Annotated in this window: 54 protein-coding genes and 2 tRNA genes (2 of these 56 running past the window's edge); 9 read left to right on the forward strand and 47 right to left on the reverse strand. The window is 70.2% G+C overall.

Annotation, left to right across the window (positions count from 1 at the left end):
- From VZL07_RS38770 to VZL07_RS38795, 6 genes are all read right to left on the reverse strand, one after another.
- Window positions 1-298 carry the 5' end (the start) of an ABC transporter permease gene (locus tag VZL07_RS38770; protein WP_426753023.1) on the reverse strand. It extends 485 nt beyond the left edge of the window, so the window shows 298 of its 783 coding nt (coding positions 1-298); the start codon lies at window positions 296-298; the stop codon falls past the left edge of the window.
- Between the two features lie 199 nt (window positions 299-497).
- Window positions 498-572 (reverse strand) — tRNA-Gly (locus tag VZL07_RS38775).
- A 50-nt stretch (window positions 573-622) separates the two neighbouring features.
- A tRNA-Gly gene (locus tag VZL07_RS38780) sits at window positions 623-697 on the reverse strand.
- 81 nt (window positions 698-778) lie between these two features.
- The gene (pgsA, locus tag VZL07_RS38785; RefSeq protein WP_426753024.1) at window positions 779-1,468 is read right to left on the reverse strand and encodes a CDP-diacylglycerol--glycerol-3-phosphate 3-phosphatidyltransferase; all 690 of its coding nucleotides are present in this window, start codon (window positions 1,466-1,468) and stop codon (window positions 779-781) included.
- A 12-nt stretch (window positions 1,469-1,480) separates the two neighbouring features.
- Window positions 1,481-3,280, reverse strand: a complete 1,800-nt coding sequence (locus tag VZL07_RS38790) for a tetratricopeptide repeat protein (protein WP_426753025.1) — start codon at window positions 3,278-3,280, stop codon at window positions 1,481-1,483.
- Window positions 3,237-3,923 carry a transglycosylase SLT domain-containing protein gene (locus VZL07_RS38795; RefSeq protein WP_426753026.1) on the reverse strand — a complete coding sequence of 229 codons (687 nt, stop codon included), beginning with the start codon at window positions 3,921-3,923 and terminating at the stop codon, window positions 3,237-3,239. The genes VZL07_RS38790 and VZL07_RS38795 overlap by 44 nt, the downstream gene beginning before the upstream one ends.
- Window positions 3,924-4,010: 87 nt before the next feature.
- Here VZL07_RS38795 and nadB point away from each other — a divergent pair, with 87 nt between their 5' ends.
- From nadB to VZL07_RS38810, 3 genes are read left to right on the forward strand one after another with little or no spacing between them, the layout of a single operon-like run.
- The gene (gene nadB / locus VZL07_RS38800; protein ID WP_426753027.1) at window positions 4,011-5,600 is read left to right on the forward strand and encodes an L-aspartate oxidase; all 1,590 of its coding nucleotides are present in this window, start codon (window positions 4,011-4,013) and stop codon (window positions 5,598-5,600) included.
- 6 nt (window positions 5,601-5,606) lie between these two features.
- Entirely contained in the window at window positions 5,607-6,338 is a 732-nt protein-coding gene (locus VZL07_RS38805) for a rhomboid family intramembrane serine protease (RefSeq protein WP_426753029.1), read from the forward strand.
- 1 nt (window position 6,339) lies between these two features.
- Window positions 6,340-6,933 carry a TIGR00730 family Rossman fold protein gene (locus VZL07_RS38810; protein WP_426753031.1) on the forward strand — a complete coding sequence of 198 codons (594 nt, stop codon included), beginning with the start codon at window positions 6,340-6,342 and terminating at the stop codon, window positions 6,931-6,933.
- 10 nt (window positions 6,934-6,943) lie between these two features.
- On the opposite strand, the gene VZL07_RS38815 is transcribed toward VZL07_RS38810, so the two are convergent.
- From VZL07_RS38815 to VZL07_RS38855, 9 genes are read right to left on the reverse strand one after another with little or no spacing between them, the layout of a single operon-like run.
- Window positions 6,944-7,576 (reverse strand): hypothetical protein, encoded by a 633-nt coding sequence (locus VZL07_RS38815; protein WP_426753032.1) that lies wholly within the window; start codon window positions 7,574-7,576, stop codon window positions 6,944-6,946.
- Window positions 7,573-8,139 (reverse strand): orotate phosphoribosyltransferase, encoded by a 567-nt coding sequence (gene pyrE, locus VZL07_RS38820; RefSeq protein WP_426753033.1) that lies wholly within the window; start codon window positions 8,137-8,139, stop codon window positions 7,573-7,575. The genes VZL07_RS38815 and pyrE overlap by 4 nt, the downstream gene beginning before the upstream one ends.
- A gap of 3 nt (window positions 8,140-8,142) precedes the next feature.
- Window positions 8,143-9,627, reverse strand: a complete 1,485-nt coding sequence (locus VZL07_RS38825; protein ID WP_426757461.1) for a ParB N-terminal domain-containing protein — start codon at window positions 9,625-9,627, stop codon at window positions 8,143-8,145.
- Between the two features lie 25 nt (window positions 9,628-9,652).
- On the reverse strand, window positions 9,653-10,375 hold the full coding sequence (gene bacP / locus VZL07_RS38830) for a bactofilin BacP (protein WP_426753035.1): 723 nt from the start codon (window positions 10,373-10,375) through the stop codon (window positions 9,653-9,655).
- Between the two features lie 3 nt (window positions 10,376-10,378).
- Window positions 10,379-10,702, reverse strand: coding sequence for a bactofilin family protein (locus VZL07_RS38835; protein ID WP_002636698.1), 324 nt, complete (start codon window positions 10,700-10,702; stop codon window positions 10,379-10,381).
- A gap of 53 nt (window positions 10,703-10,755) precedes the next feature.
- On the reverse strand, window positions 10,756-11,097 hold the full coding sequence (gene bacN, locus VZL07_RS38840) for a bactofilin BacN (protein ID WP_426753036.1): 342 nt from the start codon (window positions 11,095-11,097) through the stop codon (window positions 10,756-10,758).
- Between the two features lie 55 nt (window positions 11,098-11,152).
- Window positions 11,153-11,992 (reverse strand): alpha/beta hydrolase, encoded by an 840-nt coding sequence (locus tag VZL07_RS38845; RefSeq protein WP_426753037.1) that lies wholly within the window; start codon window positions 11,990-11,992, stop codon window positions 11,153-11,155.
- A 12-nt stretch (window positions 11,993-12,004) separates the two neighbouring features.
- A complete protein-coding gene (locus VZL07_RS38850) occupies window positions 12,005-13,879 on the reverse strand; it encodes a tetratricopeptide repeat protein (protein ID WP_426753038.1) in 1,875 nt (624 codons plus the stop codon).
- 43 nt (window positions 13,880-13,922) lie between these two features.
- Complete coding sequence (locus VZL07_RS38855) at window positions 13,923-16,430, reverse strand: ATP-binding protein (protein WP_426753039.1); 2,508 nt, start codon at window positions 16,428-16,430, stop codon at window positions 13,923-13,925.
- 84 nt (window positions 16,431-16,514) lie between these two features.
- Here VZL07_RS38855 and VZL07_RS38860 point away from each other — a divergent pair, with 84 nt between their 5' ends.
- Window positions 16,515-18,431, forward strand: a complete 1,917-nt coding sequence (locus VZL07_RS38860) for a hypothetical protein (RefSeq protein ID WP_426753040.1) — start codon at window positions 16,515-16,517, stop codon at window positions 18,429-18,431.
- Window positions 18,432-18,454: 23 nt separating this feature from the next.
- On the opposite strand, the gene VZL07_RS38865 is transcribed toward VZL07_RS38860, so the two are convergent.
- The 27 genes from VZL07_RS38865 to VZL07_RS38995 all read right to left on the reverse strand — a co-directional run bounded on the left by VZL07_RS38865 (window position 18,455) and on the right by VZL07_RS38995 (window position 45,439).
- Entirely contained in the window at window positions 18,455-19,195 is a 741-nt protein-coding gene (locus VZL07_RS38865; RefSeq protein WP_426753041.1) for a TlyA family RNA methyltransferase, read from the reverse strand.
- Complete coding sequence (locus VZL07_RS38870; RefSeq protein WP_426753042.1) at window positions 19,192-20,943, reverse strand: 1-deoxy-D-xylulose-5-phosphate synthase; 1,752 nt, start codon at window positions 20,941-20,943, stop codon at window positions 19,192-19,194. Before VZL07_RS38870 ends, VZL07_RS38865 begins: the two co-directional genes overlap by 4 nt.
- Complete coding sequence (locus VZL07_RS38875; protein ID WP_426753043.1) at window positions 20,943-21,836, reverse strand: polyprenyl synthetase family protein; 894 nt, start codon at window positions 21,834-21,836, stop codon at window positions 20,943-20,945. Before VZL07_RS38875 ends, VZL07_RS38870 begins: the two co-directional genes overlap by 1 nt.
- Before the next feature lie 17 nt (window positions 21,837-21,853).
- A complete protein-coding gene (locus VZL07_RS38880) occupies window positions 21,854-22,234 on the reverse strand; it encodes a response regulator (protein ID WP_426753044.1) in 381 nt (126 codons plus the stop codon).
- A 25-nt stretch (window positions 22,235-22,259) separates the two neighbouring features.
- Window positions 22,260-22,613: an exodeoxyribonuclease VII small subunit gene (xseB, locus tag VZL07_RS38885; RefSeq protein WP_426753045.1), complete on the reverse strand. Its 354-nt coding sequence runs from the start codon at window positions 22,611-22,613 to the stop codon at window positions 22,260-22,262.
- Between the two features lie 42 nt (window positions 22,614-22,655).
- Window positions 22,656-24,380 carry an exodeoxyribonuclease VII large subunit gene (xseA, locus tag VZL07_RS38890; RefSeq protein WP_426753046.1) on the reverse strand — a complete coding sequence of 575 codons (1,725 nt, stop codon included), beginning with the start codon at window positions 24,378-24,380 and terminating at the stop codon, window positions 22,656-22,658.
- Window positions 24,377-26,116 (reverse strand): FHA domain-containing protein, encoded by a 1,740-nt coding sequence (locus VZL07_RS38895; protein ID WP_426753047.1) that lies wholly within the window; start codon window positions 26,114-26,116, stop codon window positions 24,377-24,379. The genes xseA and VZL07_RS38895 overlap by 4 nt, the downstream gene beginning before the upstream one ends.
- A 36-nt stretch (window positions 26,117-26,152) precedes the next feature.
- Window positions 26,153-27,604 carry an FHA domain-containing protein gene (locus VZL07_RS38900; RefSeq protein WP_426753048.1) on the reverse strand — a complete coding sequence of 484 codons (1,452 nt, stop codon included), beginning with the start codon at window positions 27,602-27,604 and terminating at the stop codon, window positions 26,153-26,155.
- Window positions 27,605-27,610: 6 nt separating this feature from the next.
- Complete coding sequence (locus VZL07_RS38905) at window positions 27,611-28,501, reverse strand: type II secretion system F family protein (RefSeq protein WP_426753049.1); 891 nt, start codon at window positions 28,499-28,501, stop codon at window positions 27,611-27,613.
- A gap of 10 nt (window positions 28,502-28,511) precedes the next feature.
- On the reverse strand, window positions 28,512-29,357 hold the full coding sequence (locus VZL07_RS38910; protein ID WP_426753050.1) for a type II secretion system F family protein: 846 nt from the start codon (window positions 29,355-29,357) through the stop codon (window positions 28,512-28,514).
- A gap of 38 nt (window positions 29,358-29,395) precedes the next feature.
- Complete coding sequence (gene cpaB / locus VZL07_RS38915) at window positions 29,396-30,211, reverse strand: Flp pilus assembly protein CpaB (RefSeq protein ID WP_426753051.1); 816 nt, start codon at window positions 30,209-30,211, stop codon at window positions 29,396-29,398.
- A 203-nt stretch (window positions 30,212-30,414) separates the two neighbouring features.
- Window positions 30,415-31,158 carry a hypothetical protein gene (locus tag VZL07_RS38920; protein ID WP_426753052.1) on the reverse strand — a complete coding sequence of 248 codons (744 nt, stop codon included), beginning with the start codon at window positions 31,156-31,158 and terminating at the stop codon, window positions 30,415-30,417.
- A 115-nt stretch (window positions 31,159-31,273) separates the two neighbouring features.
- Window positions 31,274-32,032, reverse strand: coding sequence for a hypothetical protein (locus tag VZL07_RS38925; protein WP_426753053.1), 759 nt, complete (start codon window positions 32,030-32,032; stop codon window positions 31,274-31,276).
- Complete coding sequence (locus tag VZL07_RS38930; RefSeq protein WP_426753054.1) at window positions 32,029-32,256, reverse strand: hypothetical protein; 228 nt, start codon at window positions 32,254-32,256, stop codon at window positions 32,029-32,031. Before VZL07_RS38930 ends, VZL07_RS38925 begins: the two co-directional genes overlap by 4 nt.
- Complete coding sequence (locus VZL07_RS38935; RefSeq protein ID WP_426753055.1) at window positions 32,253-33,062, reverse strand: hypothetical protein; 810 nt, start codon at window positions 33,060-33,062, stop codon at window positions 32,253-32,255. Before VZL07_RS38935 ends, VZL07_RS38930 begins: the two co-directional genes overlap by 4 nt.
- Window positions 33,059-33,868, reverse strand: coding sequence for a hypothetical protein (locus tag VZL07_RS38940; RefSeq protein WP_426753056.1), 810 nt, complete (start codon window positions 33,866-33,868; stop codon window positions 33,059-33,061). The genes VZL07_RS38935 and VZL07_RS38940 overlap by 4 nt, the downstream gene beginning before the upstream one ends.
- Complete coding sequence (locus VZL07_RS38945; RefSeq protein WP_426753057.1) at window positions 33,834-35,027, reverse strand: TadE/TadG family type IV pilus assembly protein; 1,194 nt, start codon at window positions 35,025-35,027, stop codon at window positions 33,834-33,836. Before VZL07_RS38945 ends, VZL07_RS38940 begins: the two co-directional genes overlap by 35 nt.
- Before the next feature lie 8 nt (window positions 35,028-35,035).
- The gene (locus VZL07_RS38950) at window positions 35,036-37,123 is read right to left on the reverse strand and encodes a Tad domain-containing protein (RefSeq protein WP_426753058.1); all 2,088 of its coding nucleotides are present in this window, start codon (window positions 37,121-37,123) and stop codon (window positions 35,036-35,038) included.
- Between the two features lie 21 nt (window positions 37,124-37,144).
- Entirely contained in the window at window positions 37,145-38,134 is a 990-nt protein-coding gene (locus VZL07_RS38955; protein WP_426753059.1) for a TadE/TadG family type IV pilus assembly protein, read from the reverse strand.
- A gap of 97 nt (window positions 38,135-38,231) precedes the next feature.
- A complete protein-coding gene (locus tag VZL07_RS38960) occupies window positions 38,232-39,617 on the reverse strand; it encodes an anti-sigma factor family protein (protein WP_426753060.1) in 1,386 nt (461 codons plus the stop codon).
- Window positions 39,614-40,246, reverse strand: a complete 633-nt coding sequence (locus VZL07_RS38965; protein WP_426753061.1) for an RNA polymerase sigma factor — start codon at window positions 40,244-40,246, stop codon at window positions 39,614-39,616. Before VZL07_RS38965 ends, VZL07_RS38960 begins: the two co-directional genes overlap by 4 nt.
- 81 nt (window positions 40,247-40,327) lie before the next feature.
- Window positions 40,328-40,735 (reverse strand): DUF2085 domain-containing protein, encoded by a 408-nt coding sequence (locus tag VZL07_RS38970; protein ID WP_426753062.1) that lies wholly within the window; start codon window positions 40,733-40,735, stop codon window positions 40,328-40,330.
- Window positions 40,704-41,756, reverse strand: coding sequence for an ABC transporter ATP-binding protein (locus VZL07_RS38975; protein WP_426753064.1), 1,053 nt, complete (start codon window positions 41,754-41,756; stop codon window positions 40,704-40,706). The genes VZL07_RS38970 and VZL07_RS38975 overlap by 32 nt, the downstream gene beginning before the upstream one ends.
- The gene (locus VZL07_RS38980) at window positions 41,753-42,769 is read right to left on the reverse strand and encodes an ABC transporter ATP-binding protein (RefSeq protein WP_426753066.1); all 1,017 of its coding nucleotides are present in this window, start codon (window positions 42,767-42,769) and stop codon (window positions 41,753-41,755) included. The genes VZL07_RS38975 and VZL07_RS38980 overlap by 4 nt, the downstream gene beginning before the upstream one ends.
- Window positions 42,766-43,782: a hypothetical protein gene (locus VZL07_RS38985; protein ID WP_426753068.1), complete on the reverse strand. Its 1,017-nt coding sequence runs from the start codon at window positions 43,780-43,782 to the stop codon at window positions 42,766-42,768. The genes VZL07_RS38980 and VZL07_RS38985 overlap by 4 nt, the downstream gene beginning before the upstream one ends.
- A 6-nt stretch (window positions 43,783-43,788) precedes the next feature.
- On the reverse strand, window positions 43,789-44,541 hold the full coding sequence (locus VZL07_RS38990; RefSeq protein WP_426753069.1) for a hypothetical protein: 753 nt from the start codon (window positions 44,539-44,541) through the stop codon (window positions 43,789-43,791).
- 61 nt (window positions 44,542-44,602) lie between these two features.
- A complete protein-coding gene (locus VZL07_RS38995) occupies window positions 44,603-45,439 on the reverse strand; it encodes a DUF4292 domain-containing protein (protein WP_426753071.1) in 837 nt (278 codons plus the stop codon).
- A 43-nt stretch (window positions 45,440-45,482) separates the two neighbouring features.
- Here VZL07_RS38995 and VZL07_RS39000 point away from each other — a divergent pair, with 43 nt between their 5' ends.
- A complete protein-coding gene (locus tag VZL07_RS39000) occupies window positions 45,483-46,211 on the forward strand; it encodes a MotA/TolQ/ExbB proton channel family protein (protein WP_426753073.1) in 729 nt (242 codons plus the stop codon).
- 18 nt (window positions 46,212-46,229) lie between these two features.
- The gene (locus tag VZL07_RS39005; RefSeq protein WP_426753074.1) at window positions 46,230-46,682 is read left to right on the forward strand and encodes an ExbD/TolR family protein; all 453 of its coding nucleotides are present in this window, start codon (window positions 46,230-46,232) and stop codon (window positions 46,680-46,682) included.
- An 88-nt stretch (window positions 46,683-46,770) separates the two neighbouring features.
- On the opposite strand, the gene VZL07_RS39010 is transcribed toward VZL07_RS39005, so the two are convergent.
- From VZL07_RS39010 to VZL07_RS39025, 4 genes are all read right to left on the reverse strand, one after another.
- Window positions 46,771-48,615 carry an acyl-CoA dehydrogenase gene (locus VZL07_RS39010; protein WP_426753076.1) on the reverse strand — a complete coding sequence of 615 codons (1,845 nt, stop codon included), beginning with the start codon at window positions 48,613-48,615 and terminating at the stop codon, window positions 46,771-46,773.
- Between the two features lie 168 nt (window positions 48,616-48,783).
- Entirely contained in the window at window positions 48,784-49,455 is a 672-nt protein-coding gene (locus VZL07_RS39015; RefSeq protein ID WP_426753078.1) for a MaoC family dehydratase, read from the reverse strand.
- Window positions 49,455-49,904 carry a MaoC family dehydratase N-terminal domain-containing protein gene (locus VZL07_RS39020; RefSeq protein ID WP_002636736.1) on the reverse strand — a complete coding sequence of 150 codons (450 nt, stop codon included), beginning with the start codon at window positions 49,902-49,904 and terminating at the stop codon, window positions 49,455-49,457. Before VZL07_RS39020 ends, VZL07_RS39015 begins: the two co-directional genes overlap by 1 nt.
- A gap of 14 nt (window positions 49,905-49,918) precedes the next feature.
- The gene (locus VZL07_RS39025; RefSeq protein WP_426753079.1) at window positions 49,919-50,920 is read right to left on the reverse strand and encodes a dihydrodipicolinate reductase; all 1,002 of its coding nucleotides are present in this window, start codon (window positions 50,918-50,920) and stop codon (window positions 49,919-49,921) included.
- A 244-nt stretch (window positions 50,921-51,164) separates the two neighbouring features.
- Between VZL07_RS39025 and VZL07_RS39030 the strand changes: the two genes are divergently transcribed.
- Window positions 51,165-52,280, forward strand: a complete 1,116-nt coding sequence (locus VZL07_RS39030; RefSeq protein WP_426753081.1) for an HD domain-containing phosphohydrolase — start codon at window positions 51,165-51,167, stop codon at window positions 52,278-52,280.
- 3 nt (window positions 52,281-52,283) lie between these two features.
- Here the strand turns inward: VZL07_RS39030 and VZL07_RS39035 are convergent, their stop codons facing one another.
- Complete coding sequence (locus VZL07_RS39035) at window positions 52,284-54,437, reverse strand: peptidylprolyl isomerase (RefSeq protein ID WP_426753083.1); 2,154 nt, start codon at window positions 54,435-54,437, stop codon at window positions 52,284-52,286.
- A gap of 65 nt (window positions 54,438-54,502) precedes the next feature.
- Here VZL07_RS39035 and VZL07_RS39040 point away from each other — a divergent pair, with 65 nt between their 5' ends.
- A complete protein-coding gene (locus tag VZL07_RS39040; protein ID WP_426753085.1) occupies window positions 54,503-55,441 on the forward strand; it encodes a hypothetical protein in 939 nt (312 codons plus the stop codon).
- A 12-nt stretch (window positions 55,442-55,453) separates the two neighbouring features.
- Window positions 55,454-56,195: the 5' portion of an AAA family ATPase gene (locus VZL07_RS39045; protein ID WP_426753087.1), read on the forward strand. 194 nt of this gene lie beyond the right edge of the window; 742 of the gene's 936 nt are visible here — the first part of the coding sequence; it begins with the start codon at window positions 55,454-55,456; the stop codon falls past the right edge of the window.

Consider the following 56,195-nt stretch of genomic DNA (forward strand, 5'->3'; position numbering starts at 1 on the left):
AGCGGACCTTGGTCAGCAGATCACGCCGGTCGCTGATGGCGCTGGCCCCACTCGCCAATGAAGTGGAAAACCAGATCCAAGGCAACAGCCCCGTGAACATGAAGAACGGGAAGTTGGGGATATTCTGCCGCATCACCACCGTGAACAGCAGCACGTACACCAGCATGTGGAGCGTGGGGTTGAGGAACGTCCACAAGAACCCCAGGAACGAGCCGCGATACCGCGCCTTCAGCTCCCGCTGGACGAGGCTGATGAGCAAGCCCCGGTACTGATACAGTTCACGGACGAGGCGAATCATGAGGGGGCTTCTATCGCAGGGCCTCTGTCGTTGCGAGGACGCCTGGCGCCCCGGCCCTACTCTGGCAGCGAGCTCGGGCCTGGCCGCTCTCTCGACGAGCAGCCACGCAGCCGAGGCGTTGTCCGGCCCTCATGCCGGCGTCCGAGACAACCGACGCCGGTAAAACAAAAGGCCCCCTGGTTTCCCAGAGGGCCTCATTTGGAGCGGGAAAAGGGATTTGAACCCTCGACCCTCGCCTTGGCAAGGCGATGCTCTACCGCTGAGCTATTCCCGCGCAGGCCCTGCAAACTAGAAGGCCCCCTGGTTTCCCAGAGGGCCTGATTTTGGAGCGGGAAAAGGGATTTGAACCCTCGACCCTCGCCTTGGCAAGGCGATGCTCTACCGCTGAGCTATTCCCGCATCAGGTACCGCACTTCCGTCACCGCCGTGTGACCGCCGGGCCGGAAGTGAGGTGGGGTATACAGAGCCCTTCCGGACCCGTCAAACACTTTTCGCGGGGGCCGGCTCGCCCCCTCTCTTCGCGAGCATGGCCAGAAATGCCCGGAAGTAAACCACCGCGCTCCACACGGAGAAGGCCCCGGACAGGTAGACGAGCACCTGACCCACGAGGTTGTAGTCCACCGGCACCGAGAAGCTGCCCAGCTCGAGCGGATGCACGTAGTGGACGCAGAGTGAAATGATGCCCACCAGCTGGAGGGACGTCTTCCACTTCCCCTCCTGGCCGGCGGCGATGACCATGCCCTCGCTGGCGGCGATGGTGCGCAGGCCGCTGACGATGAGCTCCCGGGCCAGCAGCACGATGACGACCCAGGCGGCGATGCGCCCCAGCCGGACCATCATCACCAGGGCCGCCATGGCGATGAGCTTGTCCGCCAGCGGGTCCATGAACTTGCCGACCACGGTGATGAGGTTCCACTTGCGCGCCAGGTAGCCATCAATCACGTCGGTGATGGCGGCCACCGCGAACACGAGCCCCGCAAGCAGCGAGTTGAGGGGGTCCGCGTCGTACGTCAGCCACACGAAGAGCGGAATGATGAGGATGCGCCCCAGCGTGAGCATGTTGGGCAGGTTCCAGAACTCCTGCACCAGCACGCTGGGTTTGCGCGCCGCGCGCTTCCGGGCGCGCTCCTCTCGCTTCCGCTGTTTCCGCGCCGCTCGGTCCATGGCCATGGCGGGCCCCTTCTATCGGACAGCGAGGGCGATGAGGGCAAAACCTTCACCGCTCAGCTCCACCCCGGCCCGGAGCGTCTCCCCCGTGGGGGACTTGAGCAGTGGAACCATGCGCGGCGTGAGATTGCCCTGCCAGCCCACCAGGTGGGGCAGCGGCACCGTCACCGGGTGCTCCTGGCGTACCGCCACCGAGCGCAGCGGCCCCGGCAGGCTCAACAGGACCCGCCCCTGCCCCCGCAGGTGCACCAGGTCGAGGTCCGGCGCGATGTCCGACGGCACCCGGCCGTTCTCGAACATGACGGGCTCCTCGAAGGCGAAGACGCACTCGTCGCGGAAATAGGCGGACTCCTCGCCCAGGTCCACCGCCAGGAAGGCCCGGGACGGGGCCGGAGCCAGGTAGAGCACCCCGCTCCCCTTGGCGCGCACCATCCGCGCCGCCCCCTCCCCGAACGACTTGTCCGTGGCACGGCCCCGGAAGCGCTTCATCTCCGGCGTGAAGGTGAGCTGCCCGCCCAGCGCCACCAGTCCATCCAGGCGCGTGAGCAGCTCCCCCTCCACCGCCAGGGCGAAGCAGTCCGGGCTCGAGCGGAAGGGCCGCGATGCATCCGCCCCTGCCAGGACGGCCGACGCGGCGAGCTCGGCGAGCGACGCCACCGCGGTGCCCTGCCCCGGGGCGGATGCAGCGAGCGACGTCGCGGAACCCTGCGTCGACGTGGATGCTCCGAGCGCCGCCGCGGCTTCCGACGTCGGCGCGGAGGGCCCCAGCGCCGCAGCCGGAGTGGCTGGGCCGAGCGTCCCCGCTCCCCCGCGCTCCAAGCCGGACGTCCCCACGGCCCCGTCTCGCGGCGAGGTCGGAGAACCACGCGGCGCCGGAGCCTCTCTGGCCGGAGTGGCTGCGCCATGCGGTGCCCCTTCCGGCGCGGCGTGTGCCTCCGCGGCGTCCCGAGCCACGGGAGCGGCGGGTGCGTTGAGCGAATCCGCGGGCACCCGCCGGAGCTGCAGCTTCGTCACGGGCACGGGCGTCAGGGAGGTGCTCGCGGCCACGGCCGCGGAGGTCTCGTCGAAGGCCGACTCTGGGGGCGGCTCCTGGTCGCCCCTGTCGGCGGCTCCGGCCGTCGATGCCGCTGGCCCGGCGTCCGTCAGCGCGCTGGGCCCCTCGTCCTCGGCGAAACGGATCTCCTCTTCTTCAGGCTCGGCCGCGGCAGCCACCGGCGCGGGCGGAGTGGGACGCGGGCTCTCGACAGCGCCGCCACGTGGGACGCTCCCCTCCGCGGCGGGGCGCCCCCTGGCCGGCGCGGGCGCGGCGGGCGCGGGCTTCGCATAGGCCTCCCCCGCGATGGCGCGCGACATCTTCTCCGCCATCACCTCGCTGCCCGCGAGCAGGAAGTGCTCACGCGCGCGTCCGTACTCGCCCATCTGCGCCAGCGCGAGCCCCAGGTAGTTCTGGGCCTTCTGGTGCTCGGGGGCCAGGTCGGTGGCGGTCTCGAACTCGCGGGCGGCCCGCTGGAGCGCGTTCGTCTTCAGGTACACCAGCCCCAGGTTGACCCGAAGTGTCGGGTCCACCGGGTTGTCGCGCACCAGCATTTCGTACAGCTCGGCCGCCCGGTCGAACTGGCCGAGCTTGAAGTAGCAGAGGCCCAGCAGGTTCTGGGCCTTCTCCATGCGGGGCTGGAGCTGGTGGGCACGCTCCAGGAATGGCTGAGCCTCGTGGACCCGGCCTGCGGCCAACAGCTCACCACCGCGGGAGAGCTGCTGGAGGAACTCATCATCAGCGGGGCTCGTCTCCCCCCGCCCCTTCGCGCGCGTCGTCATTCTGGGATGTGGGCTCGCTGGGGCCGCTCGCGACGGCCGCCTCGCGCTCCTTGTAGTGGTAGTAGAGCTTGAGCACCTTGCGCACGTACCCCTGCGTCTCCTCGTAGGGGGGGACCTTGCCGCCGTAGCGCTTCACCGCCTCGGGCCCCGCGTTGTACGCGGCAATCATCTTCACCATGTCGCCGTCGAACATGTTGGCGAGCACACGCAGGTAGCGCACCCCGCCCTCGATGTTGTCGCGCTCGTCGAAGATGTCCTTCACGTACATCTCCGACGCCGTGGCCGGCATGAGCTGCATCAGCCCGCTGGCGCCCTTGTGGCTGAGCGCGTTCGGGTTGAAGTTGCTCTCGGTGTGCATGATGGCCCGCACCAGCGCCGGTGGGATGCGATAGCGCAGCGCCGCGGCGGTGATGTGCGGGTCCAGCTCCGGCGGTGTCCGCTTGCGGCCCACCACCGGCGTGTTCTTCGCGGGCGCCTTGGTGAACGTGCCCTTCAGCGTCTTCGCCCGCTTGCCGCGGCTGGGCTGCACGTTCGTGTAGACGATGGTGCCGTCCTTCTCGACGTACCGGTAGATGGCGTCCGCCCCCGCCGAAAGGGGCAGGGTCAGCAGCGCGGTGGCAAGGAACGCGGAGGGTGCACGCATATCGGCCCACGAACCTTAGACACCCGCGGGAAAGTCCTCAAGAAAACGCCTTGTTTCCAGCACTTACAGTCGCTAAGGCTGCTCACCATGCCCCATCGGTTCGATTTCCTGGTCCTGGGAGGCGGCGTGGCGGGCCTCTCGTTCGCCCTCCAGGCGGCCCGCCATGGCACGGTGGCCATCCTCACCAAGCGCGACCGTTTCGAGAGCAACACCGCCTACGCCCAGGGAGGCATCGCCAGCGTGCTGGCGCCCACGGACTCGTTCGAGGCGCACATCGAGGACACGCTGGTCGCAGGTGCGGGGCTGTGCCACCGCGACGCGGTGGAAGTCACGGTGAAGGAAGGTCCGGCCCGCGTGCAGGAGCTGGTCGGCCTGGGAGCGGACTTCAACCGCCACATCACCGGCGAGTTCGACCTGACCCGCGAGGGGGGCCACTCCGCGCGCCGCATCATCCACTCGGGGGACATCACCGGTCGCGAGGTGCAGCGGGCCCTGCTCGCCGCCTGCGACGAGGCGCCCAACATCACCTTCTTCCAGCACACGGCCGCCATCGACTTCATCCTGGACCGGAAGCTGCCCTCCCCCGGCGTCAGCCGCTGCCTGGGCGTCTATGCGCTGCTGGAGTCCGGCGTCATCGAGCGCTTCCTGGCCAAGGTGACGGTGCTGGCCACGGGCGGCGCGGGCAAGGTGTACCTGTACACGTCCAACCCGGACGTGGCCACCGGCGACGGTGTGGCCATGGCGTACCGGGCGGGCGCCAAGGTGGCGAACATGGAGTTCTACCAGTTCCACCCCACCTGCCTGTACCACCCCGAGGCCAAGAGCTTCCTCATCAGCGAGGCGCTGCGCGGCGAGGGCGGCAAGCTGAAGCTCAAGAGCGGCGCGTCCTTCATGGAGCGCTACCACCCCATGGCCGAGCTCGCCCCACGCGACGTGGTGGCGCGCGCCATCGACGCGGAGATGAAGCGCACGGGTGACGACTGCGTCTACCTGGACATGACGCACCTGGGCCGCGCCTTCCTCGCCGAGCGCTTCCCCAACATCTACGCCACCTGCAAGGCCTTCAACATCGACATGGCGGTGCAGCCCATCCCCGTCGTCCCCGCGGCGCACTACATGTGCGGCGGCGTGGTGACGGACCTGGAGGGGCGCACCAACGTGCCGGGCCTGTACGCCATTGGCGAAGTCACCTGCACTGGTCTGCATGGCGCCAACCGGCTCGCGTCCAACTCGCTGCTGGAGGGGCTGGTGTTCGGCCACCGGGCCGTCCAGGTGGCCGCCGAGGAGGTGCGCGCCCAGCCCGTCCCGGCCGAGGACCCGCCGGCGTGGGACCCGGGCAGCGCGGTGGAGTCCGACGAGAGCGTCGTCGTCACCCACAACTGGGACGAGATTCGCCGCCTCATGTGGAACTACGTGGGCATCGTCCGCACCGACAAGCGGCTGATGCGCGCGCGCCGGCGGCTGGAGCTGCTGCGCGAGGAGATTCGCGACTACTACTGGCGCTTCAAGGTGACCCGCGACGTCATCGAGCTGCGCAACATCGCCGACGTGGCCTACCTCATCGTCGACTGCGCCAGCCGCCGCAAGGAGAGCCGCGGCCTGCACTACACGCTGGACTACCCTCACACGGACGACCACCGCTGGCTGCGGGACACCGTCGTCTCCCGGGAGCCCTGAGCGCCCATGTCCTCGCGCCCGCGCCGCATTCTCGACGCTCCCCCCTCCGGCCCCGGCGGTGAAGGCCCCGGTCCGCAGCAGCCCGTCCAGGGCCCGCCGCTTCCCCGCCCCTGGGTGTGCTACGCCATCATCGCCGGCGCGGTGGGCATGTTCCTGGCAGAGCAGTTCCTGCCCCTCTCCCAGCTCGTCCAGAGCCCCCATGGGACAATGCGGATTCCGCCCCTGGGCCTGTACGGCCCCGCCGTCCAGTCGGGCCAGTACTGGCGGCTGCTGGGCGCGGTGCTGGAGCACGGCGGCCCCATCCACCTGCTCTTCAACATGTCGGTGGTGGTGACGCTGGGCTTCACGCTGGAGCGGGGCATCGGCAGCTTGCGCTTCCTTGGCCTGTCGCTCGTCACGGCCCTGGGGGCGTCTGCCTTCTCGCTGATTTTCGACTTCGACGTGCCCACCGTGGGCGCGTCCGGCATGATTCTCGGGTGGGCGGGAGCCATGCTGCCCGTCGCCACGCGCGAGGGCCGCCGCGACTTGTTCATCTGGCTGGCGCAGGTCGCCGTCCTCAGCCTGCTGCCCTTCGTGAGCTGGGCGGGACACCTGGGCGGGTTCCTCTTCGGCCTGCCGTGCGGCCTGGCCCTGCGCCTGGGGCGTCAGGTGTACGCACGGGCCCTCCCCATCATCCTCTTTCTCACGCTGGTGGTGGCGCTCTACGCGGCCCACCCTGAACGGCGTGGAGGCCTGTGACATGGAAGTGCGAAGCGTCTGCGTGTTCTGCGGCTCCCGGCCCGGCGCACGCCCTGAATACATGGAGGCCGCCACGCGCATGGGCGCCGAGCTGGCGCGGCGCGGACTGACGCTCGTCTACGGCGGCGCCAGCGTGGGCCTCATGGGCGCGGTGGCTGACGGCGCGCTGGCCGCTGGAGGCCAGGTGGTGGGCGTGCTGCCCGGCTTCCTTGGCGCCAAGGAGCTGGCGCACCGGGGCCTCACCGAGCTGCACTCGGTGGGCTCCATGCATGAGCGCAAGGCGCTGATGGCGGAGCGCTCCGACGCCTTCATTGCCCTGCCCGGCGGCTTCGGCACGCTGGATGAGCTCTTCGAAATCGTGACCTGGGCCCAGCTCGGCTTGCACCGCAAGCCCATGGGCCTACTGGACACGCGCGGCTTCTTCCAACCCCTGCTGGCCATGGCGCGACACCATGCGGAGGAAGGCTTCGTGCCCGTGGAGCAGGCCGTGCCCTTCGCCGTGAGCGACGCGCCCGCGGAACTCGTGGACCGCCTGCTGGCGGGCCCGACGATGCCGCCCGCCGAGAAGTGGCTGAAGCGCACCGGCCAGACGTGAGGTGCGCGCGCTACTGCGCGTTCACCGTCATCTCCGCCTGGCCCAGGGTCGACGCCATGCGGAACGTCACCTTCTCGGTGCCGGGAGGGATGACGGGCCGCCCGTCGGACATCTGCATGGGGAACTGCACCTCCCAGCCCACCCAGAAAATCGACGTGTAGGGGTAGTACGCCCGCGTCTGGAGGTTCACCCGGCCCAGCCTCCGGATGCGCGACGGCGTCACCTCACCGGCGGGCGTCACCAGCGCCAGGCGCCAGATGGAGTGCTTGTAGTCGAAGTCCGCGTAGGAGGAGTCGTTGAAGTGCACGCCCAGGAAGAACTCGTGGGACTGCGTGGCCTTCGCACGCTCCTCCGCGAGCATCTGCTCCACCTTCGGCGCCGGCAGCTGCTGGAACGCCGCCTGGCGATGCACGCGCGCCTCACGGAAGGCCACCGTCTGGAGCGTCACGGCCGCGAACACGCGCGTGTCGAAGCCGTCGTAGATTTCGTGACGGCCGCTGTAGCGCGCCAGGATCTTCCGGTAGGAGTGCTCGGCGTGCTCGTCCGGGAGCGACGGCGGCGGGTCCGAGATGGCGGTCGGCGGCGTGGTGACACACCCCGCCAGCAGCCCCAGCAGGGCCGCGGTGACGAAACGACGCTTCACGGAATGAAGTCCTTGCGGGTGAACAGCGTGTGCAGCCGGTGGCCCGCGGCCTCCACCGCTTCACGTCCACCCTCCAACCGGTCCACCAGCGCGAAGGCGCCCAGCACCTTCAGGCCTTCCAGCTGCGCGCGCTCGATGGCCTTGAGCGTGGAGGCGCCCGTCGTCACCACGTCCTCCACGATGGCCACCGCGGCGCCCTGCCCCAGGCCACTCAGACCTTCAATCCACTGGCCAGTGCCGTGACCCTTGGGCTCCTTGCGCACGATGAAGGCGGCCAGGGGGGTGCCGGAGAGATAGCCCGTGAGGCTCACCGCGGACGCGAGAGGGTCCGCGCCCAGCGTGAGGCCGCCCACGCCCACGGCCTCGGGGGCCTCGCGGCGGATGGCCTCCAGGAACAGCCGGCCAATGAGGAAGTGGCCCTCGGCCAGCAGCGCCGTGCGCTTGCAGTCGATGTAGAAGTCCGACTCCTTGCCGGACGAGAGCACCACACGGCGCCGCTCGAAGGAGCGCTCCGTGAGCAGCTCCAGCAGCCGGGCGCGGTCACGCGCGAGCGGTTCCACCATGGCTTACAGCCCCTCCAGGTAGGTGACGAGCTCCGACGAGTACCGCAGCTGCATCAGGAGCTCCGCCTTGCGGGACTCGTCCAGCGCGGCGAACACGTCCGCCAGCAGCGAGAGGTCCTGGTTGATGGCCCCGAGCCGCTGCGCCACCTCCTGCGCCAGCTCGTCCGCATCAATCTCTTCCTCGACGCCTTCGGGCGCCAGGGTGTCCTCGGTCGCCAGCGCCTTCTCGAGCATGTCGCGGACGGCAGCGCTCAACCGGCCCTGCGCCTCCAGCTCGTCACGCTTGGCCTCGAGCACCTCCGGCCCCACGGGCGTGGCGTGAATCGCCTCCGCCAGTGACATCACCAGGGCGTCCTCGTCCGTGAGTCGCAGATGGATGCGCGCCTGCACCGCGTCCCGCTTGAGGAAGCGCAGCGCCGCCACGCGCCGGAAGCCGCAGACCAGCTGGTAGCGGTCCTCCCCCGCCGGGCGGACGTCCACTGGGAACAACTGCCCCAGCCGCGCGATGTCCGTGGCCAGCCCCGACACATCGCCCTCCGGCCGGAGCCGGAACGCGGTGTCGTCCTGGAGCTTCTCCAGCGGCAGCAGCACCGTGGTCACCCGGCCCGCCAGGCGCTCCTCGGGCGCGGCGAGCACGTCCGCCGGGGCTTCCTCGTCGTCGGGCGTGTCCTCCGCGGCGGCGCCTTCCTTGCCGGCCTCCGGCTCGCCCGTCCAGAACGTGCCTTGGGGCGGCGTCTCCAGGCCTGGCGCCGACGCCCTGGCCGCCGCTCCCGCGTCGGCCTCGGGCCCCGTGGCGTCGCGCTCACCCTCCGCGCGAGCTCCGCCACCCTCGGATTCGCTACCACCCTGCCCATGGGACTCACTCACGGCCTGGTGCTCGCCCTGCGCATGAGACTCACCCTTGGCGTGTGGCTCCCCCTGGCCCGGAGCATCCCCCGCGGCCGGAAGTCCACCCTCCTTCGAACCTGTCTGTGTCTGCGCATCGCCGGAGGCAGAGACCTCGGAGGTCTGCGCATCCCGGTTGCCACTGCTGGCTTCGGACGCGCCTTCCGGCCGGGGCGCTGCGTCCGAAGCCAAGGCATCGTCGCGGCGCTCGCCAAAGCCCGAGGGCGCTTCATCTCCACCCGGGCCCTGCGAGCCCTGGGCAGACGAGCCCTCCGGCCCCTGGGCCTGCTGGTTAGCAGCAGCTCCGGAAGCCTCCTCGCCCTCCGAGGCGCCCTGGACAGACGACGTGCCCTCCGCGCCCTGGCCCTCCTGGCCGGCAGCAGCCCCGTGGGCCTCCGTACCTGAAGAGGCGTCCTGGGCAGGCGCTACCGCGGATCCGTCGCCGTGGCTCCCCTCTCCTGAAGGAGCCTGGACACCGTCCTGTCCGGACGACGCCTGCGAGCCACCCTCGGGCCCAGCACCCGCCGTCCCATCCTGTCCATCAACCCTGTGCTCGGCGTCCATGGTGGCACCCCTGATATGCCCACGCACCCGCACCGCCAGCGACTGACGGCGCGGGCAGCGCGCGCTAGCGGGTCTTCTTCTTCACCACGACCTTCTTCTTCGCGCCAGCACCCACCAGGACTGGCGTTGGCGGCTCAGCGGCGCCCGCCTGGTCAGCCGGCGGCTCCGGTCGCTCGACGCGCGTCGGCGGAGGCGGCGGCAGCGGCTTGCTTCCCAGGCCACCCAACCCCGGACGGGTGATGGGCGCCGAGGGGCGCGTCACCGCGGGAGGCGCCGAGGGGCGCGCGGGCGGGGGCGGAGGCGTCGGACGCGCCGGTGGAGGCGGCGGCGTCGGGCGCGCGGTCGGAAGGGCCGGACGCGTCGGGGTCGCCGTGGGACGGCTCACCGCCGTGGGACGGACCACCGCGGGGCGCTCGGCCGGCAGACGGCCCGGCTCCACATCGCCCATGTCCACGCGGCCGCGGAAGCTGGCGCCGTCCACGATGATGACGCGCGGGGCGCGGATGTCGCCCACCATGCGGCCCTCGCGGGTGAGCTCCACGCTCTCGGTGGCGTTGATGTTGCCCACCACCACGCCACTGACGATGGCGTTCTTCACCGCCACGTTGGCCTTCACCACGCCCGAGGGCTCCACGATGAGGGTGCGGCTGAGCGTCAGCTCACCCTCGACGCGCCCACGGACCGTGAGGTCCTCGTCGCCCGTCAACCGACCGCTGATGAGGATGGAAGGCCCCACCACGGTGTTGTCGACGGCGTTGCTGCCTGAGAGCTCCTTCGCGGTGGCCACGAATCAGCGCTCCTTCATGTCCATGTCGACGTTGCCCTTGAAGGAGGCACCGTCGGCGATGAGGATTCGGGGCGCCTTGATGTCGCCCACCACGCGGCAGTCCGTCTTCAGCTCCACCTTGTCGCTGGCGACGATGTTGCCCGTGACGCGGCCGGCGATCTCCACGTTCTGCGTCTCGATGTCCGCCTCGACGACGCCGCTGCCCTCCACATAGAGGCTTTCCTTGAGGGAAATCTTCCCCTTCACGGTGCCCTGGATGACCAGGTCCTCGTCGCCGGAGATCTCCCCGTCGATGACAATGCTCGAGCCAATGACCGTATTCGCCATGAGTGTTGTCCGCCTCTAGAAAGGTGTGTGCCGTGTCGTGCGCGGCGTGAAGCTCAAATGTCGTCGGGAAGCCGTACGTCCATTTCGATGGAGCCGTTGAACACAGCGCCGTCCTCGATGATGACGCGCGGCGCCTTGATGTCGCCGGCCACCTTGGCCGAGGCGTTGATGGCCACCCGCGACGAGGCGTCGATGTTGCCGCTGGCCTCGCCGTTGATGGTCAATTCCTCGGCGCGGATGTCCGCCTGCACCTTGCCGGTGCCCTCGATGGTGAGGTGGTTCTTCAGGGCAATCTGCCCTTCCACCCGTCCCTCGATCACCAGGTCCCCACCTCCCGTGAGGTTGCCCTTGATGACGATGCCCTTGCCGATGATGCCCGTTTCACCCGTTGCCATGCGGTGACCTCACCCAGCGCCAGCTCCTCCCGAGGAGCCGGGCGACCTGATTATGTCAGAGATGCGCGGAGATCCAGCCGGAGATATCCCGGAACACCTCCGCACGGCCCACCTCGTTGAGCGGCTCATGCCGCATTCCGGGGTACTCCTTGAACTTCTTGTCCACCGAACCGGCCCGCTCGAAGTACTCCCGAGCCGCCACCGGAGCCGCTACTCCATCCTCGGCGCCGCACAGCACGAACAGCGGCACTTGAATCTTCGGCGCCAGCAGCACGGCCCGGGCCTGCGCCTGGGTGGATTGGATGAACCACCGCGGCGTGGCGATGGCCTGGTGGAGCGGATCCGCCCGGGTGACCCGCTGGACCTCTTCGTCGTGGGTGAGGTCCTCCACCTTCAGCCCCGAGGCGATGTTCAGCCACGGCACCACCTTCCCCACCGCCTTCGCCGCCATCACCTTCACCGCCGGCGGGGTGATGGCCAGCTTCAGGTACGGGGCTGACAGCACCAACCCCGCCAGCCCCTCCACCTGCTGGCTGGCGGCCCACGTCGCCGCCATCAGCCCCCCGTGGCTGTGCGCCAGCATGAAGGCCTTCTTGCCCTCGGACACCGCGCGGACCCGCTCCCAGAAGACCTCCAGGTCGTCCAGGTAGTCTGGCCACTTCTCGCAGTACGCCCGGCGCCCGTCCGCGCGGCCATGGCCCCGGTAGTCGAAGCCGTGCACCGCGAAGCCGTCCGCCAGGAGGGCGTCCGTCACGAAGGCATAGCGGCCGAAGTGGTCACCGTACCCGTGAACCACCGCGACATGCGCACGGGGCTCGGCGTCTGGAAGCAGTGACTTCCAGTACAGCCGCGTCCCGTCCCTGCCGGGGAAGAAGCCCTCGTCGTGACGCACCATAGGCGCAGCAACTTACCGGTCCGGAGCACGCGTGGGTAGCGCCTTGAGCTTGCGTTCCAGCGCGGCACGCTGGCCCGGGGGCTCGGCGGACTCGGGGTCCAGCGTCAGCACCTCCAGCGCGCGCCGCCAGGCCGCCGCGGCGTCGTCCACCCGGGACGCCCGTTGATACGCATCCCCCAGGTGTTCGAGGATGACGGGCTCGTCCGGAGCCAGGGTCGAGGCCTGCTCCAGCGCCTCCACGGCCCGCGCGTACTCGCCGCGCCGGAAGTAGACCCAGCCCAGCGAATCCAGATAGGCCCCGTTCTCCGGCCGCAGCTCCAGCGCGCGCCGCACGCGCCGCTCGGCCTCGTCCAGGTTCTGCCCCGCCTGCGCCAGCAGGTAGCCAAGGAAGTTCAGCGCCGCGGCATGGTCCGGCGACAGCGCCAGCACCGCCCGCATGCGGGCCAGGGCGCCGTCGAGGTCCCCCTGCCGCTCGTGCGCCGCGCCCAGCACGTAGTGCAGGTCCTCGTCCCGGGGGAAGCGCGCCACCACGTCGCGGAGCAGGCGCAGGGCTTCGGCCCCCCGGCCCTGGCGGTGGAGCAAGGCCGCCAGGGCGTCGTACAGCGCCGCCGAGGGGCCCTCGACCAGGGCCTCGCGCAATACCGCCTCCGCGCGGCCCGGCGTGCCACCGCGCTCCAGGGCACGGGCGTACTGCGTGAGGACGTCCACGTCCCCGGGTGCGTCCTGCAGGGCGGCCCCGAACAGCGTGAGGGCGCGCGAGTGCTCACCGACCAGGGACAGGCTGCGCGCCCGGCGAAGGCGCGCGTCGGCGTAGACGTCCGACGCCGGGGGCACGGCGGCGAAGGCCTCCGCCGCGTCCGCGAAGCGGCGCATTCGCTCGTGCACGAGCCCCGCGTAGTAGGACAGCCGGGGCTCGCCTGGGTCTCCGCGCCGCGCGGCCTCCAGCACCTCCGCGGCCGCCGTCGGCTCGCGCGCCGCGAGGTAGCTGAAGGCCACGCGCACCGGCATCTCCGGCTCGGAGGAGAGCGAGAGCAGGCGGTCGAAATACGCCCGCGCCCGGACGACGGAGCCGGCCTTCAACGCCGCGCGGCCGGCGGCGAGCAGCACCTCCTGGCTGTCCGGATCCCGCTCCAGCGCCCGGGCCAGGGACTCCTCGGCCAGGGCGGGCCGGCCCGTGTCCTCGTAGAGCTGCGCCAGCGCGGTCAGCACCTCCACGTCACCCGGGGCCCGGGCCGCGGCCTCCACCAGCAGCCGCTCGGCGCGCGCCGTGTCGCCCTGCTCCGCCAGGGCCAACCCCAGGCGCTGGTAACCCGAGGCCTCCCCTGGCAGCGCCTGGGCCAGCGCCTCCACCACCTTCACCGCCGCGTCCGGCGCCCCCAGCTCCAGGTGGAGCTGGGCCATCACCAGGTAGGCCTCCGGCTCTCGCGGCTTCAGGGATATCGCACGACGCAGGTGCAGCCGGGCCCGGGCGAAGCGCTTCGACTCCATGAGCACGCGGCCCAGCAGAACGTGTCCCGGGTAGTAGGACGGCGAGCGCAGCACGGCCCGCCGCAGCTCACGCTCCGCGCGGGTCAGGTCGCCCAGACGGGCGTACTCCTCGCCCAGCCGGGTGAGCAGCAGGGGGTTGCCGTCATCCGTGGCCAGGGCCAGGCGCAGCGCGTCCACCGCGCCCCGGTGGTCCCCCGTGTGGTGCCTCAGCCGGGATTCGAGGAAGTTCGTGTAGCTGGCGGACGAGGCGTAGTGCCCATCATCCGAGGCCGCCGCGTCGATGGCCTCCCGCATGGCCTCGCGATCCACCCTCGGCCGCCGGGACGGAGCGGCCGCGAGGGCACCCGGCGCCACGAGGGCGGCCAGCAAGGCGGTCACGAGAAGGCGGGGCGAGCTCACGCAAGCACGAGTCTAGCGTGAGCCCGTCCGGCATGCAGTCGCCTCAGGCGTCCTCGGGGCCGGGCGCGCCCAGCTTCTCCAGCAGCTTCTCCACCGAGTCGCTGTCCTGACTCACGTCCGCCACCGCCGACCGGTACTCCGTGTCCGTCACCTTCTCCACATCCGGCAGCATGCGGTTGATGACGGCGCGCGCGGCCTCGGCCGTGCACTCCGGCAGGACGACGGCGAACACACCTCCGCCCAGGTGGGAGATGGCATCCGGGTGGCGCACCCGCTTGCGCATGATGTCGGCGATGTTGGACGGCACCGGGTCCACCGGCCGGTCGGGCCGGAGCACCGCGAGGCTGAGCGCGCGGTGGTAGCGCCGGCTGCGAGCCACCTCCTGCTCCAGCCGCAGCAGCAGGCCGCGCCGATCATGCAGCCCTGTCGCGGGGTCGCTGCCCGTGCGCCGCTGGAGGGCGCTGACCTTCTCCTTCTCCTGCTGCTCGCGCTCGCCCTGGCGCAGCTTGAGCGCGCGCTCGGTGCGGTTGAGGAGCTCCACCGCGTTGAACGGCTTGCTCATGTAGTCCACCGCGCCCAGGTTCAGCGAGCGGACCTTCTCCGCCACACCTTGGTGGGCGGACAGCAGGATGACGGGGATGCGCGCGGTGTCCGTCGAGGACTTGAGCGCCATGGCCGCGTCCAGCCCGTCCAGCTTGGGCAGGAACACGTCCATGACCACCAGGTCCGGCCGCTGCGCCTTCGCACGGGCCAGGCCCTCGGCGCCGTCGCGCGCCACTTCCACGCGATACTTGGAGCGCAGCACCTCCGACAGCACCGCGGCGATCTCGGGCTCGTCCTCCACCACCAGCACGCGCGGCTGCTCCTGCGGGCTGGACGCGGCGGCGGGCGGCGGACGCGGGTTGCGCGCCGCCTCCTGCGCCAGCGGCAGCGTGAAGACGAAGATGCAGCCGGTGTCCGGCGGGCTCTCCGCCCAGATTTCACCGCCGTGCAGCTCCACGAACTCCTTGCAGATGGCCAGCCCCAGCCCGGTGCCCTTGCCGCCGTGGCGGTAGCGGTCGAAGACGAGGTGCAGTTCGTCCGGCGGGATGCCCACGCCGTCGTCCTGCACGCACACCTTGGCCGCGTCCCCGTCGGGGCGGCCCAGCCGCTGGGTGCTCACCACCACCTCGCCGTCCTGCCGCGCGTGGTGGATGGCGTTGGTGATGAGGTTCTGCAGCACCTCGTGCAGCTTCACCTCGTCACCGATGAGCATCAGGCTGTCCGGGCAGTCGGCGCGCAGCGACACGCCCCGGTCCGCGGCGAGGATCTCCAGCTCGCTGACGGCGTCGCGGCACAGCTGCGCCACGTCCAGCACGCGCGGCTCAATGGACAAGCGGGCGGCCTCGCCCTTGCCCTTCTCCAGCAGGGACTCCACCAGGCCGAGGATCTTCTTGCCCTGGCGGATCATCGCCTCGGCGGACTGGCGCTGCTGCGGCTCCAGCGGGCCCTCCTGGAGGAGGCGGCCGTGCCCCAGGAGCACCTGGAGCGGCGCCCGCAGGTCATGGCTGCACACCGCGATGATCTCGTCCTTGAGCCGGTTGAGCTCCTTCAGCCGGCGGTTGGCCTCGTTCAGCTCCTGGTAGCGCTGGACGTAGGCCTCCTCCAGGTCCTCGCGCTTCTTCTTCACCGCCGTGTGCAGGCGCGCGTTGCGGATGGAGTTGGCCAGCACGCCGGCCACGGCCTGCGCGAACTCCTGCTCGTCGCGGCCGAACGACGCATCCGCGCGCGACACGCGCAGGAACAGCGCGCCCAGCAGGTCGCCCTGGCAGATGAGCGGCTGCACCAGGATGGACTTCACGCCCAGGGGCAGGATGCTGGTGCGGACCTCCGCCATCAGCGGGTCCCGCTGCGCCTCGTCGATGACCACCGCCTCCCGGGTCTCCAGCGCCCTGCGCAGCTCCGGGTAGCGCATCACCTCGATGTCCAGCTGGACGAGGCTCGGGTCCTCCTGCGTGGCCACCACCTTGGCCGTCCGGGCGTGGCTGCCCTCCACCAGCACCACCGAGCACCGGTCCGTCCCCGTGACGCGCCCCACCTTGTCCACCGCGATGCGGAGGATCTCCTCCAGCTCCAGCGAGCTGGTGGCCGCCTGGGTGATTTCGAGCAGCATCCCCATGCGCAGGCGGATGCGCTCCTCCCGGTCGCGGAGCCGGCCCACGCGCAGCGCCGCCTCCAGCCGGGGGACGACCTCGTCCGCGCTGCGGATCCAGTCGTCCACCGCCAGCCGCTTGAAGGCCTCGGCCGAGCGCGTGCGGCCCAGGTCCACCAGCACCGGCAGGCGCTGCAGACGGTCCACCTTGCGCAGCGACTCCAACATCTCCGCCGCCCGTTTCGCCGTCACCGCCAGCAGGACGACCTCCGGCTGCAACGTGTCGGCGACCTGCGCCAGCCCGCTCTCCTTCTCCGTCGACGCACACTGGTAGCCGCTCGACGTGAGCCGCTCCATGAGCGCATCGCCCGCCTCCTTGGCGGCCACCACCAGCACGCGTCCCCGCTGATCAGCCTGCATCTCGACTCTCACGGTGAACCCCAGCCCTGGCGACAAGCCCCCGGGTAGAGGGGCTGCAAATACCCGCTGCGTGCGAAAGAGTTCATGGTTCGGATCCCGATCATGCCGCTGAACACGCCCTGGAGCCAGAACGGCGGGCATGGGTGGGAGGATGTGGCCGCCCGCGAGCCGCGCACGGCCGCCCGGCCCACCGCCAATCAGGCGCCAGCCGGGCTGTGGTTGCAACTCCCGGCGCACCCCGTCGATGTGATGCCGCCCACCGCAATGTGGTCCCGACGGCGCGGCCGGAACTACCACAGCCCGGGGCCCTTGGGGGACGTTCTGCACCTGGGCCCGGTGCCGGAGGGGCCCGCCACCGCGGCGGGCATGGATGCCTGGGACGCCACGTACGGGATAGAGTCCGGCGCCATGGCCCTCCCTTCCCTGATGCGGCGCGCGCGACGCCCCGCCCTTCTCGTCGCCAGCAGCCTGGCCGCTGCCTGTGGTGGCAGCGAACCGCCCCCTCCCACGCCCGAGCCTCCCCAGGTCGCCCTCTCGGTTCCCGCGGGCATCATCGCGGACGACAAGCTCCAGGTCATCGTCACCGTGTCCGGCTGCGAGGACGGCTCGGCGCTCAACGTCAATGACCGGGAGACCCTGCTGCGGACCTTCTCTCACAGCGGCGGCACCATGACGCTGACGCTGGAGCGCAACGACATCCCCTACGCCACCGTGGGCCTGGCCGCGAACCTGTCGCTGAACGCGGTGGCCACGTGCTCGGATGGCCGCACCAACCGCTCCCAGCCCACGCCCGTCACCTACTTCCCGGTGCAGCGGCGCATCGTGGAGCCGCAGAACGCCGGCCAGGTCGTCACCGACCACTTCGTCATCGACGGCACGCCGACCAACCCGACCTTCCTCGGCTGCGGCGTCCCGGACACGGAGATCTCCACGCTGTACCGGGTGGACGTCAGCGGCAACGTGACGGGCACCGTCGGGATGCCGGTGACCTGTACCCCCGAGACGGTCATCACCGAGCGCAACCCCGTCAGCGGCAAGCGCTGGGTGTGGACGCCCAACGTGGGCGCCTTCGCCGTGGACTCCGAGCTGCGCATCACCGCCCGGACGACGACGGACATCGAGCCCACGCAGCTCACCGTGCTGGCCAATGGCGATGCCATCATCGTCAACCGCATCGACGAGGTGCGCCGGCTGTCGCACAACCCCGACGGTACGTCGGAGAGCATCGCCGAGGTCAGGTGGCTCTACGCGCCCGCCACGCTGGAGAGCGTCATCGCACCGCCCCTCGTCCGCGAGGACGGCGTCATCCTCATCGCCTCCCTCGGGCCAGGGCCGGACGCCTTCCGCACGGATGTCACGGTGACGGAGATTGAGGCAGAGCAACCATCGGAAGTCGCGGAGGCTCGTGCAGCCTACAAGCTGCGGACCTTCTCCCGGAACGAGCGCCTGCCCCTGGGCGCCTTCAACGACACTGGCAGCACACTCTACCTGGGCCTCCAGCTCGGCTCGGAGCAGTCGCAGGTCATCGCGTGCGATGCGGACCATGACGAGTGCGAGGGCCCACAGCTTCAGTGGACCAGCCCCGCGTTGCCGGTGCCGCTCGCGCACGTCCTCTACCACCCGGCCGCCTCGCGCGTGGTGGCGGTGGGGCAGCAGCGCGTCTGGTTCCTCGACGCGTCAGGGCAGATTCGCAACCGGGACAACCGGTCCATCGACGCGAATGGCGCGCTGAACGTGCTCCAGGTCCTGCGCCGGCCGAACTCGCCGGAGCTCTACCTGCTCAACGCGCCCGCGCGCGGCCTGGATGGCTACCCCACCCTGCCCAACGAAATCGTCGCGGTGGACCAGACCGCCAGCGGCGAGGCGCGCGAGCTGTTCCGTCACCAGGTGGTCGGCAGCCTGGGCGGCGCGCTGGCCCCGGATGGGCGCCTGTGGATTCGCACCGGCTTCGACCTGGTGCAGACGCTGCCGCTGTCCGACTACCGCCGCTATCGGCCGTAACGAACACGAGCGCACGCGCCCGCTCAGGGCCTGCTGGCGACGAGGAGCGCCTCCACGTTTCCAGCGGGCCCGGGCACCGTCGAGTCCATCAGCCCGAGCACCTCCAGCCCCTGCTCGCGCACGAACGCCGTCACCGTGTCGATGGCGTCCTGCCGGGCCGCGGCGTCGCGCACCACGCCGCCCTTCCCCACCCGGTCCGGCCCCACCTCGAACTGGGGCTTCACCAGCGCCACCAGCAGGCCGCCCGGCTCCAGGTACGTCAGCACCGACGGCAGCACCTGCGTGAGGGAGATGAAGCTCACGTCGATGACGACGACGCCCACCTTCTCCGGCAGGTCCTCGTCCGTGAGGTAGCGCGCGTTGACGCGCTCGCGCGAGCGCACCCGCGGGTCCGTGCGGAGCTTCTCGTGGAGCTGCCCGTAGCCCACGTCAATCGCATGCACGCGAACGGCGCCGTGCTGGAGCAGGCAGTCCGTGAAGCCACCGGTGCTGGCGCCGATGTCCGCGGCCACCCTGCCCCGGACGTCGAGCCCGAAGCGGTCGATGGCGCCCTTGAGCTTGAGGCCGCCGCGCGACACGTAGGGCAGCACCTCGCCCTTGAGGCGCAGCTCCGCTTCCTGCGGAATCAGCGTGCCGGGCTTGTCCACGCGCTGGTCATCCACCACGACCTGGCCCGCCAGGATGAGCGCCTGGGCCTTGGTGCGCGACTCCGCGAGCCCGCGCTCCACCACCAGCACGTCCAGCCGCTCCTTGCGAGGCTTCACCGCCCGCCTCCTTCCAGCAGCGCGCGGCCCGCGCGACGCAGGCCCGCCGCATCCAGCCCCAGCTCCGCGCGCTGCACCCGCGCGTCGCCATGGGGCACGAACGCGTCCGGCATGCCCACCAGCCGGACCCGCGTCAGGACACCGTGAGCGGCGAAGAGCTCCAGCACCGCGCTGCCCAGCCCGCCCCGCGTCGTGCCCTCCTCGGCCACCACCACGGGCCCGGCCCTCCCCGCCTCGAGCAGCGCGGCTTCATCCAGCGGCGAGGCCCGGCGCGCGTCCAGCACGCTCCACCCCGGCTCCTCCCGTGCGGCCTCCAGCGCGGCAAGGCCCAGGGGCCCCAGCGTCACCAACGTCAGCCGGGGCGACTCCGCACGCAGGAGCCACCGCGCCCCGGCCAGTGGAGCGTCACCAGCCTCCGTGCCCGGCGGCAGGGAAGGCAGCGTGCCGCGAGGGAAGCGGATGACGGACGGGTGCGGCGCCGCCAGGGCCGTGTCCAGCATGGGCGCCAGGTCCTCGCCCACCATGGGGGACCACAGGTGCAGGTCCGGCATCGCGCGCAGCGAGGCCACGTCATACGTGCCCTGGTGGGTGGCCCCGTCCGCGCCCACGAGCCCCGCCCGGTCCACGGCGAAGACGACGGGCAGCCCCGGCAGGCACACGTCGTGGATGACCTGGTCGTACGCGCGCTGGAGGAATGTCGAGTAGATGCAGCACACCGGCCGCGCGCCCGCGGCGGCCAGGCCCGCGCTGAAGGTGACGGCGTGCTGCTCCGCGATGCCCACGTCGTGCACCCGGTCCGGGAAGCGAGCCTTGAGCGCGTTGAGCGCCGAGCCCTCCAACATCGCCGGCGTCACCGCCACCACGCGCGAATCCCGCGCCATGGCGTCCTCCAGCACCGCCGCGAAGGCCTCGCTGAAGGTCCGCTGGCCGCCGCGCGAGCGCACCAGCTTCCCATCCCGCCACTCATACGGCCCCATGGCGTGGCCACGCGTCTGCGTGTCGGCCTCCGCCGGGGGAAAGCCCTTCCCCTTCAGCGTCAGCGCGTGCACCACCACGGGCCGCGACGAGGTCCGGGCGGCGCGCAGCGCTTGAATCAGCGCCCCCAGGTCGTGGCCATCCACCGGCCCCAGGTACGTGAAGCCCAGGCCCTCGAAGAAGGCGCGCGCCTCGCGGGTGCGCAGCAGCGAGGGAATGGCACCCACGTTGGCGCTGATGGACATCTGGTTGTCGTTGAGCACGACGACCAGGGGCAGGTGGCTGCCCCCCGCGTTGTTCAGCCCCTCGAAGGTGAGGCCGCCGGTGAGCCCGCCGTCCCCCAGCACCGCCACCACGTGGCCCCGGTGGCCCAGCATCCGCCGGCCCGCCAGGACACCCAGCGCCGCCGACACCGCCGTGCACGAATGTCCCGCCAGCAGCGCGTCGTGCGGACTCTCGCGCGGGTCCAGGAAGGGCGCGATGCCGCCTGCCTGCCGCAGGGAGTGCATCCGCTCACGCCGCCCGGTGAGCAGCTTGTGCGCGTAGGTCTGGTGCCCCACGTCGAAGAGCAGCGCATCTCCCGGCGAATGGAACACGCGGTGCAGCGCGACGATGAGCTCCACCGCGCCCAGGGACGCCCCCAGGTGGCCGCCCACGCGGCCGCAGATGGAGATGATGTCCTCGCGGAGCTCCTGGCACAGGCGCGGCAGGTCCTCCTCGGGAAGCGAACGGACGTCCGAGGGCGAGCCGATGCGTGACAGCAACTGCGACATCAGGACTTCCGCTCCACCGTGTAGCGCGCCAGCGCCGCCAGCGGCCCGTCCTCGCCCTCCAGCGGGCGCACGGCGGCGATGGCCTCGGCCACCTTGTCGTTCGCGAGCTTCCGGGACGCCTCCAGGCCCACCACGGCCGGGAAGGTGAAGCGGCCCGCCGCCGCATCCGCGCCCGCCGGCTTGCCCAGCTGCTCCGCCGTGGCCGTCACGTCCAGCACGTCGTCCGCGATCTGGAAGGCCAGCCCCACCGCATCGCCGTAGGCTTCGGCGCGCGCCAGCGCGTCCGCGTCGCCCCCTGCCGCCAGCACGCCCATCCGGCAGGCCCCGCGAATGAGGGCGCCCGTCTTCATCCGGTGCAGGCGGATGAGATAGTCCAGGGCGGCGGGACGGTCCTCCGCGATGTCCAGCACCTGTCCGCCCACCATGCCCGCCGCGCCAGACGCCACCGCCAGCTCGCGGCACAGCGCGGCGCGCACGCTCTCGGGGCCGCTGGCCACCAGCGCGAAGGCCTCCGTCAGCAGCGCGTCGCCCGCGAGGATGGCCAGGGGTTCGCCGAACACCTTGTGGCTGGTGGGCCGGCCCCGACGGTAGTCATCGTTGTCCATCGCCGGCAGGTCGTCGTGCACCAGGGAATACGTGTGCACGTACTCCAGCGCGCAGGCCGCATCGCCCGCCACGGCGGACACGGTGCTCCCCCGGGAGACCAGGTCCGCGAAGGTCAGGCAGAGCACCGGGCGCAGGCGCTTGCCTCCCGCCAGCAGCGAGTAGCGCATGGCTTCCACGAGCTTCGGCGGCGTCCCCGCCGGCCCGAGCCGCTCCACGCGCTCGGCCAGCTGGGCTTCGACGCGCGCCACCTGGGCGGCCAGGAAGGTGTTCAGTTGAAACGTTGCCACGAGCGTCCGTGCTCCTCTTATGGAATTTGCGCGGGCACGAGCTCGCGGATGCGGCTGACGAGCTTGTCCATGTCCAGCGGCTTGACGAAATAGTCCGCGGCGCCCACTGCCATGCCGTGCCGCTTGTCCTCGGGCTCACCGCGGCCGCTGATGAAGATGACGGGGATGTCCCGGAACTGCTCGTTCTTCTTCACCGCCCGGCACAGCTCGAAGCCATCAATCCAGGACATGTTCACGTCCAGGAGGATGGCGTGCGGCCGGTGCAGTTGGAGCGACGCGATGAGGCGCAGGCCGTTGGCGGCCAGCGTGACGTCGAAGCCCTCGTCCTCCAGGGCGGCCGCCAGCAGCTCCCGCGTGTCGCGGTCATCATCGACAATGGTGATTTTCGGCTTCGACATGCCGGCATGCACGCGCCCGAGCCACCTAGAACGGGACGTCATCCTCCGGAGGCGGGCGGGGTGCCGGAGCGCGAGGCGCCGCGGGCGTCACGGCAGGCCGCGCGCCCGCCGTCAGGGGCGCCACCACGTCCTTGCCATCCTCGTCCAGGAGGAGCTGCTCGATGCGCTGCTCCGCCTCGGTGAGCAGCTTCTCACCCCGGCGCACCAGCCGGATGCCCTCCTCGAAGGCCTTGAGCGAGTCCTCCAGAGAGAGGTTCCCGCTCTCCAAACGGCCCACCGTCTCCTCGAGCCGGGAGACCACATCCCCGTACTGCTCGGGGGCTTCAGCCTCCGCCACCTTGTCCGCCTTGGGCGCCTTGTCCGACTTCGCCACTGACATCCACCTCCCCGTGTGGGGCGCGGGACTCTAGAGGGTGGCCCGTCAGCAGTCCACCGGCCCTTTCACCGCCGTGACGGTGGCTTCGATTTCTTCACACCCACCCAGAGTCTTCGCTCCATTCGACGCGAGCTTCAGGCCCAGGCGCTCTCCCACCTGGACGTCCGCGCCCGTGCGGACCACCGCGCCGTCGCGCTGGCGGAACACCACCGAATAACCGCGCGACATCACCTTCAACGGACTCATCGCGTCCAGCCGTCCCTCCAGCCGCTGGAAGCGCTTCTGTGCGTCCGCCAGGGCCCCCTGCTGGAGCGCCAGCAGCCGCGCCCGGTGCCCGGCCAGGCGGGCACGCTCGCGCGACACCTGCGCCGCGGGCGACGCCCTCTCGAGCCCCAGCCGCGCCGCCGCCAGGGCCCCCTGCCGCGCCGCCACCCCCGAGCGCACCGCCTCCGACAGCCGCATGGCCAGCTTCAGCAGGTGCGCTCGCTGCTCGCCCAGGCGCGCCTGGGGACGGGCCCGCTGGAGCCGCTCCGTCAGCGCCCGGAGGCTCTCGCGGTGCCCGCGCACCGCGGGCCGCAGCACGCGCATCATCGACTCCACCTGCTCGGACAGGTGGAGCCGCTGATGGTTGATGGCGCGGCGGGGGTCCTCCAGCCGCGCCGCGAGCTGCCCCTGCTCCTCGCGCAGCTCCAGCACCCGCCGCTCCATGGCGCGCCGCAGCCGGCCCGCCTGGGTGGCCAACGTCAGCTCCAGGTCGGCCAGCACCGGCGCCAGGCGCTCGGCCGCCGCGCTGGGCGTGGGCGCGCGCAGGTCCGCCACGAAGTCGGAAATGGTGAAGTCAATCTCGTGGCCAATGGCGGAGACCACCGGCACCGGCGAGGCGAAGATGGCGCGTGCCACCAGCTCCTCGTTGAAGGTCCAGAGGTCCTCCACCGAGCCACCGCCGCGCGTCACCACGATGACGTCCACGTCCGTGCGGGACAGCCGCTCGATGGCGCGGGCCACCTCCACCGCGGAGCCCTCGCCCTGCACGCGCGCGTCCGCCACCAGCACGCTCTGCCGCGGGTTGCGCGAGTGCAGCACGCGCAGGAAGTCCTGGAGCGCGGCGCCCGTGCGGCTCGTCACCACGCCGATGCGCCGGGGCAGGAAGGGCAGCGGCCTGGGCGGGCGCACACGTCCGGGCCCGATGAGCCCCTCCTGCGCGAGCCGCTCCTTGAGCTGCTCGAAGGCGAGCGCCAGCGCGCCCTCCCCCACTGGCTCCAGCCGCTGGACGATGAGGCTGTAGCGCCCCTGCGGCTCGTAGAGGTCCACGCTGCCTTCGGCCAGCACCTCCATGCCGTCGCGCAGCGCGAAGCGAAGGCGGGCCGCCATGGACGCCCACACCTTGGCGTCGATGGCCGCGGACGCGTCCTTCAGCGAGAAGTACCAGTGCCCTCGCGCGTTCGGCCCCCGGAAGCCCGTCACCTCGCCGCGCACGATGACGCGGGCGAAGCGCGACTCCAGCGTCTGCTTGAGCTGCCGGGTCAGCTCGCCCACCGACAGCACCACCCGCTCGGGCTTGGGCGGCGGGGGTGGCGCGCCCTCCAGCGGCCCCAGCAGGGACGTACCGTCGGCGTCCGGTGGTGGCGGAGGAGGAGGCGGAGGCCGCTGTGGCGCCGCCTCCTTCCTCGCGGCGGAAGGCGCACGGGGGCTGGAGGCGCCACCGCCAAACAAGTCACCCTGCAGCCCTGGGGGCGGCAGCGCTCCACCTCCTGCCTTGCGCCGGGTCATCGGGACAGCTTCTCGACCCAGGACTTCGCCTTCTCGTGGTACTCGTCATCCGGCGGCGTCATGGCCACCACGTCCTTGAACTTGGGCAGGGCCTCCTCGGGGCTGCCGTCCTTCAGGGAGTAGGCCTGGAGGTAGACGTCCTTCGCCTTGGCCTTCAGCTCGCTGATGATGTTCGAGGCGCCCGCATGTCCCGGGTCCGCCTGCAGCGCCTTGCGCGAGTAGTCCATGGCGCGGCTCCACTGCCCGGCCGCCTTCGCCGCGGTGGCGCCCTTGTAGAAGATGGTGGCCGCGCGCGTGCCCGCGTTGCGCGCCATCTTGCTGGTACGGCCGCCGGTGATGTCCCTGTCCAGCGACATCAGCTTCGACAGGCCCTTGGCGTCCAGGTCCTCCAGCCGCTTGTACAGGTTGCCGAACTCGGTCATCTGGCCGAGCAGCTTCTTGCACTGCGGCGTGCGCGACATGCACGCGTTGAGGATGGCCACCGCGCCAGACATGTCGCCGTCGCGGAAGCGGTCCACGGCGGGCTCCCACGGCTTGGGCGCCGGCCCCTGGACGACGGGCCTGGGCGTGTCGCGGACGATGATGGCCTGCGCCGCCTGCTCGTTGATGAGCTTCGCGTCGCGGTGCTCCGGGAACGCCGCCAGCACGTCGTCGGTGATGGCCTTCGCCATGTCGAGCTGGCCTTCGTCCAGCAGCTTGCGCGACTCGCGGGTGCGCGCGTCCGCGGACTCCGTCAGCTGCCGCTTCGCCGCGTTCACCTGCTCGTAGAGGAACTGGCTCTCGCCCGTGCCGGCCAGCAGCGAGCTGGCCTTGCCCAGCTCATTCTTCGCCAGGGCCGCGTTGGCCGCGTTCAGCTTCTCCTGGATGGGAATCTCACGCGCGGCATGGCCCAGGTAGTCCGCCACGCCCGGGTACTCGGGGGCCTCGGTCTGGAGCTCCTCCAGCTTGGCCTTCGCCTCGACCCACTTGCCCTCGCGCACCAGGTTCTTCGCGTCCTGGAAGAGGCTGCCGAGCATCTCCCGGCGGTTCTTCCCCTGCCGGGCCTCCTCGGCCGCCAGCGCCTGCTGCTTCTGGACGTTCATCCGGACCACGCCCAGGCCCGCGAACAGCAGCACCACCACGCCCACCGCGCCCAGCTTGATGAGCTTCTTCTTCTTGAGCTCCTCCGGGCTGGGCGCCGCGGCCGCCGCCGAGCGCGCGCTGCGCACGCGGCCACCTTCGACGCGCGGCCCCGGACGAGGTGGCACCGCGCCCCGGCTGCCGGACGACGCCGGACGAGGCCGCGGGCTGATGGACGGGGCCCCCACCATCATCGTGGAGTTGGCCAGGTCCTCGAAGCGCAGCTCCGTGTCGCCCAGCGTGATGACGTCGCCGTTGGCCAGGGGCGTCTCGTCACTGATGGCGTCGCCGTTGACGAGCGTGCCGTTGCCGGAGCCCAGGTCACTCACCGTCCAGCCCGAGTCCCCCTTGCGCACCACGACGTGCTTCCGGGACACGGAGGTGTCGGGGATGCAGATGGCGTTATCGGTCGCTCGCCCGATGACGTACTCGTCCTCGGTCAGGGCAAACTCCTCACCGTCCTTGGGGCCTGCGATGCAGATGAGCCGGGACGTGGCGGAGACGGGGGCGGGAGCGGGCCGGGCGGCCGTCCTGCGCACGGCGGGACGGGACCCGGTCCCACCCGAGGGCGCCCCGGAAGGGGGCCTGCGGCGTGCCGGAGGGGAACCGTTGGACATGCGAATCACCGACTTCCTGACGAAGGGAGCACGCGCCTAGAGCTCGTGCTCGTAAGCCAACTGCAAACCTAGATTGTGGCAGCGATGGTCGGCTGTAGGGAAGCGCCGACCCATCTCCTGCAACGCGGCCCGAGCCGTCCGCGCATTCCGGTACTGCACGCTGCGTTGGAAATCGAGCATCAGCTGGCTGCACTTGTGGTCCAGCTCGGCCGATACCTGGGCGAGCTGGAAGCGCACGTCCTGGTAGATGTCCGGCTTGGTGTCCAGTGCCTCCAGCGTCACCCACGCGAAGCGGTACTGTTGCCACGCCTTGAAGAGGTTCTCCGCGCCCACGTCGCGCGTCTCGTAGAACCGGGCCCCCGCCGCCACGTACTGGCGCGCCTTGACCAGCAGCTCCTCCGGCGGGAGCTCCGGCACGGGGATGATCTCCAGCCGCAGGTTCCACACGCGCCACGTGTCCCGCCCGGGCGGGTTGCGGACGTTGTCGAAGACGATGGAGTTGAGCTCGCCCCGCTTGAGCACCGCGGGCGGGAGGATCTGCTCCAGCTCCCGCTCCATGGAGGCGCTCACGTCCGGAGGCACCCAGCCCAGGTCCACGCCGTTGACGACCAGCGACACCTCCTCCTTGGAGATGCCACTGGCCATGTAGCGGACCACCGCCACCGCCCGCGTGGGGGTGACGAACTCGAAGGCGAAGGACTTGTGGTCCGGGTTCTCCCACGTCACGCCCTCGCCCAGCCCGAACGAGTCCGCCACCATCTCGAAGCCCAGGTCCTCGGGCTCCACGCCCGACGCGCGGCCTCCTCCCTGGGACATGAAGAACGAGCCCAGCACCCCCACCAGGGCCAGCACCAGGCCGCCGCCAAGCGCCGCCACGCCCAGGCGCGCCGGCTTCGACAGCTGCCCCCACCACAGGAGCAACCGGCCTCCCGGGGTGTTGGCCAGCTCCCGGCGACGGCGCGCGCGTTCCGCCGCCGTCAGCCCCTCGCCGGCCTCGGCCTGCGCCACGGCCGGCGTGCTTGGGCGCACCGGCACCACGGCGGGCTGCTGCGCGGTGGGATACCCCTCCGGCAGCACGATGCCGCTCGCGGCGGGCACCGGGTCGTTGAGGCGGATGGGCCGGGTGGCGTCCGGATCGACGGGGACCGGGTCACCCCGGCGGATGGGCCGGGTGGCGTCCGCGTCGCTGTCCGGTGGCACCCAGACGAAGGTGAACTCCACCGGCCCCACGCCAATCCTGTCGCCGTCGCGCAGCTGCTGCTCACCAGACAGCAACGTACCGTTGAGCACGGTACCGTTCGAGCTGCCCATGTCCGCGACGTAGTACTTCTCGTCGCGCAGCACGATGCGCGCGTGCCTGCGCGACACGCCGTGGTCGTGCAGCACCAGGTCGTTCTCCGAGGTGCGGCCGATGTTGACCTCGGCCTGCTCGAAGGTGAGCTCCCGTCCCTTCTGGAGCCCCTGGGTGATGGTCAGGAGGATGGGCACGGGGCGCTACCCCGTGATGTTTCCGAACATGAACTGGAACACGATGGGCCCGAACAGCACCATGAACACCGTGGGGAAGATGCAGGCGATGAGCGGGAAGAGCATCTTCACCGGCGCCTCGCCCGCGAGCTTCTCCGCGCGCTGGGTGCGGTCGATGCGCATCTGCGTGGACTGGATGCGCAGCACCTTGCCCAGGCTGGTGCCCATCTTGTCCGCCTGGATGAGCGCGGTGACGAACGTCGTCAGCGGCGGCAGGTCCACACGGACAATCATGCTCTTGAGGGCCTCTTCACGCGTCTTGCCCATCTTCAGCTGCTTGAGCACCAGCTGCAGCTCCTCGCGCAGCGGCCCCGGCTTGCCCTTCTCCACCACCTTCGCCAGCGCGGCGGTGAAGTCCAGACCGGCCTCCACCGACAGCGTCAGCAGGTCCAGGCTGTAGGGCAGCGCGCGGCTGATGAGCAGGTGGCGCTTCTTCACCTGGTCGTTCAGCCACATCAGCGGGTAGTACATGCCGAAGAGCAGGAACAGCGGCGCCCACACCAGGCTCACGCCCACGCCGTTGAGCAGGATGAGGCCCATGATGAGGCCCATCACGGCGCTCACCTCCTGCAGCGCCATGATGTCCTCGGGCTTGTACATCTGCGGCTCGCCGGCCTTGATGAGGTTGCGGCGCGCCTTGGCCTCGTAGCCCGGCCACATGAAGCGGCGGTTCATCGCGCCCAGGCGGCGGATGGCCACCGAGCCGAAGCCCTTCATGCCGCCCGTCGACTCGTCGCGGACCTCCGACAGGAAGCGCTCGAGCAGCGTCTGGTACAGCCCGATTCCCAGGAAGCCCACGGCCCCCGCGAAGAGGAGCGCCGAGCTGCCGATCAACACTGGCGTCAGGACATCGTCCACGGTGCACCTCTCAGATATCGATGTTGACGATGCGCCGGATGATGAGGATGCCCATCACTTCCATGATGGCGATGATGATCACGAGGACCCAGCCGAAGATGTGGTCCATCATCGGCTCCATCAGGTCGGGCCGCATGTAGTTGAGCACCATGCCGAGCACCGCGGGCATCGCCGCGACGATCCACCCCTGCAGCTTGCCCTGCGAGGTGAGCGCGTCGATCTTGCCCTCCAGGCGGAAGCGCTCGCGAATCACCGTGGAGATGGTCTCGAACATCTCGGCCATGTTGCCGCCGAGCTGACGGGCGATGTTCGTGGAGACGACCACCAGCTCCAGGTCGTCACTACCCACGCGGCGCCCCATGTTGACGAGCGCCTCCTCCAGCGGCACGCCCAGCTTCACTTCCTTCACGAAGAGTCCGAACTCCTGGGACAGCGGCGGCAGCGCCTCGCGCGCCACGTGCTCGATGGCCTGGGGGAACGTGAGACCGGCCTTGAACGCGTTGGCCATGGCCTGCAGCGCGTCCACGAGCTGGATGTTGAACTTCTTGATGCGCCGCTTCCGGTAGTGCTTGACCATCAGCATCGGCAGGAAGAAGCCGAACACCGTGGCCACCACCGCCATGATGGGGTTGAAGATGATGTACGACAGGATCCCCAACAAGCACATGCACGCGATGTTGAGGATCAACATCTGGCGCGGGTCGATGAAGAGGAACATGTCGCTCAAGTCGTTCATCGACTTGGCGACGTAGCGCTCCTGATACTGCTCGTACGCCTTCGACAGGACGCTGAAGATCACCAGGCTGAAGAAGAAGACCGAGCCGGTGACGAGGAGGAGGACGATTCCAGCAAGCATGTGCGCGCTTCCCTAAGAGCGAGGGTGGACGCCCGCCGTCAAGGCACGCCAGCGCCCGCGGCCCGCTCCGCACCGCCCTTGATGATCTGGATGATTTCCCGGCGCTTCTGCTCCAGCACGCGCGTGCGCTCGCCCGACAGCAGCGTGCTGATGGTGGCGCGGCCGCGCTCCTCGATGAGGTCCACGTCGTCCTCGTTGCGGAGGCTGAGCGTCAGCTGGCCGAGCTCCGTCGCGAGCACCAGGATCTCCGCCTCTTCCGGCAGCACCATCAGCGAGATGTTGTTGTACTCGCGCTGGTTCTCCGGGATGAGGTTCACGTTGGTGGTACCGGTGATCTTGCCCGTGGCCACCACGATGACGTTCTGAAGCAGCGTCACGGCGACGTTCTCGTCCGTCTGCGGATCGCGGAAGGTGCCAATCACGTCCACGTGATCGTTGGGGCGAATCCAGCCGCCCACCGACGTGGTGTGCTTCGCCTCGATGGTGATGGCGCGCGCCTTCTTCTGCACCTTCGAGGACAGCCGCTCGGCGGCCTTGGTCGTCTCGAACTGGCTCCACAGGAGCGGATCACCCGCCTGCAGCGCCACCAGCACCTTCTGGTTCACGATGTAGGACGCGGAGTCCGGACGCACCACCGACGACGTCACGAACTGCTCCGGCACGGAGCGCTGGGAGATCATCTCGAAGGTGATGACCGTGCCTTCAGGGACGTCCTGCGCCGCCACGACCACCGGCACCAGGTTCCATCCGCGGCGGACGTCCGCCTCCTTCTTCTTGATGGCGGAATACGCGATGACGCCGGCCAGCAGGCCCAGCACAAGCGCGACGACGAGCGGAGTCTTGCCCTTCAGCATGGTTCAGGAACCTCCAGAACGGGGGGGAGCCGTTCGGCGGCGATGTTGGAGTCCGAATTGGAGTCCAGAGCGGGTGTTGGAATACAGTGCAATGCAATCAGCGGATGGCGCGCGATGTTAGCCGTGCGATACACCGGGTGTCAAAACCACCTCTCGCGACAGCTCCGTATCGCGCGCAATCCGGGTGCTGAAGTCGGCCCGCGTCAGAGGTCGTCGATGGCGTCGCGGTCCGGCGTCGTCAGCCCGCGCCCCTCGGTGATGCTGTAGAGGGCGTTTTGCACCACGCGGACGTCCTCGGAGCTGTCGATGCGCTTGCCTTCCAGGAGGCGCAGGAGCTCCTGCAGCGCGTCATCGGTCGTGACGGGGCCTACCTCGTAAGTCATGTACTGGTTGGACGGGTCCCGCGCCTCGTTGAGGCAGTACATGTACAGGGGGACGATGAAGGCGTCCTCCTCCACCCCGCCGTCCGCAGTGCCTGCATCGTCCCGGCCGCCGGGCCCAGGGGGCGTGGGCGGCACGGTGATGACGGTGCGCTCGATGAGCAGGCCGTTCTGGCCGAGCCCCTCCGATGTGGCCACGACGATGAGCCCGGGCGGAAACTCCACCTCGACGGACGCACCGGTGTCGTTGCGCAGCGGCACGCAGACCTGGACGAGGGCCCCGGAGCCCTGGGGCTCCGTGCCGGCGTTCTCGCACTCGCCGGTGACCTCGTCCGCGCCGCGAAGGGTGCCGGCGTAGCTGACCCCGGCCGGCAGGGTGAACGGCGTGCCCTCCGGCTCGCCTTCGTCCTCGCCGAGGCCAGGACGGAACTCGTTCACGCCCGCATCGAACTGGTTGGTGGGCGGCGGATTGTTCCCTCCGCCGCCGTCATCGTCGTCGCCGCACGCCAAGAGCCCCGTACACACCGCCGCCGCGACGACCATCCACTTCCATGCCGCATGCGCCATTCCGCGCTCCTTCCGTCAATCCAGGACGCCCCGCCGGCCGGGACGCCGCGTCATGAGGTGGGACGAGACTGGCTGAGTCTCGGAACACCCGCAACCCCGCTCTTTTCACGGGGTGTCAGGGAGTGGGCGGAAACGAGGGCGCCAGCTGCGGCGCGGACGGGGGCGGCAGGTCCGGGTTGTAGAGGCCGCGCAGGATGAGCGTGGCGCCCTGGTCGTCCTCGAGCAGCACGGGCCGCCCCTTCTCGAGCCCCACCAGCCGGACCGTGAAGCCCACCCCGTCCGGCGTCACATGGACGGCCAGCTGCCCCGGGACGAGCGGCTCCGGCACCGCGCTCTCCGAGGGCATCCAGGCGACCTGCGGACGTACGGGCTGGAAGGTCCGCGTGTACACCCGGACGTCGTCCGCGCCGGCCTGCTGGAGCGCGGCGCGCCACGCGTCCTGCGAGCGCGGCGTCTCCCCATGCGACTGGAGCTCATGCACCATCTGCAGGTGGACGCGCCGGGCCACCCGCAGCAGTTCGAGGTTGGCCGTCACCTCGGCGCGGGACTGCTCCAGCCCCAGGGGATTGCCTCCGGCGAGCGTCGCCATCACCCCCAGGAGGATGACGCCGGACGCCCACAGCGGCGCGGAGCGGCCCCGGGCCAGGTCCCAGCCCAGGCGCACGACGCCCGCAGCGGCCAGGACCGAGCCGGCCAGCACGAGCCACCGGGGCGCGGCGCCCGCGTGGAAGGGCTGCGCCAGCGCCCCCACCAGATGCGTCCACTCGGGCGCGGAGGCCGCGCCCACACCCGCGGCAAAGGCGAGGAACAGGGCGGCATGCACCAGCCGCAGCCCCAGCGGGGACGGCTGCCCCACCTCGCTGCGCGCCGTCACGGGAACGGCAGGTTCAGCACGAAGTAGAAGGAGTCGTAATAAATCTGGTACGCCTCCATGAACAGGTCGATGACGTTGGACTGCCGGTCCTCCGTCCACTGGACCTTCACCGACGCGCCGATGATGAGCGCGACGACGAGAATCCAGTTCAGGAGCGAGTACTCCAGCATGGCCTGCCCGCGACGGTTACGGGCGCGGGAACGCAGCGTCTTCGGGTGGTTCACGGCGAGTCCTCAGAGGTGTCATGTCCATGCCCGGCCTCCGCGTCGCCGGGCAGGTCATCGAGTATAGCATCCGCGTACTCCAAGCGGACCTTGGGTGCATTTGGCGCGGGCAGGCGCATGCGCGGCTTGGCGTCGATGCCGTACTCCGCCACTTCCATGGAGTGGCCGATGCCGGGAATCTCCAGCTTCGCCAGGTTGAGCAGTGGAATCTCGCGGCTGAGCCACATCCGCTTGATGACGGTGTTCTTCACGACGACCTCGACGGGCACCGCGGCCACGGTGCCCGCGAGCGTCATCAGCCGAGACTCCTTGCCCGTCCGCGCCGAGGGCTTGAGGCCGTGGGGGAGCGAGGCCTGCTTTTGAGGCGGCGCGTCCTGCTGCTTCCGCGCGTCCGCCTGCTGCTGCTTCAGCACGTGCTGGAGCGCCTCGTCCGAATACTCCTGGGGCTGGTTGAAGCCCGTGCCGATGTAGAGGCGGGAGATGGCGTCGTAGCGAATCTGGTCGCCCTCGCGGGCCACCAGCATCCGCATCTGCGAGAGCGGCGACTTCATGGCCGGATGCGTCCCCGCCTCCAGCTCCACCCACACGGCGTCCCGGCCCTCCTTGTCCTTCTCCTCCCCCACCACGGCCAGGCGCCAGTAGTACACGCGCAGACCGCCGCCGTTGAAGCGGTACGTCACCCAGTCGCCCACGCGGGCCGCCCGGGCGCCACGGGACATGTGCTGCACCAGCTCCCGCGCGGGGTTCGCCTCCACCCGCGAGGGCAGGGCCAGCACCAGCGCGGCCACCACCAGCAGGGCCCTCACTTCGCGCCCTCCTTCTGCTGCGCCTGCTCCTTCTCCCAGGCCTCGCGGCTCTGGCGGACGGCATCGTCGTTGGGAACCGCGTCCGGGCGGTCCGAGCCAATCCACATCTGGACCACCGCGGTGACGCCTTCCTCCGCGGGCGCGAGCGTCGTCACCACCTGCTCACCCTTGCGCGCGTGCTCCATGGTCAGCTGCGTGCCGCCCCCCACCTTCATCGCGGAGTTGCGCACCGGGGCGTATCCCCGCCGCTCCAGCTCGGTGTTCACCTGCTGCTGCACCTTCGTCAGCTCGCCCGTCACCAGCATGGTCCGGCTCTGCGAGCCCCCCGGGTCGTCCCGCGTGGCAAGGTCCTGGCTGTACAGCGCTCCTTCCAGCGAAATGAGCCCCGGCGCCGGCTTCTTCGGTGGCCGCACCCACAGGTCGCGCAGCACCGTGAAGCCCACCGTCTTGCCCAGGTGCTTGCGCAGGACGACGCCGCGCTGCAGTCCCTCGCGCGTGTAGAGCGCGGACACCACGCCCTCGTCCTTCATGTCGCCTTCCACCGCGGTGGGGTAGCCCTCTTCGTTCCACTTCCGGGCGAAGTAGGCCGCCACCTTCTCCATGGAATCCGGCGTCGTGAAGTACGCGAGGCGGTAGTACTCGCCACCGATGACGAGGTCGTTGCCGATGCGGGTGTGGATGGTGCCCGGGTAGATGGGCAGCTCCTGCTCGGCGTCCGCCGGCCCGGAGGCCAGCAGCACGCCCAGGAGCAAGAGCCCCGCGGCGCCCGCCCTACTCGCAGGGAATCTTCTGGTCTTGCTCATCATTCTGCGTGGACTCCGGCCGGGCATCCGGGTCGGTCGGGTCGTCGGCCATGGCCCGCTTGCAACCCATGTAGAACTCGCCGCGCGCGTTGAAGACCTTGATGTAGTTGCTGTTGTTGTAGGTCATCTCGTCGCGGAACGGCGCGGTATCGAAGCAGTTGGGGCGCTCGTGGTCGGTCAGTTCGAACCGGCGCTTGTGCATGACGTGCAGGCCGCTGCTCGCATTCGCGTCGTACTGGGCCAGGCCCGTGCAGTCACCCTTCTGCGAGTTGCCCACGCCGTAATTGCGCGACACCACGAAGGTGCCCAGGAAGTTGGGGAGCACCGCGGCGACGACGTCCAGGATGGCGCCAATGCCCAGGCTGTCCAGCGTGGAGCTGAAGCCCAGGAACACCATCCGGTCCACCTGCCGGTAGAGGCCGTGGGGCTGGTTCAGGGAACCACCGGTGTGCTGACCGGCGCGGCGGCCGCGGACGATGGCGTCGCCGCCGTCCGGCATGTGCCAGCCGTTGGCGTACATGGAGTACTTCGACTTGAGCGTCAGGCTGCCCAGGTCGCGCCCCCCCATCATGTTCTCCTTGAAGAAGCCGCCATTGCCACCGCTCTTGTCCAGGTAGCTCCTGGGCAGGATGGTGTTCTCGTAGGTCATCTCGACCTGGGACTCGACCCAGCCCTTGTTGTTGAACCCCCACTGATTCAAGACCCATCCCATGCCGTTGTTCAACGGGCTGAGGATGGCGCCCGCCAGGCCGCCTCCTTCGCTGGTGCTCGGGCGGCTGAGCATCCCACTCTCCAGGAGGGCAATCTCCTTGTTGGTGATGGTCGCCGTCACATCCGTATAGCGGGCAATGAAGTGCCCCCCCGGACCGTTGGGCTCCACCGAGTCCATGTCCTTGAAGCGCTCGGTGAACTCCTCGTGCGCCTCCCTGCGGGCGTCCTCGAAGGCGTCGTCGTGCTTCCCGTTGGCGAAGTCAGAGAGCGCATAGCTCGTCATCTCCCAGACGGCGTAGCGCGCCGCCTCCTGGAGCTTGAGCTTCGCCCTCACGAGCTCCGTGAGGTACATGCTGAACATCAAGATGGTCACGAGGAGGGGCACGGAGAGCGCGAACTCGACCGTGGCGGCACCTCGTGAGCGCGAGCGCATTTGGAGACGGGCACGCATGGCAGTCCTCAGTGCGTAATGATCTTCGGGGCGAGGCCCCGGAGCGGGCCGGGCAGCGAATCCGCCATCTCGCCAATCTTCGGCAGCGAGTGACGGCCCTGGTACACGGACGCCAGGCGCGGGCGCCAGTACGGGTTGAAGAAGTTGGGCTGCTCCGCCCAGTTGCCAGGACGGTGGTAGTACGCCTGCCCGCGGGAGATGACGTTGAGGCCCTCGACGAGGCCGAGGAACTTCTTCCGGTCGTTCAGCATCTCCAGGCCGTCCGTGTCCGGCGTGAAGGCGAACTTCACCTTGCCGTCTTCGTTGAGCAGGGCGGGCGCGTTGGTGCCGGTGCCGTCCTTGTTCTCACGGTTCACGACCTGGTCCGGGTCCTTGTTCAGCGCCACCCACGCGGTGGGCTGGTTGAAGTCCGCCTGGCGCTTGGAGGCATTGCCCATGTCGGCGTTCTGGGTCGGGTTGCACACCTCGCCGAGCTGTCCGGGCTCGAAGTGCATGAACGGCGTCAGGCCGCCCCAGGGGTGGTGACCGTCCTGCACGGGCCGCACATTGGCCGCGTAGACATCGGTGCGGAACCAGCACAAGGGCTTCGGGAACTCCAGAACACAGATTTTAGAGCGGTGCAGCCCCACTTCGCGCTCGGGACCGCCGGGCCGCATGTGGCCGGACCAGCGCTCCGGGTTGCTCGGGTAGTTGACGCGCCAGTGCAGGCCCCCTTTGTGACGGCCGCTGTCGTGGTCGTTGAGCGCCCAGATGCTCGTCTTCATCATGTGCTGGTAGGGCAGCTTGCTCCTGTTGTTGTCGCCCTTGCCCTTGCGGTTGTCGCCGAAGCACTTCCAGTAGTCGTCATTCTTCGTGCACGACACCGGGTTGTCCGCCTTGCCCACGCCCACGTCGATCTCCGGCGGGCCGAACTTGAGCCAGTACGGGTCGTCCGAGCCGATGTTGTCGCCCTGCGCCGTCATGCCCCAGGGATTCAGGTTGTCGTTCCAGTCGCGGATGTAGTTGCGGCCATTCTGGCCCGGCCCGCCACCCGCCTTGAGCGCGTTGGCGTTGGGGAAGCCCGTGGAGAGCATGCGCGTCTGGCCAATCTTGCCGAACTCGAAGACGCCCGGGATGTCGATACCGCCGTTGAAGATGTCCTGCATGAAGCCGAGCATGTCGGGAAGCGGCAGCAGGTCGCCCATGCGGCGGCTGGTGATGAAGCCCTCCGGGCACATGCCGCCCGTGGCGTCGCAGCCGTAGCGGGTGGCGTTGGTGATGCCGCCCATGGCGCGCTTGGCGCGGGCGATGGGGTCGTTGGCGGCCTTCTTCGTCACATCCAGCGCGCCAAAGGGGTTCTTCCACGTGTTCGGGGCCAGCGGCTTGCCACCCGCATGTGGATTGTGCGCCTGGCTGAAGAGGCACTGGCTGTAGATGCCTGTCGCCAGCTGGCTGGCCAGCGAGGAGATGTTGCTGTCGTTGTCGTCGATGACCGTCTGCGTGGTCTGCGTCACGTGCGTGGACGCGGACATCATGACCGCCTGGGACGCGAAGTACATGACGCCGTTCAGCACCCGGTGCGCCGGGATGATCCACTCCCCGATGATCCGGTCCGGATTCGCCGAACGGATGACCTGCTGGATGGGTTTGAGGAAGTAGTTCTTGTACGCGTCCATGATCTGGCCAATGGCCCTGATGACGGCGCTGACGTACGGGATGACGTTTTCCAGGATGGGACAGGCGATCGTCCAGAATGGTGGGTCTGCGTCGCCCGCGCACGGATTCAACGTCTTCATGAAGCCGTAGATGTCCGTGAGGAACGCCTCGGCGGAATAGATGAGCGACAGCAGCGACTGCCACATCATCGCCGACACGTAGTGCGACACCTGCGTGCGGTTGGCGTACGCGTAGAAGTTGAACGCGCGCGCCTCCATGGCGGCCATGGAGTACGACGCCGCGTCCGCCGTGTTCTGCAGGCGGATGCGCTCATGCACCGTGTGGCCGATGTTGACGGTGGTCAACACGGCGATGGACATGACCAGCACCATCAGCGCGGCCAGGACCAGGGCCTGGCCTTCCTGGCGGCGGAAACTCTGTCGGAGGGTCCGGGTGAACATGGGTCGGGAGTCCTCTTCCTCTTACAGGCCCCAGTCGGGGTTCAGGTGCATGATCCACTTGCGGTGGAAGTTGGACTGCATGCGCATGGTGTAGGTGGCCGTCAGCGGCATGAAGTACCGCTTGCCAGCCAGTTCGGAAACGATGGGGATGCTGCCGTTGGCCAGCATCCAGAGCACGGTCATCTCGAGCGGATAGACGGAGTCGTATCCCATCTCGTGCTCGATACCGCGGGCCCCCGCGAGCAACGGGGTGAGGTTGCCGCGGCGATTCATCATGTTCGCGCGCGGATCCACGGTGCCCCGGTCGATGGCACCTCGCAGCGCCATGCCCGCGTTCGAGGCGAACCAGGAGTAGAAGATGATGGAGTTCGCGAAGGGCACCCGCAGCTGGTACCAGTAGCGCAGGCGGATGGTGAGCCGCGTGGACTTCCGGTACACCAGCTCCGCGTCGTCCGGCTCGGGCAGGTTGAAGAACTTGCGGATGTGGTTCTCGAGCGTCGGCACCTCCGGGAAGGCGTCCGCGCCGTCGAAATCCAGCTCCTGCCAGTTGTAGCCGCTGCGGAGCTTCCACATCGAGTCGATGGGCGTGAAGTACGCCGGACTGATGGTGTCCACGCGGATGACGCCGAACAGGTTGGACCCGTTGACCGTCCGGGGCACGCGGCCACCGCCGAAGTTCAGCATGCGCATGCCGGAGTCGTAGAGCTGGTGCAGGGCGAACGTCTTGCCCAGCTCGACGATGTCGTCCGTACGCCCCATGGTGGGAAGCAGCGCCACGATGGCCGCGTCATGCATGCGCTCGTTGTTGCCGTTCCACACGATGCCGGCACGCGCGGCCTGGTAGGCGGCGTACTCCGTCATCAGCTTGGCATGCTGCATCATCGTGAGCTGGATGATCCCCAGCGTCATGAAGACCGCGAGCGGCATGATCATCGCCGCTTCGACCGCGGCCTGACCCGACTGCCGACGAGACGCCCCCTGCGTCCCCGATAGCTGTGCTTCCTGTCCCATGAAGCCATTATCCGGGGACCGGTGTCATAAGCGCATCGGTCAAATGGACAGACCTGCGCCTACGTTTCCCTCCCATTTGCTGAGAAAGTACCACCAGCTATTTCGAGGGTTTACCGGGTTGCGCGGGCGCTTCCGCTGGCGCTGCTTCACGCGCGAGCCGACGCCGCGCCGCCCCCGCCGCCCGCGACGTGGGCGCCTCGTTTATCACGAGATGACACGCCGCGGCCGCCTCCGCCCGCATCCCCAGGGCGAGCTCGGCCTCACACAGCTGGTCAAGCAGCTCCCAGCGCTGGCTCCCCGAAGCCCCGGCGGCCAGCGCCGCGCGGATCAGCCCGGCCTCCTGGGCCCGGTTCCCCGCCCGGAATGCCGCCCGCGCCTGGCGTGACAGCTCCGCAACGGAGGCTCCCGGTGCGCGTGAAGCGGCCTTCGCGCCCGGAGCCGCTTTCTTCGCCTCGACTGGAGCGGGTGCTGGCCGCGGGGGCTCCAGTTCAGCGACTTCCTGATCCGCCTCCGACGCGGGGGCGCCGTACAAGGCCGCATCGGACACCGGCGCGGACTCGGCCTTCCTCGGGGGCGGTGGTGGCGGCGGGACAGCCCCCGAGACATCGTCCCTGGCTTCCGGGCGCGGCATCCCCAGCCGCAGCGAGTCTCGCGGAGGCACCAGCGACGGGGCCTGGGAGTCCGGCACGCGCCGCTCGGCCAGGCCGTAGGCCTCCTCGTCCACGGAGGCCTCTTCCGCCAGCTTGGGCGCGGGCTTCGCCGCGGCCGGCATGTCGGCAGCGCGGCCCCGGGCGCTCGCGGACGGCGCGAGCTTCGCCTTGCTCGCGCTCTCACGCCGGATGCGCGGGTCGAGCCCGCCACCGCTGCCCGCATTGGCCCAGTCCTCCGCGCGCACCCGTGCCTCGCCCGCGGGCTCCGCCACCTTCGCGCGCTTGCTCGGGGCAGCCCCCCCGAAGGCACCGCCGCCTTCCATTTCCGCTTCGGCGGGCATCGCCTGCGCGACAGCCGACGCCGGCGCGGGGGGCTCAGCCGCGGGAGCCGCGGCCGTAGGCGCTGGAGCCGCGGGAGCCGGTGCGGACTCCTTCGTCGCCAGGGACACCTGCGCGGCGCTCAGGTCCGCCCGCGTGAGCTCTGGAGCGCGAGCCTGGAACGTGAGAATGCCGAACGTGCTCACCGAGGCCAGCCCCACCACGGGCAACAGCCAGCGGCGCCAGCGGTTCGGCTTCGGTGCGGGACCGGCGGCGGCGCGGCGCGCGGCCTGCTGCGCATACGCCATCAACGACTCCAGCCCCGCGTCCGGCGCGGCCTCCACGGAGAGCTGGGACATGGTGGCGCGCACCCCGCGAATCTCATCCAGGGCCTGGGTGCACCGGGCACAGTCCTGCAGATGCGCCTCGACGAGCCGGGCTTCGGGCACGGGCAGCTCGCCATAGGCGAAGTCCAGCAGCCGGTCCTCCTGCGCGTGCGCGTTCTGCGGCTTCATCCCACCACCGTCCTTCCGTCCTCGGCGAGGTCGCCGTCCACGCCCATCTCCGCCAGGCGGCGGCGCAGCCCCTCGAGCGCGTAGCGCATGCGGCTCTTCACCGTGTTCTCGGACACTCCCGTCACCTCCGCGATGTCCTTGAAGGGGATGCCGCTGTACTCACGAAGGGTGAAGACCTCGCGCTGCTCGTCCGGAAGCGACGCCAGGGCGCGCTCCAGCATCGGACGCAGGCGGGCGTTGTAGGCGCCCCGCTCGGGGCTCGCGCCCGCGTCGGGGAGTCCGTCACCCAGGGGGCGCGCCTCGTCCCGCTCCGAGCCCGAGGCGGGGGCCTCCAGGGAAGACGCCTGGCGGTAGCTCTCTTTGCGCGCGCTGTCCACGCAGAGGTTCCTCGCAATCGTGTAGAGCCAGGTCGTGAACTTCGCCTTGGGCGTGTAGTCGCCGGCGCTCCGGACCACCTTCAGCCACGTCTCCTGCAGCACGTCCTCCGCCCGTGCCCGGTGCCCGGTGAAGCGGAGGATGAAGTTGAACACCGGCGTCCGGTGCTTCCGCACCAGCGCCTCGAACGCGCGCGCGTCCCCCGCCTGGAAGGCGAGCATCAGCCGCTCGTCTGAGGTTTCCGGTCCCAACACTCCCCCAACTCTCCTTGGAGCCACCCTCACCCGCCCGCTCCACCCGCCGTGCCTGGTTAACGGACGGCGGGCCGCCAGGGTCTATCCCGGGCGCGGTCTCTGGTAAGTGGCGAGAATGACAGGGACTGCGACCGCTGTCACGAGCGCGCCCTGCGCCAGGAGCACGGCGGGCAGCGGCTGCTGCAGGTGCACGTACAGTGAGCGGCCGAGCGCCAGCCCCAGCAGGACACCCGTCAGCGTCCGGACCGCGTTGGAGCCGGAGGCCGGCCGGAAGCGGCCCACCGCCCAGTCCGCCAGCGCCGGCACGGTGAGCCCCAGCACCACCGGGACGTCCAGCGGCCACCGCAGCGGCGCGCGCAGCGCGAACAGCGCCACCAGCGCCACCAGCATCACGGGATAGGTGCCCAGGCAACGCGCGCAGACGCGCACACCGCCGAAGAGGTACGTGCGGTTGTACTCATCCGGATGATGGTGGCTGAGCCAGAACACCGGTGCTCCCTCCAGAAGGTGCCTCGGACGGCGCCGCTCGTGCCTCGGGCTCCGCCAGGAAACAGGCCGCGAAGTGCCCTCCTCCCAGGGAATAGGACGGAGGCGCCTCTCGCCGGCACCGCTCCATCGCATGAGGACAGCGCGGATGGAAGGTGCAGCCCGGCGGTGGGGCCAGCGGGGATGGGGGCTCGCCCGGCACCAGCAGCCGCGTACGCGCGTGCCCCGGGTCCGGCACGGGGACCGCGGACAGCAGCGCCTGGGTATAGGGGTGGCGCGGCTGGCGGTAGAGCGTGGCGGCGGGGGCGAGCTCGACGATGCGCCCCAGGTACATGACGGCCACCCGGGTGGAGACGTACTCGACGATGTTCAGGTCGTGGGCGATGAAGACGTAGGTGAGGCCCCGCTCGCGCTGCAGGTCCACCAGCAGGTTGACGATCTGCGCCTGCACGGACACGTCCAGCGCGCTGATGGGCTCGTCCGCCACCACCAGGTCGGGCCGCAGCGCGAGCGCCCGGGCGATGCCGATGCGCTGGCGCTGGCCGCCGGAGAACTCGTGGGGGAAGCGCTCCAGCGCCTCGCGCGGCAACCCCATGGCGTCCACCAGCGCCGCCACCTCACGCTCCCGCGCTCCGGGACCTCGCGCCAGCCCGTGGATGGCGAAGGGCTCCTCGAGGATCTCGCGGACGGTCATCCGGGGATTGAGCGAGGCGTAGGGGTCCTGGAAGACGAGCTGCATCCGCTGCCGCAGCGGCCGGAGCCGCCGCTGGGGCACGCCGGCAAGCTCCTGGCCATCGAAGCGGATGGACCCCGTCGTGGCCTCCACCAACCGCAGCACCGCGCGCCCCAGCGTGCTCTTGCCGCAACCGCTCTCCCCCACCAGCCCGAGCGTCTCGCCGCGCATCACATCGAAGCTCACGCCGTCCACGGCCTTCACCGCGCCGCGCACCCGGCCGAAGAGGCCGCCGCGCACCGGGAAGTGCACCCGCAAGTCCCTGACCTGGAGCAGTGGCCCGGCGCTCATGGGACGGGGACCGGGTTGTGGCAGGCGGCCAACTGCCCCGCACGCGGGGACGTCAGCGCCGGCGTGACGTGCGCGCAGACGTCCAGAGCCCGCTCACACCGCTCGCGGAACGCGCAGCCCGAGGGCAGGCTCCGCAGCGGTGGCACCATGCCCGGGATGGCGCGAAGGCGCTCGCGCGTGGCCGGCGCGTGGGCGCCGCGCCTGGACGGAATCGAGCGCAGCAGCCCCGCCGTGTACGGGTGCGCGGGCCGCGCGAACAGCGCGTGCACCGGAGCGCGCTCCACCACGCGCCCCGCGTACATCACCACCACCGCGTCACAGCTCTCCGCCACCACGCCCAGGTCGTGGGTGATGAGCAGCACCGCCATGCCCCGCTCGGCCTGGAGCCGCCGGAGGAGGTCCAGAATCTGCGCCTGGATGGTGACGTCCAACGCGGTGGTGGGCTCGTCCGCGATGAGCAGCGCCGGGTCGCACGCCAGCGCCATGGCAATCATCACCCGCTGCCGCATGCCGCCAGAGAGCTGGTGGGGGTACGCATCCACGCGCTCGCCCGGCGCGGGGATGCCCACCTGCCGCAGCATCTCCACGGCCCGCTCCCGGGCCTGCGCGCGCGAGGCCCCCAGGTGGAGCCGCACGCCCTCGGCAATCTGCTCGCCCACGGTGAACACGGGGTTGAGCGACGTCATCGGCTCCTGGAAGATCATCGCCGCCTGTCGGCCGCGTACCTGGCGCAGCTCCGGCTCCGGAAGCGCCAGCAGGTCGCGCCCCTGGAAGCGCACCTCGCCGCCCACCACGCGCACCGGCGGCGCGGGCGCCAGCCGCAGCAGGGACAGCGCGGTGAGGCTCTTGCCGCAGCCGCTCTCCCCCACCACGCCCAGCGTGCCACCCGGGGGCAGCGAGAAGGACACGCCGTCCACCGCGCGCACGCGGCCCGTCTCCAGCGACAGCTCCGCGGTGAGCCCGCGGACGTCGAGCAGCAGCTCCTCGCCCGCGGGTGTCACAGCGGCGGTCACTTCTGGGCCAGCTCCTCCAGGAACTCGGCCTCCTGGATGACGCCCTTGCGAATGAGCAGGCGGATGAGGCTGGCCACCATGCGGGCCGGCTTCACCTTCTCCGTGTCCAGCGCGGCGTCCTCGCCCCGCGAGATTCGCTCGATGTCGTCGAGGACGGCCAGGTCCTCGTCGGAGAACTGCGGCGTCGGCGTGAGCGGCACGGCCGGCCGCGAGCCCTGCGCGGCGCCGCCGAACATCACCACCGGCACGCGCGGCTTCCCCTCGCCCGCGTCCCCGTCCTTGTCGGGCGGAGGCGGCGGAGGCGGCCGGGCCGGCGCCGAGGCCTTGCGGCCCAGCAGGTCATCCAGGGCATCCGCCCCGGGCTCACCGTCGGTGGCCTCCGGGGGCGGGGGTGGAGGCGAGGCCGGCCCCCGGAACGCGGGAGGACGGGCGGCGGGCGGCGGAGACGGCGGTACGGACTTGGGCACGGGCTTCGGAGCCTCCGGAAAATCCCATTCGAGCGGAGCATCAGCGGCCGAGGCCGGAGGCAGGGCCCCCTCGTCCTCGTCCAGCGCGACGGCCTCCACGATGTCCAGCGGCTCGCCCCGGGCGCGCGCCAGCGCGGCATCCAGGTCATCCGCGGCGGCGACGTAGACACGCATCTGCTTGCGAAGCTGGAAACGCAGCTCGTCCACGAGCGTCACGTCGCTCGGGTCGTCCACCGCCACGTGGACGCGCTCGCTGCGGCCCTCCACGTCCATGCGGAAGGGAACGATGCGGTGCTCGGACTGGAAGTCCACGGACACCAGGCCCAGCACCTCGGGCGGAATCTCCTCGGGCAGCTCGACGAAGGGCAGCGCGTGCTGGACGGACAGGGCGCGGGCGATGTGCGTGGGCGTGCACAGGCCCTGCTCCACGAGCACCTCTCCCAGCCGCTGGCTCCCATAGACGCTCTTGCGCCCCAGCGCGCCGCGAACCTGCTCCTCCGTCACCACGCCGGCCTCGACGAGCAGCTCACCAATCTTCTTGCGCATGGAAGACTACCGCTTGACCTTCGCGAGGTACTCCTCGCGGCTGAACACGCCCTTCTCGATGAGCAGCTCCACCATCGCCTTGAGGGCGGCGACTTCCTTGCGCTGCACGTCTTCCACGCTGCGCAGCAGCTCCGCGGGCGTGCCGGAGGCGGCGGGACGGGCCGCGGGGGCCTCCGCCGCGGGGGCGGGGCGGGCCGGAGCGGGCGCGGGCCGCGGCGAGGTCGCCACGGCCGCGGGGTCCACGTCCTTGAGGTTCTTCACCACCGTGCGGCCCTGGGCGTCCACCACCTTGAAGTTGGTGTCCGCGTCCTCCAGCTCGTGGTTCTGCTCGTAGATACGAGCGAAGGCCCGGGCAATGGAGGTCCGGCCCGCCACGTTGGGGATGATCCGGCACTTGGTGATGGCGCGCAGCTCGTCCAGCATGCGCACGTTGAGCGGATCCGCCATCGCCACCACGAGCGACTTGCCGTCGTCGCGCACCTGGAGCGGCAGCACGGAGAAGTCCCGCGCCGTCTGCGCCGGAATCTTCGCCTTCACGTGCGGCTGCACCATCTGCACCGCGTCCAGGTTCACTGCCGGCATTCCGAGCTGCTTGGACAGGGCGCGCACCAGGATGTCTTCCGAGACGAGGCTCATCCGGACCAGGATTTCCCCCAGCTTGCCGCCCCACTTCGCCTGTTCGGCGAGCGCGGCCTTGAGCTGGCTCTCCTGAAGCACGTTCGCCTTGATCAGCAATTCTCCAAGCTTGATCTGTGCCATGTCGTGTCGGGCACTCTAGACTGTCTCGGCAGCGTGCGCCCCTTCTTCCGCGCCTGCCCGGTCAGGAACCCGGCGCCAGGGGCGCGGGCGACCCGGAGGCCGGGGCACCTGCGGGCAACTCCCGGCCGGCCTCGTCCACCTCCACCACCCGGGCCCCCTCGGGAGGGCTCAGCTCGTAGAGGGTGAGGTCCGGCCGCGCGTTGAGCTTGATCTGCTGGTAGCGCACCTGGAGCTTGGTGTCGGCCTGCTTCGCCTCCAGCTCCACCCGGCCCGGGAAGATGAGGCTCCCCCGCTCCAGGAAGTCGCCAAAGCCCAGGTCATACCCTGGGACGCCCCGTACCATGCTCTTCATGACCCGCAGATACTTGGTGTGAACGTGAAGGATCTGGGTCGCCTCGCCCTGATACAGGGTGAGGACATAGACGCCCTTCTTGCGGTCCAGCTCCAGGGTCATCCGCTCCGGGGAGATGAGCGGCACCTGTCCGAGCATGATGGGCACCAGCTCCTCGCCCGGCAGCATGACGGGCAGGAAGCGGGACACGTTCGCGGGGCTGGCCGGCCCCTGGTACCAGGTGTTCGTCTCCGTCTGGTACAGGCCGAAGCGCTGGCCGTCGGAGATCAGGGAGGCGAGCGGCCTGTTGAAGAAGTCGAAGGTCTCCAGGTGCAGCATGGCCGGCCGGGTGACGGCGACGAACATGTTCAGCGTCCCGCTCTGGTCGGGGAGCTCGGCGCGCAGCTTCGCGTCGCCCTCCAGCGTCACGACGTTCTCCTGGTTCTTCACCACGCGTTGGTACACGGTGTCTGCGTCGGTGAGCTCGCCCTCGGGGCCGAACTCGATCCGCTTGGGACAACCCGAACAGAGCACTACCAGGAAGATTGCGGCGGCTGCGCGGTTCATATCTCCTAGTCTGGGCCATGCCGCCCTGCCCGGTCACCCACCAATGAGCCTGAACGACATCCTCCATTACCTTCGCCTGGGTGGCGTCACCCTCGCCCTGCTGCTCTTCGCCTCGGTCGCGGCGCTCATTGTCGCCGTCGAGCGCATCATCGCGCTCTGGGGCGTGGGGGAGCGCTCACGCGCCTTGGGTGAGACAGTGAACAAACACCTGCTGCGCGGCGACGTGGCGGCGGCTCGCACCGCGGCCGAGCGCTCCGACGCGGTGGCCGCCGACATCTTCCTGGCCGGGTTCGACCGGCTGGAGCGCAGCCGCGTCTCCGGGGGCTCCGGCATCGAGGCCGCCGTGGAGCGCGAGCGCGCCCAGGTGGCCCTCAAGCTGCGCCGCTACCTCTGGATCCTGGCCACCATCGGCTCGATTACGCCCTTCGTGGGCCTCTTCGGCACCGTGGCCGGCATCATGCGCTCCTTCAAGGACCTGGGCCTGGACGTGGAGGCCGGCGGCACTGGCGGCAGCGCGGCGGTGATGACGGGCATCTCCGAGGCGCTCGTGGCCACCGCCGTGGGCATCCTCGTCGCCGTGCAGGCCATGGTCTTCTACAACTACTTCCAGGCCCGCCTGTCGCGCGTGCTGGTGGAGCTGCGCCTGATTGGCGATGAGTTCGTCGAGCTGCTCAAGGAGCGGGCCGCCGGCCTGCCCCCCGCCGAGCCCACGCCGCCCACGCCCGAACCCCAGGCCACCAGCGCGGCGCGCGCCGACGCGCAGCCCGCCTGAGCCGGAGGAGAACGCACCATGGCCATGGGCAAGACACCGGGCAGCGACGACGGCGCCGAGGAAGGCGTCTTCGCCGAAATCAACATCACCCCGCTCACCGACATCTTCCTGGTGCTGCTCATCATCTTCATGGTGACCAGCTCCGTCATCGTCCAGCAGGGCCCCGGGGGCGGCGCCAAGGCGGGCCTCAAGGTGAACCTGCCCAAGGGCGGCGCCGCGGACGTCACCGCGCGCACCACGGACCTGTCCGTGGCGGTGCTGGCGGACGGCCGCTTCATGCTCGCCGGGAACGTTGTCTCCCAGGACGAGCTCCAGCAGGCCTTCGACGAGGCCAAGCAGAAGGACGCCGAGACGGTGGTCATCGTCCAGGCCGACGAGGGCGTTCCCCACGGCACCGTGGTGCAGGTGATGGAGCTGGCCAAGAAGGCCGGGCTCGCCCAGCTCGCCATCGGCGTGCGCGAAGGCGAATGAAACACGAAGGCCACCCAGGGCGGATGCCCGGGTGGCCTCGGTGCGTCAGGTGCCCCGCTTCACGCGGGGCACCGACTCAGGTCCAGCCTCAGACGGTCGCGAAGGCGGCGTCCGAGATGTCCATCGGCGAGGTGTCCTCGATGGTGAGCAGCTTCGCCGCCTGCTCCACGTTGGGCAGCACGTTCCGCGCGTACCAGAGGGCGCTGTACTTCTTGCCCTCGTAGAAGGCCACGTCCGGGTGGCCGGCGGACAGCTCGGCCTTGGCCTTCTCCGCGATGAGGGCCGCGTCCAGCAGCAGCCAGCCCACGGCGACCTCGGACATCATGGTGAGGAAGCGGTTGGCGGACAGCGGAATCAGCGGGAACTTGCTGCCGTCCTGCGACCAGCCGAACACCACCATGGCGCTGGCCATCAGGGCCTCCTGCGCGGCGGCCAGGGACTTCACGGCCTCGCCGTAGACGGCGTGCTCGCGGTGGGCCTCGATGAACGAGCCCACGTCACCCATGAACTGCTGGAAGTGCATGCCGCCCGCCTGCCCCATCTTCCGGCCCACCAGGTCCATGGCCTGGATGTGGGTGGTGCCCTCGTAGATGGAGAAGATCTTCGAGTCGCGGGTGTACTGCTCCACCGGGTAGTCCTGGATGTAGCCGGCGCCGCCGTAGATCTGGATGGCCTGCGCGCACAGGCGGAAGGCCTGCTCGGAGCTGTACGCCTTCACCAGCGGGGTGAGCAGCTCCACCTGGCCCTTGTGGTAGGTGGCCGCGTCATCGTCCTTGCCGGCCAGCTGGCGCGCCTTGTCCAGGTGCATGGCCAGCTTGATGACCAGCGAGCGGATGCCCTCCACGTGCGCCTTGATGTCCAGCAGCATGCGGCGCACGTCCGGGTGCTCGATGATGGCGGCGCGGGGCGCGGTGGGGTCCTTCCACTTGGTGAAGTGGGAGCCCTGCTTGCGGTCCTTCGCGTAGTCCAGCGCGTTGTAGTACGCGGCGGACGCCAGGCCGATGCCCTGGATGCCCACGGCGATGCGCGCGCCGTTCATCATCTTGAACATCTGGCTCATGCCGACGTGCTCGACGGTGCCCACGAGCTCGCCGACACACTTGTCGTTCTCACCGAAGTTGATGACACAGGTGGCCGAGCCGTTGATGCCCATCTTGTGCTCGATGGAGCCCACGCCCACGTCGTTGGACTCGCCCGAGCTGCCGTCCGCGTTGATGCGCAGCTTGGGGACGATGAACAGCGACAGGCCCTTGGTGCCGGGCGCGGCGCCGTCGATGCGCGCGAGCACGAGGTGGATGATGTTCTCCGCCATGTCGTGGTCGCCGCCGGAGATGAAGATCTTCGTGCCGCGGATGTTGTACGTGCCGTCCGGGTTGCGGCGCGCCGTCGACTTGGCCGCGCCCACGTCGGAGCCGGCGTGCGGCTCGGTGAGGCACATGGTGCCGCCCCACGTGCCGTTGAGCATGCGCTCCACGAACTGCTTCTGCTGCGCGGGCGTGCCACACTCCGCGATGACCTCGGCGGCGCCAAAGGCCAGGCCGGGGTACATGTTGAACGCCGTGTTGGCGCCCGACAGCAGCTCCTCCACCGACACCTGGAGCATCATCGGCGAGCCCTGGCCGCCGTGCTCGGGGCTCACCGCCACCGTCTTGAAGCCCTGCTCGTAGAGCTTCTTCCAGGCGTCCTTGAAGCCCTTGGGCGTGTAGACGGCGCCGTTCTCCACCCGGCAGCCCTCTCGGTCACCCACCGAGTTGAGGGGCCCCAGCACCTCGCGCGCGAAGCGGTACGTCTCCGTCAACACCGCCTTCGCCTCGTCCGGGCCCCAGGCCTCGAACGGGGCCTGGCCAGCCACCTGGCCGAAGCCGAACTGCTCGAACAGCGTGAAGAAAATCTCTCGAAGGTCGGTCTTGTAGGTGTTGATCCCGGCGGACATGGCCACTCCTGCGTGACGGCTCGCTGCCCGCCCTCATTGAAAAGGGACAAGGTCAGCGGCGCGTTGAGACGCAAGAAGTGTGGCGGCGACTGATTTTTGAGTCAACCCAGAATGACACCTCGCGTTGAGCGGCGGTCAGAACCGCCACTCGAGACGCGCTGCGGCTGCCTACTTCTTCGCCTTCTTTGCCGTGGGAAGCGTGGCTGTCTTGGCCGCCGGCTTTTCCCGGGGGACCGTCTTCTTCGACGAGACACCCGCGCGGCGTTCGTCCGCATCCTCGCCCTCGTCGCTGGAAGCGGCGGTGCTGGAGGGAGTCGCGGACGCGGGCGCGGCGGCGGAGCTCAGGCTCTCGCGCGGCACCTCCACCACGATGGGGGACTGCCCCGAGCGCTGCCGGTTCTCGTCCTCGAGCGAGTAGAAGAGCTGGATCTGCGAGGAGCCCTTCATCACCAGCTCGCCCTTCTGGTTCTCCGCCCAGAGGTCGATTTCGACGAAGTACCGGCCGCCCGAGCCGTGCCGGTCGCTCACTCGGCCCTTGCACACGACGGTGTCGCCCGGCCACACCATCTTGATGAAGCGCACGTTGTAGCGGCGCATCTGCCCGCCGCGCGCCCAGTCGCTGATGAGCTGGCCGAGCATGCCCATGACGAGCATGCCGGGGGCGTAGACGCTCGGCATGCCCACGCTCTTGGCGTAGAGCTCGTCGACGTGGACCGGATTGAAGTCACCGGACGCACCGGCGTAGCGCGCCAGCTGGACGCGGTCGACGGGCGCCTTCGCCAGCGCGGGCAGCTCGTCCCCCACGCGGATGGCTTCGAAGTACAACTTGCGCGCGGGCATCACGGGGTCTCCTTGGCGGCGCGGACCACCAGCGTCCGGCGAGCGCGGAACACGAGGTTGCCTTCCTCGTCGCGGCCTTCGTCCTCGATGACCGCGATATCCATCTTCCCGGACATGCCAGGGCGCTCGAAGACATCCGACACGCGGGTGGAAACGTAGATGCGGTCCCCGGCGAAGATGGGCCGCTCGTAGTCGAAGCCCTGCTCCGCGTGGAGCAGGCTCTTGATGCCCACGCCCAGGAGCTCCCGCAGGTCCGCCGCGGAGTGGAAGGACGCGGGGAACGTGGGGGGCGCGATGATGGTCGGGTAGCCCGAGGCCCGGGCGTACTCCTCATCGTAGTAGATGGGGTTGTAGTCCCCGATGGCCTCCGCGAACCGACGGATGGCGCCCTTTTCGACCTCGTTCAGCGTCGGCGGCGAGGCGCGGCCGATCGCGTTCTTGTCCAGCATTTCCTCTCCTGACTCTAGCGTCCGGCCGGAAGCTCGAGCACCGTGAGGAGCCCAGCTTCGGCGGCCGTCAAGCGTGGCGCGGCATTCACCAGCGCATTCGCGGTGGCCCGGTCGCCCGCCACTCCCCCCGGGATTTCCAACACCAGCTTCGGGTCAGCGTCGATTTCGATACGGTCCTTGGGCTCGTCCGCCCCCACGGCGATGGTCAGCTCCAGCCGCACCCGTTCCTGTCCATCCTCCAACCCCACCACCGACTGGAACATCCCAGCCACCCTTCCCTTCCTGACGGGGAACGCGCCGCCGGAGATGTCCTCCTCGGCGAACACGGGGGCTACTTCTTCTTCGAAGTCGTCGCAATCGAGCCCCAGGCCGAGGGCCGCGAGCGCCGCCGACTCTACGAGGCCGACATGACCCAGTTGCTCACTGTCCACCAGGTCGAAGAACTCGTCCTCGGTCAGCCCCGCGCCCACCTTGCGCTGGAGCGCCTCGCGCCGCGTGCGCGCGTCCACCACGCGCGTCACGGTCGCGCGCCGCACGGGGCCGCACACCTGCCCGGCGACCGCCACCAGACGGTCCATCACGAAGCCCGGATTCGCACCGGTGCCCACCACCGCCACGCCCGCCTTCTGCGCGGCCTGGTCGAGCTTGTCCGCCAGCTCCGGATACCGCAGGTGCGGGAAGGCCAGCTCCTCGCAGGTGCTGGCCACCGGCAGGCCGCGCCTCACCGCGTCCAGCACCTGGTCGATGACCTTCGGCAACCGCGAGCCGGTGGCATGCAGCACCACCACGCCCTTGCGCTTGCCCACCGCCTGCTCCAGCGAGTCCACCACCTTGATGCGGGGAGCAGGACCGCCCAGGACCTCTCCCAGCGAGCGACCCACCAGGCCGGATTGGACGTCCACCGCGCCGATGAGCTCCACCTCCGGCGAAGACATCGCGGCCCGGGCAATTTCCTGACCGATGAACCCCAGCCCCATCACCACCACCGGCACGGGCCCTTCCGGGGCTTTAGCCATCGGAGATTGCTCCACGATTCCAAGGGGTTAGCGATACAGTCCAGCGTTGCCGCGCACCATAAATCACACCTTGGCGGGCAGGCAAGCGTGACGTGGTTCTACCAGTCTTCCTGCAAGGGAGAACCTCCAAGGATTTCCACGGTTTAGAAGCATACGTGGGGGCCTGGGGGCCTTTTGGGCGCCGATACGTGCGTGTATAAAGCTGTACAGGCACGCTGTTCTCCTGGTTGGAGGCTCCTCGGGCATGGATCGCATCCTCGTCGTGGACGACGACGTACTTATCCTGGCGGCGCTGTCCCGCATCCTCCAGGCCGAAGGCTACGACGTCGTCACGCACAGCGACCCGGCGCTGGCCGCGCGCGAGGTGGGCTTCCAGGTGGTGCTGACGGACTTCATGATGCCGTACCTCAACGGCATCGAGCTGCTGGGGGCCCTGCGGGAGAAGAACCCCAAGGCCGTGCGGCTGATGCTGACGGCCGCGGCGGACTTCCGCACGGCATCCGAGGCGGTCAACCGCGGCGAGGTCTTCCGACTGCTGGGCAAGCCCTGGTCGCTCAGCGACCTCACGAGCAGCGTGCGCCAGGCCTTCGACCACTACCGCCTGGTGGACGCCAACGAGCGGCTGCAGCGCGAGGTCGCGGAGAAGAACGCGGAGCTGGTGGCCATCAACCGCGACCTGGAGCGTCGGGTGGTGGAGCGCACCACGGGGCTGCTCGACGGCCTCATCAGCGCGCTGGACTACCGCGACACGGAGACGCAGTGGCACTCGCGCCGCGTGTCCCTCTACTCGCGGCGGCTGGCGCAGGAAGTGGGCTTGACGGGGGCGGCGCTCGACGTGGTGGAGCAAGGCGCGCTGCTGCACGACATCGGGAAGATTGGCGTGCGCGACTCCATCCTGCTCAAGCCCGGGCCGCTCACGCCGGAGGAATGGGTGGAGATGCGCAAGCACCCGGAGTTCGGCTACCGGATGCTCGCGAAGATGCCCTACCTGCACGAGGCCGCGCTCATCGTGCTCCAGCACCAGGAGCGCTGGGACGGCAAGGGCTACCCGCAGAACCTGGCGGGTGAGGACATCGTGCTGGGCGCGCGCATCTTCTGCCTCGCCGACACGGTGGATGCCATCACCTCCGATCGCCCCTACCGCAAGGGGCGGCCCATGAGCGTGGCCCGGGATGAAATCCGCCGCTGCGCCGGCACCCAGTTCGACCCGGCGCTGGCGGAGGCGTTCCTCAACATCCCCGAGACGGAGTGGCAGCGCATCCGCCAGGAGGTCGAGGCCATGGAAGCGGCGGAGAGCGAGCGCTGGAACAGCGATCCGCTCGGGCCGCCGGCACCGCTGGCGAAGGCCAGCTGCGCCTGAGCCTCAGTGCGGCAGCGCCACCGCGCGCACCTCGCGGATGACGTCCCCCTCCAGGAGCGCATCCACCACGTCCATGCCGGACACCACCTCGCCGAAGGCCGTGTAGCGGCCATCCAGGTGGGGCTGCGGTGTGTGCGTGAAGAAGAACTGACTTCCGCCGGTGTCCTTCCCCGCGAGCGCCATCCCCACGGTGCCACGCGCATACGGCATGCGCGTCACCTCGCAGCGAATGGAGTAGCCGGGACCGCCTTCCCCGTCACCGCGCGGGTCGCCTCCCTGCGCGACGAAGTCCGGCACCACGCGGTGGAAGGTGATGCCGTTGAAGTAGCCCTTCTCCGCCAACGCGAAGAGGTTGCCCGAGGTGAGCGGGGCCTCGGGTGAATTCAGGCGCACCGTGATGTCGCCCTTGTCGGTCCGGAAGGTCAGCATGGCGTGAGCAGGCGCGGCGGGGGGCCGGAACGCGTACGCGGGCTGCTCCACGCGCTCCGAGCGCACGCGCTGGCCCGTCAGCTCGCTGAGGGCCTGGGCCGCCACGCGCCGCACGTTGGCGTGCGGATGCAGGAGCCACTCGCGAAAACGCTGCTCGGCGCCCCGTCCCTGGAGCGCGACGAGCGCCCCCGCCACGGGCTCCGCGAGGTCTCCCGGCGTCTGGGAAACCCGCGCCGCCAGGGCCTCCACGCCCGGGAGCGCCTTGGCATCCTTCAGCCGCCCCGCCGTGGCCGCCGCAGCGCCCGCCACCACCACGTCGTCCCCTTCGATGAGCTGACGCACCGGCGCCGCCGCCTCGGGCACGGGCCGCGCCGACACCACGTCCAGCGCCGCCAGCTTCACCCGCGCGTCCGGATGGCGCAGGTACTCCACCGCGAAGGCCGCGCCCCCCTGCCCCTTCGTCTGCGCCACCTCTCGCAGCCCCAGCGCGAGCCGGCGCGGCTCCGGGACACGCCCGTAGCCACACCCCAGGACTTCCTTCAGCGCCCCCACCTGCCGGTCCATCGCCGCCGCGAGCCGGCAGTCCAGCCACGCGAGGTCCGCGCGCGCCACGTCCGAGGCCGCGCCCGGTTCAGCGTCCGCCAGCGCGAGCCGCAGCGACTCCAGCGTGGGGCGGCCGAAGGCCGGCAGCCCCTGCTGCGCCAGGGCCAGCAGCGGGTGGCCCTCGGCGGATCGCGCCAGCGTCTCGGCCCGGGCCTTCGCGTCGCCCGTCGCCGTCGGCAGCGGCATGCCCCGGGCGACCCGCTTCGCGCGCACCGCCAGGGCCTCCAGTGCGTCGACCGCCGCGCACGGGCCGCTGCAGGTCGCCGCCAGCTTCGCCAGCGACCGCGCCGCCTCCGCGGCCACGCGCGGCGCCGGGTCCTCCAGCAGCCGTCCCAGCACGACGGCATCCTCGGGCCCGCCCACGTCGCCAAAGCCCTTCGCACACAGGGCTCGCACGTCCGCGTCCGCATCCCCCAGGCAGCGGCGCAGCGCGGCCAGGGCCTGCGGCCGCCTCACCGTCGAAAGCAGGTAGGCACCGCTCAGCCGGGCCTCCACGGGCTGCGCCACCCCGAGCAGCGCCTCCGCCGGCGCCAACGGCACCTGGGCGGCCACCGCGGCACCGCGAATCCGCGCCGCCACCCCCACCGCCCGCGCGGCCTGTCCCGCCAGTGACGCGTCCTCACTCCGCATCCGCTCCGCTAGCCGAGACACGGCCCCGGGCGTGCCCAGCCGGCCCAGGGCCTCGAGCACCGTGCGTCGCGCAGCCACGTCGGACTCCGCCTCCTCGGCGGCCAGCAGCGCGGCCTCCAGCGACGCGAGCTCGGCCTCCGTCAGCGGCTCCCAGGAGAGGGCCAGGACTCCGGCCGCGAAGGCCGCCTCGCCGCGCACGTCCGCATGGGCGTCCTTCAGCCCCGCCAGCATCGCCTCCAGCGTCGAGGGGTCCTGGATGCGGGCCAGCGCTCGCAGCGCGCGCTCGCGAACCGGGACACTCGGATCGCTGGTGGCGAGCGCCACCAGGGCGCCGTTGCCCAGCGAGCGCGAGTCCTCCCAGTCCTGGATGCGGTCCATCGAGTCCTCGGCGGCGGTTGCCACCTCCACGGGAGGCACGGCACGGACGCAGCCGGAGAGCAATGAGAGCGAGAGGGCCCAAGCCGGCAGGTGACGAACGGAGAGCGAGCGGCGCATGCCGCGGGCCTAGGTCAATTCTCCGCGAAAATCCAGGGGTTAGGCCACGAGGGAGTTTGACACGCGTGGCCCCGCGCTCCGAAGATGGGCGCTGGTTTCTCTCCGCGGGAGCGCTGGTCCTGAACTGCCCTGGCTGCGGCTCGAAGGTAGCCGCCAACACGTCCATCTGTCCCGACTGCGACTACATCATCGATGGCTCGTTCCTCTCCGGTGGGCCATCCGCGGACGCACCCGAAGAGTCCACGGACGCCGCGGAGGATCCCCGGAGGGTCGCCAAGCCTGCCCCGCGGCGCCCCCGGCCGGCGCCGGGCCGCTCCGGAAGCCGTCCAGCAGCGGCCGCTCCGCCGAATGCGGACGCCACCAACATCCGGAGCATGGACGAGGTCGTCCGCAGCGCCCCCCAGCAGCGCGCCGCCCGCTCCGGGGCCGCGCGTCCCGCCCCGCGCAAGGCCCCCGCGCCTGCGCCGGAGCCCGTCTCCTCGGCGGACCCGTGGAACCGCTCGGACGACCTGGAGGAGAGCAGCGGCGGCGTGGCCGACCCCGACGAGCTCATCCGTGACGCGAAGGAGCTGTTCAGCCAACTCCACGGGGGCGACAAGGTGGCGTTCTGGGGTTCGGCCCTGGTGCTGCTGTCGTGCTTCCTGCCGTGGAAGGAGACGGCGGTGGACGGCGACGTGCTCGGGCTGATGAGCCTGGGCGCTGTCGCGTTCGTGCTGTCCATCGGCATGATGACGGCCGTCACGATTCGCGTGAAGGGCTCGCTGCCGAACGTGAATCCCGTCGTGCCGTGGATGGGTCAGCTCATCGCCAGCATCGTGTGCCTCATCTGGTGCGGCATCTACATCAAGGTGTCGTCCGACACGACGATGGTGCCCACGCCCATCGGCAACTCGGAGATGATGAACTCGTCCCCGAGCTTCGGCGTCTACGTGGCCATCCTGGGCTCGCTCGCGGCGCTGGGCGGCACGCTGCTGGGTCTCAAGGGCCAGTCCGAGCACTACTGAGCACGTCCTCGCATGTCCGACGCCACCCCACTCTCCCGTCTCACCGCCGCGCTCGACGCGGCCGTCTTCGGCCAGCAGCGCGTGCTGGCGGACCTGGTGACGGCCTTCCTCGCGCGGGGCCACGTCCTCCTGGAGGGCGTGCCCGGCGTGGCCAAGACGCTCACCGCGCGCAGCATGGCCGGCGCGCTGGGCCTGCGCTTCACGCGCATCCAGTTCACCCCGGACCTGATGCCCGCGGACATCCTGGGCACCAACGTCTTCCAGCCCCAGGACAACGCGTTCCGCCTGGTGAAGGGGCCCATCTTCACGGAGGTGGTGGTCGCGGACGAAATCAACCGCACCCCGCCCAAGACGCAGGCCGCGCTCCTGGAGGCCATGGAGGAGCGGCAGGTCACCATCGACGGCGTGTCCCACGCGCTGCCGGCCCACTTCTTCGTCGTGGCCACGCAGAACCCGCTGGAGCTGGAGGGCACCTATCCGCTCCCCGAGGCCCAGCTGGACCGCTTCCTCATGCGCGTGCGCGTGGGCTACCCGGAAGCGGACGCGGAGACGACCATGCTCCGCGCCTTCCACCAGCGCGAGGGCAAGCCGGCCTCCACCCAGCAGGTGCTGGATGCGCCCACGCTGATGGAGCTGCAGGCGCGCGCCGCTCGCGTGTCGTGCGACGACTCCATCCTCCAGTACGTGGTGGCGCTCGTCCGGGAGACGCGCGTGAATCCGCGGGTGCGCCTGGGCGCCAGCCCGCGCTCGGCCC

This window comes from Pseudomyxococcus flavus, assembly GCF_050038885.1.
In the GTDB taxonomy this organism is placed as follows: domain Bacteria; phylum Myxococcota; class Myxococcia; order Myxococcales; family Myxococcaceae; genus Myxococcus; species Myxococcus flavus.

What these genes read in the sequence shown, in the direction of transcription:
- pgsA (WP_426753024.1), bottom strand. Translation starts at nt 1,468, where the DNA reads ATGGCCATGGACCGAGCGGCGCGGAAACAGCGGAAGCGAGAGGAGCGC.
- VZL07_RS38790 (WP_426753025.1), bottom strand. Translation starts at nt 3,280, where the DNA reads ATGACGACGCGCGCGAAGGGGCGGGGGGAGACGAGCCCCGCTGATGAT.
- VZL07_RS38795 (WP_426753026.1), bottom strand. Translation starts at nt 3,923, where the DNA reads ATGCGTGCACCCTCCGCGTTCCTTGCCACCGCGCTGCTGACCCTGCCC.
- nadB (WP_426753027.1), top strand. Translation starts at nt 4,011, where the DNA reads ATGCCCCATCGGTTCGATTTCCTGGTCCTGGGAGGCGGCGTGGCGGGC.
- VZL07_RS38805 (WP_426753029.1), top strand. Translation starts at nt 5,607, where the DNA reads ATGTCCTCGCGCCCGCGCCGCATTCTCGACGCTCCCCCCTCCGGCCCC.
- VZL07_RS38810 (WP_426753031.1), top strand. Translation starts at nt 6,340, where the DNA reads ATGGAAGTGCGAAGCGTCTGCGTGTTCTGCGGCTCCCGGCCCGGCGCA.
- pyrE (WP_426753033.1), bottom strand. Translation starts at nt 8,139, where the DNA reads ATGGTGGAACCGCTCGCGCGTGACCGCGCCCGGCTGCTGGAGCTGCTC.
- VZL07_RS38835 (WP_002636698.1), bottom strand. Translation starts at nt 10,702, where the DNA reads ATGGCGAATACGGTCATTGGCTCGAGCATTGTCATCGACGGGGAGATC.
- bacN (WP_426753036.1), bottom strand. Translation starts at nt 11,097, where the DNA reads ATGGCAACGGGTGAAACGGGCATCATCGGCAAGGGCATCGTCATCAAG.
- VZL07_RS38845 (WP_426753037.1), bottom strand. Translation starts at nt 11,992, where the DNA reads ATGGTGCGTCACGACGAGGGCTTCTTCCCCGGCAGGGACGGGACGCGG.
- VZL07_RS38855 (WP_426753039.1), bottom strand. Translation starts at nt 16,430, where the DNA reads ATGCAGGCTGATCAGCGGGGACGCGTGCTGGTGGTGGCCGCCAAGGAG.
- VZL07_RS38860 (WP_426753040.1), top strand. Translation starts at nt 16,515, where the DNA reads ATGGTTCGGATCCCGATCATGCCGCTGAACACGCCCTGGAGCCAGAAC.
- VZL07_RS38870 (WP_426753042.1), bottom strand. Translation starts at nt 20,943, where the DNA reads ATGTCGCAGTTGCTGTCACGCATCGGCTCGCCCTCGGACGTCCGTTCG.
- VZL07_RS38880 (WP_426753044.1), bottom strand. Translation starts at nt 22,234, where the DNA reads ATGTCGAAGCCGAAAATCACCATTGTCGATGATGACCGCGACACGCGG.
- xseB (WP_426753045.1), bottom strand. Translation starts at nt 22,613, where the DNA reads ATGTCAGTGGCGAAGTCGGACAAGGCGCCCAAGGCGGACAAGGTGGCG.
- xseA (WP_426753046.1), bottom strand. Translation starts at nt 24,380, where the DNA reads ATGACCCGGCGCAAGGCAGGAGGTGGAGCGCTGCCGCCCCCAGGGCTG.
- VZL07_RS38895 (WP_426753047.1), bottom strand. Translation starts at nt 26,116, where the DNA reads ATGTCCAACGGTTCCCCTCCGGCACGCCGCAGGCCCCCTTCCGGGGCG.
- VZL07_RS38910 (WP_426753050.1), bottom strand. Translation starts at nt 29,357, where the DNA reads ATGCTTGCTGGAATCGTCCTCCTCCTCGTCACCGGCTCGGTCTTCTTC.
- cpaB (WP_426753051.1), bottom strand. Translation starts at nt 30,211, where the DNA reads ATGCTGAAGGGCAAGACTCCGCTCGTCGTCGCGCTTGTGCTGGGCCTG.
- VZL07_RS38920 (WP_426753052.1), bottom strand. Translation starts at nt 31,158, where the DNA reads ATGGCGCATGCGGCATGGAAGTGGATGGTCGTCGCGGCGGCGGTGTGT.
- VZL07_RS38940 (WP_426753056.1), bottom strand. Translation starts at nt 33,868, where the DNA reads ATGATGAGCAAGACCAGAAGATTCCCTGCGAGTAGGGCGGGCGCCGCG.
- VZL07_RS38945 (WP_426753057.1), bottom strand. Translation starts at nt 35,027, where the DNA reads ATGCGTGCCCGTCTCCAAATGCGCTCGCGCTCACGAGGTGCCGCCACG.
- VZL07_RS38950 (WP_426753058.1), bottom strand. Translation starts at nt 37,123, where the DNA reads ATGTTCACCCGGACCCTCCGACAGAGTTTCCGCCGCCAGGAAGGCCAG.
- VZL07_RS38955 (WP_426753059.1), bottom strand. Translation starts at nt 38,134, where the DNA reads ATGGGACAGGAAGCACAGCTATCGGGGACGCAGGGGGCGTCTCGTCGG.
- VZL07_RS38960 (WP_426753060.1), bottom strand. Translation starts at nt 39,617, where the DNA reads ATGAAGCCGCAGAACGCGCACGCGCAGGAGGACCGGCTGCTGGACTTC.
- VZL07_RS38975 (WP_426753064.1), bottom strand. Translation starts at nt 41,756, where the DNA reads ATGAGCGCCGGGCCACTGCTCCAGGTCAGGGACTTGCGGGTGCACTTC.
- VZL07_RS38985 (WP_426753068.1), bottom strand. Translation starts at nt 43,782, where the DNA reads ATGCGCAAGAAGATTGGTGAGCTGCTCGTCGAGGCCGGCGTGGTGACG.
- VZL07_RS38990 (WP_426753069.1), bottom strand. Translation starts at nt 44,541, where the DNA reads ATGGCACAGATCAAGCTTGGAGAATTGCTGATCAAGGCGAACGTGCTT.
- VZL07_RS38995 (WP_426753071.1), bottom strand. Translation starts at nt 45,439, where the DNA reads ATGAACCGCGCAGCCGCCGCAATCTTCCTGGTAGTGCTCTGTTCGGGT.
- VZL07_RS39000 (WP_426753073.1), top strand. Translation starts at nt 45,483, where the DNA reads ATGAGCCTGAACGACATCCTCCATTACCTTCGCCTGGGTGGCGTCACC.
- VZL07_RS39005 (WP_426753074.1), top strand. Translation starts at nt 46,230, where the DNA reads ATGGCCATGGGCAAGACACCGGGCAGCGACGACGGCGCCGAGGAAGGC.
- VZL07_RS39010 (WP_426753076.1), bottom strand. Translation starts at nt 48,615, where the DNA reads ATGTCCGCCGGGATCAACACCTACAAGACCGACCTTCGAGAGATTTTC.
- VZL07_RS39015 (WP_426753078.1), bottom strand. Translation starts at nt 49,455, where the DNA reads ATGCCCGCGCGCAAGTTGTACTTCGAAGCCATCCGCGTGGGGGACGAG.
- VZL07_RS39020 (WP_002636736.1), bottom strand. Translation starts at nt 49,904, where the DNA reads ATGCTGGACAAGAACGCGATCGGCCGCGCCTCGCCGCCGACGCTGAAC.
- VZL07_RS39025 (WP_426753079.1), bottom strand. Translation starts at nt 50,920, where the DNA reads ATGGCTAAAGCCCCGGAAGGGCCCGTGCCGGTGGTGGTGATGGGGCTG.
- VZL07_RS39030 (WP_426753081.1), top strand. Translation starts at nt 51,165, where the DNA reads ATGGATCGCATCCTCGTCGTGGACGACGACGTACTTATCCTGGCGGCG.
- VZL07_RS39035 (WP_426753083.1), bottom strand. Translation starts at nt 54,437, where the DNA reads ATGCGCCGCTCGCTCTCCGTTCGTCACCTGCCGGCTTGGGCCCTCTCG.